Genomic DNA, 57,671 nt, shown 5'->3' with positions numbered 1-57,671 from the left:
CCGCCGACCGGCAGCGCGCCGCGGCTCGCCGCGATCGGATAGACCGGATAGCAGGCCGCGGGCGACAGCACGAGGTCGGCTGGTGACAATGAGGTGGTCCAGTCGCCGCCCTTGTCGAACCGTGCCACGGCTTCATGGATGTCCCGCTCGGTGCCGTGCAGGCCGCAGACGCAGCCGAGCAGGTTGGGGAAACTCTTCAGATAGCCCGACTTTTCGAGCTGGGCGCGGCTCATGACGGGCGGAAAGCGCATGACCTCCGTGCCGGGCTCGCGATGCCGCGTGATGAGCGTCGCGAGCCGCTCCACCACGCCTTCATACAGCGCGGTCCGCGCATAGACGCCATCCGCGCCCATGCGATGGAACAGCGCGCCGGTCAGATGATCGAGCGCGTCGGCCGGCTGGGGTGCAATCTCGGGCGACTGCGGGAGAACGGGAATCGTCATTGTGCAAATCCTGGGTCGAGGCAATGGCTGCAATCGGCGCGATCATTCATGGAGCGAAGTCGGTACCGTGCTCATCAAGTTGGCCGTGGCAATGTTTGCGAGAATACGGTCGTTGTTGATCATGATCGGCGCCGACAGAACGTCGCGCAGGTGGCGGCCGATCGAGAACTCGCCGTCGTTGCGATAGCCCGAGAGACCGCAGGCGCGCATGGCATGCATCACGGTCTCGACGGCAAGTTCAGAGGCCTGCACCTTCAATAGCGTGATGGAGGACTGGAAGTCGAGCGAACCCAGCGCCCGCTCGTCATACTCATGGGCGACGAAGGCATCCATGTTGGTGACGATCATTGCGCGCAGCCGGGCCAGCGCCATCTTCGCCGCGGTGTAATGCGCAGCTGCCGGCGGCATCTGTCCGCCGGCGCCGCGTGCGGCCTTGCGCAGGAAGCGCTGAGCGCGCTCCACGGCAGCCGCAGCGATGCCGGCCCAGGCCGACGACCAGCACAGATGTGCGAACGGCGTCATCGTCTGGCCGTGGATGCGCTCATAGGGCTCGGTGAACATGCGGTCGGAGGGACAACTCACCTCGAGCGCGAATCCTGTTGAGCAGGTGCCGCGCATGCCCAGCGTTTCCCAGCCAAGGGTGCGCGAGATCGTGTAGTCGTCCCTGGTCAGCGCCAGCAGCACCTGATCGGAGGCGGCGGCGCCGTCGGCGCGCCGTGCAATCGTGACGAGGCCATCGGCTTCCGCGCCATAGGAGATGACCGTGGCGTCGCGCTTCAGCGAGATGCGGCCATTCTCGTGGCCGACGGCCGCAGCGCTTGCGCGGATGTTGCCGCCGTTCTGTCCCTCGGTGGTGGACGAGGCCATCAGCAGCTGCTCGGATGCGATACGGCGCATCAGGGATTCCATGTAGGCGCTGCCGCGGCCGTGACGCACCAGGCAGGCGACCTTGGTCTGGTGCATGGCGAAGATCATGGCGCTGGAGGCGCAGGCGCGGCCGAGCGCATAGCAGGCATCGGCAATGTCGTGAATCGAGGCACCGAAGCCACCGAACTCGACCGGAATCTGCATCCCGAGCAGCTTGTGCTCGCGTGACGCTTCGATTGCTGCCTTCGGGAAGCGGCCGTCACGGTCGACCTCGTCGGCTTCCGCGGCGGCCCGCGCGGCAACAGCGGCGGTCCGCTGCAGGAACATGTCGCTGCGATCGAGCAGGAGGCTCTCGCCATCGTCGGGGATCGGGTTTCGAAGCGCGGTTCCCTGGAGAGTCATGACCGATCGATACTCCGGATTTTGTCTCGTTGAGAGATCGGCACGTGCGTCCTCGCAAGATCAGGACAGATGCACTGCGCCTTCTTTGGGCTGCACGCAGGGTATGGATTTGATTCAAATACGTCGACGAAATTCAGGGTAAACGCCGCGCCATCGACGGGTGGGGGTTAATTCCTGGTTGTTTTGGTCCGAGAATTCTAGACCAAGCCGTTAGCGTTAAGACGAGTTCAGACTTGGAACGGGCTGCGGCGTAACTCTTTCGACGCCGAATTGCATTATCTCCCTGCGCGAGCGTCGATCAGATCCGACGTGCCCGAACAAGCCGCGAGTGAAGAGGTCCCCATGCCGAGTTTCGATGTCGATGTCAGTCACAGGATCGTGGCGCTCGTGCGCGATATCCTCGCGCAGAACGCCACGGCCGCCGACGTGACGGCGGATGCAAAGCTCGTCGACATCGGGCTGACGTCCATGGACATGGTCAACCTGATGCTGGCGCTTGAGGCGGAGTTCGATTTCACCATTCCGCAGGAGCTGATCACGCCGGAGAACTTCCAGTCTGTCGCCACGCTGGAGCGTCTGGTGAGCGGTCAGCTGGCGGCAGCCAAGGCTGCCTGATCCAGTTGCCACGCCCCACGGATCACCGCGTCGCTGTTTTCAATTCGTCGCAAAGCTGGCATTCTCGTCTCGGTTGGAGATGGGGACGTCATGACGAAGGCTGTGCTTGGCATTATCGGCGGCTCAGGCATCTATGATCTGCCGGGACTGGAAGATGCCCGCGAAGAGGTGATCGCGAGCCCCTGGGGTGAGCCGTCGGCGCCGGTACGCCGGGGGACGATCGCGGGCCTGCCGATCGTGTTCCTGCCGCGCCATGACAAGGGACACCGGCTGTCCCCCTCCGACATCAATTATCGCGCCAACATCGACGTGCTGAAGCGCGCTGGCGTCACCGACCTGGTGTCGCTGTCGGCCTGCGGCTCGTTCAAGGAAGAGCTCCCGCCGGGTACCTTCGTGCTGGTCGATCAGTTCGTCGATCGCACCTACAAGCGCGAGAGCTCGTTTTTCGGCAAGGGGTGCGTCGCCCACGTGTCGATGGCGCATCCGGTTTCGCCGCGGTTGCGCATTCATCTGGCGGCGGCGGCCGAGGCGGAAGGCATCGCGGTCGTGCGCGGCGGCACCTATGTCTGCATGGAGGGGCCGCAATTCTCGACCTATGCCGAGAGCATGACCTACAAGGCGTCAGGCTATTCGGTGATCGGCATGACTAACATGCCGGAGGCGAAGCTCGCCCGCGAGGCCGAGATCTGTTACGCGACGGTCGCAATGGCGACCGACTTCGACTGCTGGCATCCGGATCATGACGCCGTTACCGTGCAGGACATCATTCGCGTGCTCACCACCAACGCCGACAAGGCCAAATCACTGGTCTCGCGGCTCGCCCGCGAGTTTCCGCGCGAGCACGAACCGTGCCCGATCGGCTCCGACCGTGCGCTCGACACAGCCTTGATCACTGCGCCGGAGGCGCGCGATCCCGAGCTTCTGAAGAAGCTCGATGCGGTCGCAGGCCGTATCTTGCGCGGCTGAGGGGGATCGAACATGAAGGTGGACGGCCGGCACTATCGCAGCATCTGGCTCGACTCCGACGGCTGGTCGGTCTGCGCGATCGATCAGCGCCGATTGCCGCACGAGTTCGTGGTGGCGAAGATCACGACATGCGAGGAGGCCGCTGACGCGATCCGCGGCATGCTGGTCCGCGGTGCGCCGCTCATCGGCGCTACCGCCGCGTTCGGCATGGCGCTGGCGATGCGCGACGACCGCTCCGATCCCGGCATCGACCGCGCCTACCAGATGCTGATCGCGACGCGGCCGACGGCGATCAACCTGAAATGGGCGCTCGACACGATGAGCACCATGCTGCGCCGGCTGGCGCCGTCGGAGCGTCGCGATGCGGCCTATTCCCGCGCCGTCGACATTGCCGGCGAGGACGTCACGATCAACCAGGGCATCGCCGCGCACGGCTTCGCGCTGATCGAGGCGGCCGCGGCGCGCAAGAAGCCGGGCGAAGTCGTGAACGTGCTGACCCACTGCAATGCCGGCTGGCTTGCGACCGTTGATTGGGGCACGGCGACCGCGCCGATCTATCTCGCGCACGATCGCGACATTCCGATCCATGTCTGGGTCGACGAGACCCGGCCGCGCAATCAGGGCGCCTCGCTGACTGCCTGGGAACTCGGGCATCACGGCGTGGCGCATACCGTCATCCCGGACAACACTGGCGGCCATCTCATGCAGCATGGGATGGTCGATCTCGCCATCGTCGGCACCGACCGCGTCGCCGCCAATGGCGACGTCTGCAACAAGATCGGCACCTATCTAAAGGCGCTGGCCGCGCATGACAATGGTGTGCCGTTCTATGTCGCGCTGCCGTCGCCCACGATCGACTTTGCCGTTGCCGAGGGACGGCAGATCCCGATCGAACAGCGCAGTGCGCAGGAAGTGACCGAGATGACCGGCCGCACCGCCGACGGCCGCATCGAGACCGTGCGCATCGTGCCGCCGGGATCGCCAGTCGCGAACTACGGCTTCGACGTCACCCCGGCCCGGCTGGTGAGCGGGCTGATCACCGAGCGTGGCGTGCTGCGGGCCGACGGCGCAGCACTGGCGGCGGCTTTTCCGGAGCGGGCCAAACAGACGAACTATTGAGATCAGCGTCGTTGCGAGCGCAGCGACGCAATCAAGAATCCCACGAAGCCTCCGGATTGCTTCGGCGCAAGTTCGCCGCGCAATGACGATCAGCGCAGGCTCAATCCCGTCGCCGCTTCCAGCTCCGCGATCGCCTGCGATGCGCTGACGACCTTGATCGTGGTCATGCCCATCTCGCGCGCCGGCTTCAGGTTGATGCCGAGATCGTCGAGGTAGACGCAGTCCGCGGGGCTGACTCCGAGCGTCTCGGTCATCATCTGGTAGATCCGGGGATCGGGCTTGCGCAGCCCGATCTTGGCCGATTCGATCACGTGATCGAACAGCACCATCACCTCCGCGACGTACAACGAGCGGCCGCCCTGGCTGCCGGTTGCGTTCGCCGGGAGATTGTTGGTGATGCAGCCGGTCTTGCATTCCGCCTTGATGCGTCGGAGCGCCTCGACCATGTCGGGCCGGAGATCGCCGGCGAGCAGCGGCAGCACCTCGCGCCCGCTGACCGCTGCGCCACCGAGTGCCAGCGACTCCTCGGCAAACAACCTATCAAACGTCTCGAGGTCGATTTCGGCGCGCTCGAATTTCGCCCAGGCGTTCTCGAGATGGTTGGCGGCATTGGTGTTGCGGATGATGTCGACGGGATAGCCGCGCTCCTTCTCGAACCGCGCGAATGCCTCGAACGGCGATGTCGTCATCACGCCACCGAAATCAAAGATCACCGCCTCGACCATGTCAGTCCCGTCCTCCCTCGATCCCTGGATGATCGCTAGCACGGGACGCCGCACTTGGCGACCTCGGCGGCAGCCGCTATTGCTGCCGCGATGAAGCCGTCTCACGCAATCATTGCAGCCGCCGTCCTGCTGGCGCCATCGCCAATCCTTGCCATCGTCGGCAACGCGCCGGCGCTGAATGACGGCATCGGCCGCTCCGTGGTCACGATCGTCGGCTCGCGCGGCAATTTTTGCAGCGGCGCGCTGATTGCTCCGAAGCTGGTGCTGACCGCCGGACATTGCGTGCAGCCGGGGCTCGATTACCGCATCGTGGAATACGATCGTGACCGCAAGCCGGTTCTCAAGACGGTCCGGCGGGTGGCGGTGCATCCGAGCTTCAGCGTGCAGGCCATTCTGGCGCATCGCGCCACCGCCGATGTCGCACTGCTGGAATTGGAGGCGCCCGCGGAGGCGCGCGTGCCGGTGGCGCTCGGCGTGCCGCAGCCGCCGCTTGCCGCCGGCAACGCGTTCACGGTCGCGGGGATCGGCGTCGCGATTCCCGGCGACGGCAAGAGCGGCGGCGTGGTGCGTGGGGCTGCGTTGGTTGCGACGGGCAAGCCAGGCACGTTGCAGATCCGGCTGGTCGATCCGGCGACGCAAGGCGCGCGGTCCGGACTGGGCGGATGTACCGGCGACTCCGGCGGCCCTGCGTTCGAGACGCAGCCGCGGGGTCAGGTGCTGATCGGCGTCATCTCATGGTCGACCGGACCGAATCTCGGCGCCGGCTGCGGCGGCATGACCGGCGTCACGCCGCTCACGCTATATCGCGATTGGGTCGCACAAATCGCGCGGCAATGGGGCATGCCGCTCAGCGGAAATTGAGATCGTTCAGGGCTGGGTTGAGGCTCGCCGTCGCGGGTTGACCATCGTCGTGATCGGGTTCAGCCTGTCACGCGAGGAAACACCATCAAGACCAAAGCCCAGGGACTCACATGAACGTCATCGCGCCCATCCGGGAGGCCGCGTCCTCGCACGCGACCGAACACTTCGACGTGCTGATCGTCGGCGCCGGCATCTCCGGCATCGGCAGCGCCTATCAGCTGAGCAGGCAGATGCCCGACAAGCGTTTCGTGATCCTGGAGAGCCAGGACAGCTTCGGCGGCACCTGGCGGACGCACCGCTATCCCGGCATCCGCTCCGACAGCGACCTGCATACGTTCGGCTACAGCTTCAAGCCATGGGTCGGGCCGCCGATCGCGACCGCGGAAGAGATCCTCAAATACATGGGTGACGTGATCGAGGAGAACGATCTCGGCCGGCACATTCGCTATGGCCACCGCATCGTGTCGGCGAGCTGGTCGAGCGCGACCGGTCTCTGGACGGTGCAGGCGGTGAAGGGCAGGGATCAGCAGCCCGCCACCTTTACAACGAATTTCCTCTGGATGTGCCAGGGCTACTACCGCCACTCGAAGGGCTACACGCCGGAGTGGCCGGACATGGCGGAGTTCAAGGGCCGCATCGTGCATCCGCAGGTGTGGCCCGAGGATCTCGATCTCACGGGCAAGCAGGTCGTGGTCATCGGCTCCGGTGCGACCGCCGCGACCATCCTGCCATCGATCGCGGGCCAATGCGCACACGTGACCATGCTGCAGCGCTCGCCGACCTACTTCCGCATCGGCCGCAATGCGATCGAGCTGGCCGAGGAGCTGCGGAGACTGCAGGTGAAGGAGGAATGGATCCATGAGATCGTCAGGCGCAAGATCCTGTTCGAACAGGATTGGTTCACCAAGCGCTGCCTGACCGAGCCAGACCAGGTGAAGAAGGAGCTGATCGGCCAGATCAGCGCCATCCTCGGACCCGACTACACCGCCAAGCACTTCACGCCGAGCTACCGTCCGTGGCGGCAGCGCATCGCCTTCGTACCGGACGCCGACCTGTTCGAAGGCATCAAGAGCGGAAAGGCTTCGGTCGTGACCGACGAGATCGAGCGGTTCACGCAAGACGGCATCAAGCTGAAGTCCGGCGACGAGCTCAAGGCCGACATCATCGTCACCGCGACCGGCTTCGATCTTTGCGTGCTCGGCGATATCGCATTCTCCATTGACGGCAAGCCGCTCGACTTCGCCGACACCGTGACCTATCGCGGCATGATGTTCACCGGCGTGCCGAACCTGGCCTGGGTGTTCGGCTATTTCCGCGCCAGTTGGACGTTGCGCACGGACCTCGTCGCGGATTTCGTGTGCCGCCTGCTCGCGCACATGAAGGAAAAAGGCGTGAGCAAGGTCGTGCCGGCGTTGCGCCCGGAGGATCACAACATGCCGCTGCTGCCATGGATCGACCCGGAGAACTTCAACCCCGGCTACATGATGCGCAACATGCACCTGCTGCCCAAGCGCGGCGATAAGCCGGAGTGGCAGCACAGCCAGGACTATTGGAGCGAGAAGGACCAGATCCCGGCAATCGATCTGGATGATCCGGCGTTCGTGTATGGGTGAGCCTTTGACGGCCGGTGTGCCGCTCCAAAGACGGCGTCGTCCCCGCGAAAGCGGGGATCCATAGCCACCGGCAGGTGTGTTGGGCACAACGTCAACTTTCGTCCCGCCTCAAGCGGCATCACGCGGTATCGGTCCCGGGTCGGCGCCCGCCGGCGCTTCGCGCCGCAGGGCTTGCGCGGGACGGCAGTGATGGTTGGGGCACGCTGGTCGGCCCGCCTCATCCCTCCCGCCGCGTCACCCCCGTCGCGACCGCCGCGGCGGCGGTGCGGTTCTCGACGCCGAGCTTGGCGTAGATCTGCTCGAGGTGCTTGTCGACCGTGCGCGGACTCAGTCCCAGGATCTGCGCGATGTCGCGGTTGGTCTTGCCCTTGGAGAGCCATGACAGCACCTCGCCCTCGCGCGTGGTGAGACCGAACTCGCTGGAGAACTCCTTGGGCAGCTCACCGGAGGACTCCTTGGCGAGCCGCAGCAGGAACTCGTTGGGCCCGGCTCCGCCCATGTAGTAGAGGCGCAGTTCGGGATGATCCGGGATCGAAGCGGCGGCCTTCGCACCGCCCTTGCCGTTCTGCGCCTGATCCAGCCACAGCCGCAGCGCCTCCGGCAGCACGAGGTCGTCGGCGGTGCCAAGACTGTCCGACAGCAGCTTCTGCGCCTGCGGCGTTGCCCACATCAGCCGTCCCTCACGGTTGACGGCAAGCAGGAAGCGGCCGGAGACATCGAGTGCGGCGCGCGCGCTCTGCGTCATCCGGGCGTTCGCGAGATGCACGCGAATGCGCGCCAGCATTTCCGAGACCGCGATGGGCTTGGTGACGTAATCGACGCCGCCGGCCTCCAGTCCTTTCACGATATGCTCGGTATCGGCGAGCCCGGTCATGAAGATCACGGGGACGTTGGAGAGGCCGGCCTCGCGCTTCAGCTTGCGGCACGTTTCGAAGCCGTCCATGCCCGGCATGACCGCGTCGAGCAGGATGATGTCCGGCGTGATCTGGTCGACGATGCGCATCGCGGCCGCGCCGTCGAGCGCCACCATCACGGTCATGCCGGCGCTATCCAGCGCGTCGGTGAGCAGCCGAAGCGTTTCTGGCGAGTCGTCGACCACCAGCGCGACGTCACGCTTCCTGCTGTCAGTGCTCATAGGCATGCAAGGTCTTCAGAGTTGCCATGTACTGATCGAGATCGAAGCGGTCAACAAGCGTGCGCATATGTGCGACGAAGTCGGCATGCTCCGGATGCGCATTGCGGATCTCGTCGAGCTTGAGCTGAATGGCCCTGATGTAGCCGATCTGGCCGAGGCTCATCAACTCCTCGACATAGTTGAGCGGGGGCCTGGATCCGGTGTCCGGCCGCCAGCGTGGCGGAACCACGGGGATATCGGTCTGGTAGCTCCATTCGAGCTTCAGCAATTGACGTATCGCCTCCAGCAGCCTTGGGATGTCGATCGGCTTCATCAGGTAGCTGTCGTGAAATGGTTGCGCCAACGGCCGGCCGTGCGCTTCGAGCGCGCTCGCAGATGTCATCAGGATCCGGGCCTGATGATGACCGCTGTTGCGCAAGGTCTCGGCCACTGTCCAGCCGTCCATGCCGGGCATCGAGATGTCCAGAATGAACAGATCCGGCTGGCAGTGTTGTGCGAGCGCGAGGCAGGCGGGACCGTCGGGCGCGCTCAGCAGGATGAAGCCGAGCGGCGTCAGCACCTCGCGCAGGAGGTCGCGATGCACAGGATCATCGTCGGTGATCAGAATCGTCCTGCGCGGCCCGAGATAGCCGGCCACCGGCGCCTTCACCGGGGGATGCCGTGTCGGGTTGGTGACCTCCGACAGCAGGATCTTGACCTTGAACGTGCTGCCCGCGCCGACTTTGCTCACGACCTTGATGTCGCCGCCCATGACGCCGGCGAGCAGACGGCTGATCGTCAGGCCGAGCCCCGTACCTGTCTGCGGCTGCGCAATTCCGAGCGCGCCGCGCTCGAAGGGCGCGAAGATGCGCTCCAGATCGTCAGGCTGGATCCCCGGACCGGTGTCGATCACCTCGAATTCGGCCACCGGGCTCCGATAATGCACGACGAACTGGACGCTGCCTTCCCCAGTGAATTTGATGGCATTCGACAGCAGGTTGATCAGGATCTGGCGCAGCCGCTTCTCGTCGGCATAGACGACCAGCGGCAGTACGGCAGGCCGCTTGAACACGAAGTCGACGCCCTTCGCCGCAGCCTGCAATCGGAACATGCCCACGAGCTGATCGAGGAATTCGCTCAGGCGGACCTCGTCGCGCGACAGATAAAGTCGCCCGGCCTCGATCTTGGAAATATCGAGAATGCCGTCGATCAGGCCGGACAGATGATCGGCGCTGCGGCGGACGACGCGGACCTGGTCCCGCGGCTTCGGTGCGAGGCTCGTGTCCTGCTCGAGCAGTTGCGCATAGCCGGAGATCGCGTTCAGCGGCGAGCGCAGCTCATGGCTGAGGCCGACGACATAGCGGCTCTTGGCGAGATTGGCCGACTCCGCCACCTCCTTGGCGCGTTGCAGCTCGGCGTCAGTGCGCTTGTGCGCCTCGATCTCCTGAATCAACAGCTGCGTCTGCCGGCGTGTCTCGGCCTCGGCGGCGCGACGGCTCTGCTGCGCCAGCACGAACAGCCAGGTCACCACGCCGATGATGATGGACAGGGCGAAGAACACCTTCCACAGCACGTCGGAGATGATGCCCTTGAAGCCCGGGAGCGCCGCCGAGGTCTCCAGATAGATCATGCCGAGCGTCAGTGCGACGAGCCCGGCCGATGTCAGAAATACACCGACATAGTGACCGAGCTGCGAGTTGATCTTGGCCAGCAACGGCTCTGGCAGCATGCCGCTGAGCGCCGCTGCGACCTGCGCCTGTGCCCGCGCGTGCGGCTTGCAAAGGTCGTGGCAGCGGGCGTCGAGCGAGCAGCACAGCGAGCAGATCGGACCCGCATAGGCCGGGCAAGAGGCGGTGTCCTCCGGCTCGAACTGATGCTCACAGATGCAGCATTGGATCCGCTCGATGTTCTGCCAGCTCCGCTTTGGCTTGCGTGCCAGATAGTATTTGCCGTCGGTCAGATAGGCGATCGCAGGCGCGGTGACGAGCGCGACGCCGAGCGCGACGAAGGTCGACAGCGCCTTTCCGGTCGGCCCGAACAGGCCATAGAAGGCGCTGATCGAGACGATCGTCGCGATCGTCATCGCGCCGACACCGACCGGGTTGATGTCGTAGAGATGGGCTCGCTTGAACTCCATCTGCGGCGGGCGCAGGCCCAGCGGCTTGTTGATCACGAGGTCGGCGACCAGCGCGCCGACCCAGGAGATCGCGATGTTGGAGTACAGCGCCAGCGTTTGCTCCAGCGCCTTGTAGACGCCGATCTCCATCAGCAGCAGCGCGACGACGACGTTGAACACCAGCCAGACCACGCGGCCGGGGTGGCTGTGGGTCAGGCGGGAGAAGAAGTTCGACCAGGCGATCGAGCCGGCATAGGCATTGGTGACGTTGATCTTGATCTGGGAGACGATCACGAAGGTGCCGGTCAACGCAAGCGCCAGGTCCGGCCGGGCCAAGACATAGCGGAACGCCTCCAGATACATGTGCGCGGGTTCGGCGGCGTGGTCGGCGGAGACTCCGTGGCTCAGCGCGAAGAAGGCGAGGAACGAGCCTGCCAGTAGCTTCAGTGCCCCGAGCACGATCCAGCCAGGTCCGGCCGACAGCAGCGCGATCCACCACGAACGCTTCGATGTGCGGCTGTCGCGCGGCAGGAAGCGCAGGAAGTCGACCTGCTCGCCGATCTGGGCGACCAGCGAGAACACGACCGCCGCCGCGGTCCCGAACAGCGCCAGATCGAGATGGCCCATGGGATCGCCGTGCTCGCCGGGAAACTGCTGCCATTCGACAAAGGAGTGCGGGCTGGCATAGGCGATTGCGGCAAAGGGCAGGATGTGCAGCACGACCCATAGCGGTTGCGTCCATAGCTGGAAGCGACTGATCAGGGTGATGCCGTAGGTGACGAGCGGGATGATGACGACGGCGCTGATGAGATAGCCGATCGGCCGGGGAATGCCGAAGCACATCTCCAGCGCCGAAGCCAGGATGACCGCCTCGATGGCGAAGAAGATGAAGGTGAACGACGCGTAGATCAGCGAGGTGACGGTCGAGCCGATATAGCCGAAGCCGGCGCCGCGGGTCAGCAGGTCGATGTCGATGCCGCATTTGGCCGCATGATAGGCGATCGGCAGGCCGCAACAGAAGATGATGACGCTGGCGACCAGGATCGCGGCGGTCGCGTTGGTGACGCCATAGTTCAGCGTAATGGTGCCGCCGATGGCCTCGAGTGCGAGGAACGAGATCGCGCCCAGCGCGGTGTTGGCGACGCGGGCGGCCGACCAGCGCCGTGCGCTCTTGGCCGTGAAACGGAGCGCATAGTCCTCCAACGTCTGGTTGGCGACCCACTGGTTGTATTGGCGCCTGACGCGGTCGATCCGCTGCCGCCCTGCCACTCTCGAACTCCTCACCCGCGAGCGCTTGTCCGCACGCTCGTCCTGCCCCTCGCAAGACTTACGCAGAGCCTACGTCGCGCTTCTGCGGTGCAGTATACGCAATCTTGCGTATCCGTGCGTTGCACAAAGCGCGCCATCCTTCGTCTGACCCAACGCGTGTCCTCGAACCAAATGAATGGGGTGCTCATGTCAGACGAAACGAAAAAGGGCCTGAAGTCGCCGCTTCGGCGGCAGTTGCTGATGGGAATGGCCGCGATCCCGGCGCTGGCCATGATGCCGCGGCCGTCCTTCGGCGCCGGCCCCGCAACCTCCGCTGTCAACACCACCGGCCTTGCAGTCACGGATAGCGAAGTCACCGTCGGTATTCTGCATTCGGTCACAGGCACCATGGCGATCTCCGAGACCGGGTCAGTGCAGGCCGAGAAGCTCGCGATCGAGCAGATCAATGCCGCGGGCGGTGTGCTCGGCCGCAAGATCAAGTACATCCAGGAAGACGGCGCGTCCGACTGGCCGACCTTCGCCGAGAAGGCGAAGAAGCTGCTGGTCAACGACAAATGCGCCGCCGTGATGGGCTGCTGGACCTCTGCCTCGCGCAAGGCGGTGCTGCCGGTGTTCGAGCAGTACAACGGCATGCTGTACTACCCGACCTTCTACGAAGGCCTCGAGCAGTCCAAGAACGTCATCTACACCGGCCAGGAAGCCACCCAGCAGATCATCGCCGGCCTCGACTGGGTCAACAAGACCAAGGGCGCGAAGACCTTCTATCTGCTCGGCTCCGACTACATCTGGCCGCGCACCTCGAACAAGATCGCGCGCAAGCACATCGAGGGCCATCTGCAGGGCTGCAAGGTCGTCGGCGAGGAATACTTCCCGCTCGGCCACACCCAGTTCAATTCGGTCATCAACAAGATCAAGCTGACCAAGCCGGACGTGATCTACGCGATCATCGTCGGCGGCTCCAACGTCGCGTTCTACAAGCAGCTCAAGGCGGCCGGCATCGACATGTCGAAGCAGACGCTGCTCACCATCTCCGTGACCGAGGACGAAATCGACGGCATCGGCGGCGAGAACATCGCGGGCGCCTACGCCTGCATGAAGTACTTCCAGTCGCTCGACAATCCGAACAACAAGGCCTTCGTCGCCGAATTCAAGAAGATGTGGGGCGAGAAGACCGTCATCGGCGACGTGACGCAAGCCGCTTACCTCGGTCCGTGGCTGTGGAAGCTGACGGTGGAAAAGGCCGGCAGCTTCGACATCGACAAGGTCGCCGCCGCCTCGCCTGGCATCGAGTTCAAGGGCGCGCCGGAAGGCTACGTTCGGATCCACGAGAACCACCATCTCTGGTCCAAGACCCGCGTCGGCCGCGCCAAGGCGGATGGTCAGTATGAGCTGATCTACGAGACCGCCGACTTGGTCGAGCCCGATCCGTTTCCGAAGGGCTACCAGTGAGCTGATCTGTCGCGTCTCATAGCAACAGGCGAATGAGATCGCTGATGCTGCTGCGCGGGAAGTGCGCTCCCTCCCCCCTTGTGGGGGAGGGCTGGGGAGGGGGGGTACCCCACCCGCAGCTCGGCGCGGAGGCCCCCCTCCCTAGCCCTCCCCCACAAGGGGGGAGGGAGCGATCTTGGCTGCGGACACACTGTGCCGGCGCCGATCCATTTTGCAGCAGGGCATCACGAGAGGACGGATCATGTTCGGTGACTATTCCATCGGCGACCTCGGGGCCATCTTCGCGATGCAGGGCTTCGCGGGCCTCATCCTGTTTTCGGTCTATGTGCTGATGGCGCTGGGGCTTGCCATCATCTTCGGCCAGATGGGCGTCATCAACATGGCGCATGGCGAGTTCATGATCCTCGGCGCCTACGTCACCTGGATGACGTCGAACGCCTTCCAGCATTTCCTGCCCTCGTTGTTTCCTGGCTCCTTCTTCGTCGCGATGATCTTCGCCTTCATCGCCTCCGGATCCCTCGGCATGCTGGTCGAGTGGGCGATGATCCGCCGTCTCTACAGGCGGCCACTCGACACGCTGCTCGCCACCTGGGGTCTCAGCCTGATCCTGCAGCAGGCCTATCGTTCCGTGTTCGGCGCGCGCGAGGTCGGCGTCGAGTTGCCGGATTGGATGATGGGCTCTTGGCAGGCGACCGACGCCATCCAGATCCCAATCAACGGCATGTTCGTGATGTGCTTGACCATCCTGATCACGATCGTCGTGGCCTACGTGCTGTTCCTGTCGCGCTGGGGCAAGCAGGTGCGCGCTGTGGTGCAGAACCGCGTCATGGCGGGCGCCGTCGGCATCAACACCGAGAAAGTCGACCGCTACACCTTCGGCCTCGGCTGCGGCATCGCCGGGGTCGCCGGCTCCGCCTTCACCATGATCGGCTCGACCGGTCCGACCGCCGGACAGCTCTACATCGTCGATACGTTCCTGGTCGTCGTGTTCGGCGGCGCCGCCAGCCTGCTCGGTACCATCGCATCGGCCTTCACCATCTCCCAGGCGCAGTCGACCATGGAGTTCTTCATGTCCGGCTCGATGGCCAAGGTGCTCACGCTGTTGGCGATCGTCGCGATCCTGATGCTGCGCCCCCAGGGGCTGTTTGCCCTGAAGGTCCGCAAGTAGCCGAAACGCGCAGGGAATAGGGAATCAGAAGGCACGGTCATGATCATCAACACGCGCTTCTTCAACCGCTCCGAGCTCATCGGCTTCGCTTCGCTGCTGCTGCTGCTCGTCGTCATCCTGCCGCTGGCACTCGACATCTTCCGCCTCAACCTCGTCGCGAAGTATCTGACGTATTCCTTCGTCGCGATCGGCCTGGTGCTGTGCTGGGGCTATGGCGGCATTCTCAGCCTCGGGCAGGGCGTGTTCTTCGGCCTTGGCGGCTACTGCATGGCGATGTTCCTCAAGCTGGAAGCCTCCAGCGTCGCCAACACCAAGATCCAGTCGACGCCGGGCATTCCGGACTTCATGGATTGGAATCAGCTGACGCAGCTGCCGTTCTTCTGGAAGCCGTTCCAGAGTTTCCCGTTCGCGCTCGCCGCGATCATCCTGGTGCCGGCGATCTTCGCCTTCATCATCGGCGCTGCGATGTTCAAGCGGCGGGTCGGCGGCGTGTACTTCGCAATCATCACCCAGGCGATCGCGGCGATCATGACGATCCTGATCGTGGGACAGCAGGGTTACACCGGCGGCATCAACGGCATCACCGACCTGCGCACGCTGCACGGCTGGGACATCCGCACCGACCACGCCAAGTACATCCTCTACTTCGTCGAGGTGTTCTTCCTGTTCGCAGCGATCCTCGTCGCCCAGTTCATCCGGCTGACCAAGCTCGGCCGCATCCTGGTGGCGATGCGTGAGCAGGAGGACCGGGTCCGCTTCTCAGGCTACAGCGTCGCCAATTTCAAGATCTTTGCTTTCTGCGCGGCCGCCGTGTTCGCCGCAGTCGGCGGCGCGCTGTTCACCTTGGAAGTCGGCTTCATGTCGCCGTCCTTTGTCGGCATCGTGCCGTCGATCGAGATGGTGATCTACACCGCGGTCGGCGGCCGGCTCTCGATCTTCGGCGCGGTCTACGGCTCGCTCCTCGTCAACTTTGCCAAGACCAGCCTCTCGGAGACGTTCCCGCAGCTCTGGCTGTTTGGCCTGGGAGCGCTGTTCATCGCCGTCGTCCTCGCTTTCCCAAACGGCCTCGCCGGCATCTGGGGCGACTACGTGCAGCCGCGCATCGACAAGCTACTGGCCTCCCGCACCAAGAAATCCGGCAATGGCGGCCTCGTCGCCAACGGCGCCCCCGCAGAGTGAGGACACAGCGATGCTCATCGGTCATCAGCCCAAGGAATTCCTGCTCGCGGTCGAAGCGCTCACCGTGTCGTTCGACGGCTTCAAGGCGGTCAACGATCTCTCCTTCTATGTCGAGGAGAACGAGATCCGCGTGATCATCGGCCCGAACGGCGCAGGCAAGACCACTGTGCTCGACCTGATCTGCGGAAAGACCAAGGCGACCTCGGGCTCGATCCAGTTCCGCGGCAAGGAGCTGACGAAGCTGCGCGAGAACGAGATCGTCAAGGCCGGCGTCGGCCGCAAGTTCCAGACGCCGTCGGTGTTCGAGGATCTCACCGTGTTCGAGAATCTCGAGATCTCGTTTCCGCGCGGTCGCACCGTTTTCGGCTCGCTGACTTTCCAGCGTGACGCCGCAGTCAAGGATCGCGTCGAGGAGGTCGCCGAGATGATCTTCCTCAAGGATCGTCTCAAGACCTCGGCGGCCGTGCTCAGCCACGGTCAGAAGCAGTGGCTCGAGATCGGCATGCTGCTGATCCAGAACCCGGACCTTCTGATGCTCGACGAGCCCGTCGCCGGCATGAGCGTCAGCGAGCGCGCCAAGACCGCCGAGCTGCTGAATCGCATCATCAAGGACCGCTCGGTGCTCGTCATCGAGCACGACATGAAGTTCGTCGAGGACATTGCTCACAAGGTCACCGTGCTGCACCAGGGCCAGATCCTGTCCGAGGGCACGATGGAGCGGGTCAAGAACGACCCCAAGGTCGTCGAAGTCTATCTGGGGCACTGAGCCGATGCTCGGGAAATCGCTCGATCCACACCCTCGCTGCGCCCCCCCTCCCCCTTGCGGGGAGGGGTCGGGGGTGGGGGTCCACACGGGCAGTCTCGCCCGGAGCCCCCCCTCCCCAACCCTCCCCCACAAGGGGGGAGGGAGCTTAGTGCCAATGCCGCTCGATCGGCCGTCTCACTCCCTCTTGCATAGGAAGATATCCGATGCTCGCAATCTCCGATCTCCATGTCGCCTATGGCCAGAGCGAGGTGCTGCATGGCCTGAACGTCAAGGTCGCGCCCAACGAGATCGTTGCGATCATGGGGCGCAACGGCATGGGCAAGACCACGCTGATGAAGTCGCTGATGGGCATCCTGCCGGCCAAGAGCGGTTCGATCGCGATGGACGGCGCCGAGCTCGCAAGCCTGAAGAGCTATGAGCGTGTCGCCAAGGGCCTCGCTTACGTGCCGCAGGGCCGCATGATCTTCTCGACCATGACGGTGAAGGAGAACATCGAGACCGGGCTCGTCGTGTCCGGCGGGTCCGAGGTGCCCGGCGACATCTACGAGCTGTTCCCGGTGCTGCTCGAGATGAAGGGACGCCGTGGCGGCAATCTCTCCGGCGGCCAGCAGCAGCAGCTCGCGATCGCGCGCGCGCTCGCCACCAAGCCGAAGGTGCTGCTGCTCGACGAGCCGACCGAGGGCATCCAGCCGTCGATCATCAAGGAGATGGCGCGCACCCTGAAGCGCATCCGCGACGAGAAGGGGTTGTCGATCGTCGTCTCCGAGCAGGTGCTGAGCTTTGCGCTCGACATCGCCGACCGCGTGCTGGTGATCGAGAACGGCGAGATCGTCCGCGACGATCCGCGCGACCAGGTCGATGCTGCGCAGGTCTCGAAATATCTGTCCGTCTAACCACTCCGTGCAAGCAAGTAACAAGGGGAGCTTCTGATGCCTGACACACTGATCAAGGTCGATCTGACCAAATCGGCCTACGAGAACGACAAGGTCCACAACCGCTGGCACCCGGACATTCCGATGGTGGAGTGGGTCAATCCGGGTGACGACTTCATCATCGAGACCTATGACTGGACCGGCGGCTTCATCAAGAACAACGACTCCGCCGACGACGTGCGCGACATCGATTTGTCGATCGTGCACTTCCTGTCGGGCCCGATCGGTGTCAAGGGCGCCGAGCCGGGCGACCTCCTGGTCGTCGACCTGCTCGATGTCGGTCCGCTGAAGGAGAGCCTGTGGGGCTTCAACGGCTTCTTCTCCAAGCAAAACGGCGGCGGCTTCCTGACCGACCATTTCCCGCTGGCGCAGAAGTCGATCTGGGACATCAAGGGCCTCTATACCTCGTCGCGCCACGTGCCCGGCGTGAACTTCGCTGGCCTCATCCATCCCGGCCTGATCGGCTGTCTGCCCGATCCGAAGCTGCTCGCGACCTGGAACGAGCGCGAGACCGCGCTGATCGCCACCAACCCGACCCGCGTGCCCGGCCTTGCCAACCCGCCGTTCGCGCCGACCGCGCATGCCGGCCAGGCCAAGGGCGACGTCAAGGCCAAGATCGGCGCCGAGGGCGCCCGCACCGTGCCGCCGCGCGAGCATGGCGGCAATTGCGACATCAAGGACCTGTCGCGCGGCTCGAAGATCTACTTCCCGGTCTACGTGCCCGGCGGCGGCCTCTCGATGGGCGACCTGCACTTCAGCCAGGGCGACGGTGAGATCACCTTCTGCGGCGCCATCGAGATGGCGGGCTGGCTGCACATCAAGGTCGACGTCATCAAGGATGGTGTAGCGAAGTACGGCATCAAGAACCCGATCTTCAAGCCGTCGCCGATCACGCCCAATTATCGCGACTACCTGATCTTCGAGGGCATCTCGGTCGATGAGACCGGCAAGCAGCACTATCTGGACGTCCACATCGCCTATCGCCAGGCGTGTCTCAACGCCATCGAGTACCTGAAGAAGTTCGGCTACTCCGGCGCCCAGGCCTATTCGATCCTGGGCACCGCGCCGGTGCAGGGCCACATCTCCGGCGTGGTCGACGTGCCCAACGCCTGCGCCACCTTGTGGCTGCCGACCGAGATCTTCGACTTCGACGTGATGCCGTCGTCGGCGGGTCCGATCAAGCACATCAAGGGCGACATCCAGATGCCGATCTCGCCGGACAAATAGCGGTCTCCCTGCGCGATGGGTGCGGGACGGCAGCGTATCGGCCGCCCCGCATCCGCCGCGTGAGATGGAGATGATTGTTGCGCAGGAGAAGAGACGATGCCGGTCTATGAATATCTCTGTGATGCATGCGGTCCGTTCACGGACATGCGTCCGATGGCGGAATGTGATGAGCCGCAGGTCTGTCCGCAATGCCAGGACATGGCGCCGCGCGTGATCCTCACCGCGCCCGCCTTCGCCTGCATGCCGGCGGAGCGGCGCACGGCGCATGCCACCAACGAGCGCAGCCGTCACGCGCCGCAGACGGTGGCCGAGTACAAGGCCAAACACGGTGCAGGCTGCGGCTGCTGCGGGCCTAAGAAATCGCCGCGGCTGATGACCAAGACCAGGAGCGGCGCCAAGGGCTTTCCGACGGCGCGGCCCTGGATGATCAGCCACTGAACGAACGCGAGGGGCGGCGCGTCCGCCCCTCAGCGTGACGCCGGCACGCGGCGCGGACCCGGACCCGCCGGCTGGCCGCCGAACTTGACGGTCATCGCATTGGCGCCGTCGCTGATGTCGACCAGCGTCTTGCGGCTGTCGTCGATCACCTTGGCAGATTTGCGCTTGAAGCCGTCGACCAGCTCGCGCATCGACTTGATCTGGTCGAACAGCTGGCCGGGATTGCCGTCGGCAAATCCGGGAATGGCGCCGTCGATCTTGGTCACGAGCGTGTCGAAGCCCTTGAAGATGTCCTCGGCCTTGTCGATCGCGGAATCGAACGCCGCGGTCTTCGCCTGCAGCGAGGCGGTCTCGCTCTCGAAGCTCTGTAGCGCCTCCTTGATGGCCGGTGCGTTGCTGACGACGTATTTGTCGATGTTGTGCACCGTCTCGACCATCGTCTCCTGATCCTTCAGGTCCGCCGTCAGCACCGGCACGCCGTCGCGATCGAGCGGCACCGGCGGCGCCGTCGGCGCGCCGCCGACCAGCGAGATCGCGGCGATGCCGGTCAGGCCCTGGAACTCGATGCCGGCGGTGGTGTCCTTGCGGATCGGCGCGGACTTGTCGAGCGTGATCATGGCAACGATCTTGCGCGGGCTTTCCAGATTGATCGACAGGATCTGCCCGGCCTGCACGCCGTCGAAATTCACCGGCCCGCCCTTGCGCAGGCCCGCGGCCGAGCCGCCGTCGAACACGACGCGCATCATGCTGCGCTGCTCGGCAAGGCGATGCTTCTGCTTGATCAGGACGCCGCTGATCCCGGCCGCAACGGCCGCGATCGTCAGGGTTCCCACGATGAGATTGATCGCGCGCATTCCGTGCCCACTGCTGTCTCGCTCGATTTTAGCCGCTATGTCTCCCGGTTGAAAGCTCAGCGCGCAAGGCCCGGCCGGGAGGGCGCGGCGAGGCCGGCCAGCAGCACCGCCAGGATACCGGTGAGAAAAATGCCATCGAACGTCCCGGCACCGCCGATCGAGGCCACGGGCGCGCCAAGGCTGCCGATCTTGTCGAGGTTCATCAGGTCGGCGCCGACCAGCGTGCCCATCGAGCCGCCGATATAGGCCAGCGGCGCGGCATATTCGCGCGACAGCAGGAACGCCAGGATCGCGGTCACGACGACCGGCGCGAAGACCGGCACGGCGATGCCGACGCCCTCCACCGGCGTCGCCATCGCGTGGATGATCACGGCGATCACCAGCACCGCGATCGCGGCGCGCAGCCAGAGCTGGTAGCGCAGCATGAGATAGGTCGACATGATCGTCGGGATCACGGCGCCGCCGACATTCACAGCGAGCAGGGTGCCGGGCCATTGATGCACCAGCGGCACGACATATTGCATGCCGAAAAAGTCGATGATCTCGCCGGAGCGCGCGACCTGCCCAGGCAGCATGGTGATCGGAATGTTGAAATAGCTGCCGACCAGCGAGCCGAACAGCAGCAGCATCGCCGTGCCCGAGCTGACGCCGAGCTTCATGTAGGCGTAGCGCAGGATGCCGAGCTGGATCAGGACGATCAGGACGCCGAACGCCAGCACCAAGATGGCGAAGAAGGCCGGCGTGATTGGCAGATACTGGACCTGGGAATGCATGTCGGAAGCGCTTGGGTGTGAGCCTTGCTGAGCCCGTGGGATCATCCCACGGGAGCGGCAGGGTGACAAATGGGCATTCGTCGCCTGGTTCCCAAGAGCGGCCATGCTCGTGTTCATTCGCCCGCAGCGATCATTGTGGCGTGCAGCACATAACGCTCCGGCCCCTGTGTCAGGGCGTCGAATGGCCAGCAGGTCGACAGCACCAGTTCGGCGCTGTCGGTCCCTGGATCGATCCCCGAGGCATCGAAGCGCACCACACGGGCGGCGTCGGCGCGATAGCGGAACGTCTTGCCGTCACGCCTGACGATGTCGATCTCGTCGCCGATTTTGATGTCGCGCAGGAAGCGGAAATGCGTGTCGCGGTGCGCGGAGTACACCACGACGCCCGGCTCGCCCGGCTCGGCGCTGCCTTCGACATGGCCGGCACCGAAGGCTAGCGCCTGGCCGCTGGAGCCGGCCAGCGCGATGGTGGAGACGCCGAGGCGCTTCACTTCGATGCGCGCCACCGGGACGGTGTCGGCCCAGGACCACGGCTTCACCGGATGGCTTGTAGCGATGGTTTGGCTGAACGCGCGGTCGAGCAGCGCTTGCGCGAGAACGGCCTTGGCGTGGATGAAGGCGCCGTGGCCGAACAGGATGACGCCGATCAGTGCTATCGCGAGAGGGATGAGGAAGCGGGGCATTGTCTCTCCTCCCGTCATTGCGAGGAGCGAAGCGACGGAGCAATCCAGAGTCGGGTCCTGAGCCCTGGATTGCTTCGTTTCGCTCGCAATGACGTGCTCCTTAGTTGGCAACTCGCCGCCTGATCGCGACCAGCCAGATCAGTTCGAGCATCAGCACGCCCAACCCGAGCAGCATGCTCAGCTCGGCATCGGTCGCCGTCTTCGGCAGGGTGATCGTCGCGGGCGACGCTGGCACCACCGGTCGCTTCACCGCGGCGAGCTGGACGTCGCCGTTGGCCTCAGCGCGGCGCTCGTTCTGCATTGCCGGCACCCGGCCGTGCTCGCCGAACACCTTCTCGAAGTCCCAGCCGGCCGGCAGGTTGATCGGCAACTCGGCGAGCCTCAGCGGCTCGCCGTCGGGACGGCGCGGCGTCTTGTCGACGGCGACGAGGCTGGTCAGGCGCGTCACCAACTGATGCTCCAGCGCCAGCTTGAGAATGGCGCCGTCGGCTTCCTCCGGCGTCATCTGCCGCATGGTCCTGGCCACCTCGGCGTCGCCGATCTTGCGCCGCGCCCACAGCTTTGAGAGGCCCTTGCCCTCGGCGGCGCCGGACAGCGGCAACGTGATGGTCCATGGCTGGTCGCCGATGCGGCCCTTGAGCTGCAGCGATCCGGCGAGACGGTCGATCTTGGCGGCGAGCACGAGCGGCTCGTTGCGATAGACGTCCGGCAGCACGGCTGGCGTGAGATCGGCGGAGGCCTCCGAGAAGCTCGCGCTGAGCCCGGTCACGATCGGGTTCTCGAGCTTGGCGAAGAGATCGCGCATGCGCCCCTCGACCTGCTCGACCGAGCCGATATGGGTGAAGGCGCCGCGGCCAAGCTCTGAGGCGCGGGTCATCAGATAGGTGTTCGGCGCCGAGCCGATGCCGACCATGAAGATGCGCGAGCGGCCGCGCATTGCGGTAATGGTCTCGAATAGCTGCTGCTCGTTGCCGATGGCGCCATCGGTGAGGAATACCACCTGTCGCACGCGGTCGCCGTCGCTGCCATCATCGGTCAGCGCCGCGCGCATCGCCGGCACCATCTCGGTGCCGCCGCGCGCGTCCAGCGAACTCACGAAGCTGGTGGCGCTGCCGACATGCTCGGCATCGGCCGGCACCGAGGCGGGGAAGAGCACCGTCATGGTGTCGTCGAAGCGGATCACGTTGAAGCGATCGTTCGGCTGCAGCCGTCCCAGCGCATAGAGCAGGCTGGCCTTGGCCTGGCGGATCGAGGTGCCGCCCATCGAGCCGGAATTGTCGATCACGAAGATGACGTCGCGCGGCTGCGGGCGCTGCGCCGTTGCAGCCACCGCCGGCGGCGTGACGAAGGCGAGCAGATAGTCGGCGTCGCCAACCTGCTCGTGAAACAGCCCGACCGACGGCATCGTCGCAGCGGCCGGCTTCCAGGTCAGCTCGAAGTCGCGGTCGGCCGGCACCACGCCCTCGGCCAGGGTGACGACTCGCGTCTTCGCATCGGGGCTGTCGATCGTCACCTGGTGATGGTGGCTCTTGACCTCGCCGAGCGCAAAGCCGGCCTGCAGCCGCACCGCGATCCTGGTTGGATTGACCGGATCATTCTTGGCCGGATCGAGCACCTCCGGGGAGATGCGTTTGCGGTCCGGTACCGGATCGTTCGCAGCGGCGCCCCAGCCGTTGCTATCAGGGCGCAAATCGACGCTCTGCACGATCGGCGCCGGATTGTAGCGCGGCGCGACGACCAGCGGCACCCGCAGCGAGAATTCGCCGGCCGCCTGCGCCACCGGCTGCTGATATTCGATCTGCACCAGCACGGTTTCGCCGGGGCCGATATTGGCGAGCGAGTTGGTGAAGATGTTCGGCCGCTCCTGCTCGGTCAGCGCCGCGGTCTTGCCGTCGCGCTTGGCCTGCTCGTAGATCACCTTGGCCTGTTCGCGCGGCTTGATGTCGCCGACCACGACGCGGTCGCCGACGATCATCTTCAGCGAGTCCACCGCGCTGTCCGGCGGCAGCGGATAGACATAGACCGCCTCCATCCATTGCGAACTCGTGTTCTTGAACAGTTGCGTCACGCGCGCCCGCGCCGTCGGCCCCGACACGACGATATCGACGTCGATGCCGAGCCGCGGCGCCTCGGCGTAACCGGCGTCGCTCTTGAACAGCAGCGCCCCGGAGCGGGCATCGCCCGGCCTGGTCAGCGGCGCCAGCGGCCCTTCGGCGGACCAGCCAGGGGTGACGCTGAGAAACAGCGCCGTGAAGCCGACCAGCAGCACGGCGGCGGCCTGCAGCAGCAGGAATAGCAGCATGGTCACGATCCACGACCGGACCGGATGGGTGCTGCTTCTGATATCGTGGTCCATCGTCTCGCTCATCATTGGCTCCGCAACGAACAATTTCGGCATGCCGACACTGAGCGCAGCCCGCCAGCGCCGCGAGCGGAATGGTCGGTCTTGTTCGGCCGCCGCCCGCCCGCGCATGTCCGGTGGTGGTCGAGAGCGCGGCTGATCTGTCCGGGTTTGTGCTGATTTGTCCGTCTGCTAGAAGAGGTGCGCACCACGCGGCAGGGGACAGGATGTCGATACCGGACAACAGCGAGCTTTCCGACGAACAGAGCCGGCAGGTCGCGGAGACCATCCGCGAGGAGATTGCGCGGCGCCGGATGTCGCGGCAGGCGCTGGCGGAGCAGGCCAAGCTGAGCCTCTCGACCCTGGAGAAGGCCCTCGGCGGCCGCCGCCCGTTCACGCTCGCTACCATCGTCCGGCTCGAGCAGGCGCTCGGCATGTCCCTGCGCAAGCCGCCGAGTGCACCTCTCGCCGCACCTGCCGCAAGCGGCGGCATTGCGCCCGACAGCCTCGGCTCCTATTCGCGGCGGGCTGTGGAGTGGATCGAGGGCACCTACGTCACCTTGCGGCCGTCATTCGGCGACAAGGACGCCGTCTATGCGTACCGCACCGACATCGTCTGGGACGATGCGGCGTCGTCACTGGTGTTTCGCGAGGGCGCGCGGCTCGATGCGGCGTTCACGCAGTTCGGCGAGGTCGCCGTGCCCAACCAGTCCGGCTTCGTCTACCTCGTCACCAACCGCCACGGCCAGCACCGGCTGATCACGGTGTCGCGTCCCACCATTACCGGCGAGATGTACGGCATCATCACGACTTTGCTCGCCGGCCGCGGCTCGCTGCTGACACCGATCGCCGCGCCGATCGCGCTGCTACCGCTGCGCAATGTCGATGAGCCGAGCTTCGGCCGGCTCGGCGCGGATGACCGGCACTACCAGCTGTATCGCGAGCACCTGCGCAAGACGGTCGAGGAGCCGTTCGCGCTGTTCGTGCAGGGCGTGCCGTGAGATTTGGGCACACGACTAACCGCCGTCATTGCGAGGAGCGAAGCGACGAAGCAATCCAGAGTCGCGAAATCGGCCCTGGATTGCTTCCTTCGCTCGCAATGACGGAGCCAATGGTGGACGGCATCGCCTCAACGACCACCGCTGTCATCCCGGCGAACGCCGGGATCCATAACCACAGAGAGCAGTTCGGGGCACGCTGGTCATGACGATCGCGCATCTCACACCGGCTGCGGCGTATCGATACCGGATCCGCGCCGCGCCGTGCTGGCGCTCGTCACGGCTTGTCCGGGACGACAGCGGTGGGTGGTGCGGGGGCGCTGTTCACTAGACTGCGGCGGTTGGGCAAGGCTCCGTAGTCCGCACACACTGGCGCCGATGGTGGGCACGCGAACGCCTGATGGCGTTCGCTTTGCCCACCCTACGAAGAGATGATTAGCAATGAATCGTCGAACACGATTGGCCGACGACGCGGAGGAAAGATCAGATTCACATCTCAAACAGCATGGACACGTGGCCGCATCCTCGCGGCGACACTCGCCCGAGGCCTGTCGTGATCATGTCCCTCGCAAACAGTGCAGAGGGCGCAGGGAATGCCGGGTGAAGGCCTCACCCATGGCCCGCCTGCGAAAAGAATGCAGGCGGCAGGTACCACAGGCAAAGCCGAGCACGCCGGCATTCCCTGCGCGATGGGTTGAACGCTTATACGCAGTCTCCCTGGTGCGCCGGCTTGTTGGCCACCATGGCGACAATGCGCTTGCGCGCATTGCGCTGGACACCAGCTTCGGGGTGTCAGGACGCTGCGACTTCACGTCCGCGAGCGATCGTTCGTCCGCGCCCTCGTGAGAAGACGCTGCGATCTCTCGCGGCCACCGCATCCCCGCCTCGCGTGTCGTGACGATCGCGCGCAACGCCCCTCTGCGGTGAGGCGGGATGTCGAGAGATGATCATGGATTCGGAAAAATAGCAATAAGTTTTTGGATGGCAGAATGTTGCGTCACGGGCAGTCTGCTCCCCTCCCCCTTGCGGGGAGGGGTCGGGGGTGGGGGTCCACGAAGACCGCTCGAAGTATTGGGGTGATGAGAAGGAATTGTTCTGGGGGGTGGTTGCGGCGCCGAAATGCGCTGTGCCCTTCACGGCCTTTGGAGTGCGGAGACCCCCACCCCCAACCCCTCCCCGCAAGGGGGAGGGGAGCCGATCGTCGGCGTAGAGAGAGGGGGGCTCAAGCGATGCGGCGCGCCGTTGGACGATTCCGAGTGAGGCGCCGCAGCGACGCTGCTATCCCCCGACGTCCGCGCTGATGATGTCGCCGAACAGGTCCCATTTGCCGCCCTTGAACTGCATCATCTTGAGCTGCTCGATCGGGGCGAAGTCGTTGGGGCCGGTGTTGACCTTGATGCCCGGGATCAGGGTATCCGGCGCGAAGTCCTTGAGGCTGGCGGCCTGCTTCATGACGTTGTCGCGGGTGAGAGTGTCGCCGCACTGTTTCAGGGTCTGCACCATGGTCTGGGCCGCGGCATAGCCATAGGCGAGGTTGGCGTCGGAGATGTTGGCGCCCGGCATGTACTTGTCGATGAAGGCCATGAACTTCTTCATGCCCTCGTCGTCCTTCCACTGGGGGTCCGACGGATCCTTGAGATAGCCGGCGGACAGCACGCCCTCGGACGCCTCGATGCCGGCCGGCTTCATCACCGCGCCGATCGAGATCGAGACGTCGGTCATCAGATGCATCGGCTTCCATTCCAATTCGGCGATCTTCTTGATCGCCTGCGCCGCGAATTTCGGCGTCGAGATGTTGACGAACACGTCGGCGCCGGTGCCCTTGAGCTTGACGATGTGGGAGTCGATCGACGGCTCGGTGGTCTCGTAGCTCTCCTCGGCGACGATCATGGTCTTGGCCTTGTCGCCGAGCACCTCCTTGATGCCGAGGACGTAGTCCTTGCCGAAATCGTCATTGGCATAGAAGATCGCGATCTTCGCGTTCGGCTTCTCCTTGAGGATGTACTTGGCGAAGATCCGCGCCTCGACGCGGTAGCTCGGCTGGAAGCCCATGGTCCAGGGGAATTCCTTCGGGTCGTTCCATTTGCTGGCGCCGGTGGCGAGGAACAGCTGCGGCACCTTCTTGGCGTTGTGATATTTCTGCACGGCGGTCTGGGTCGGCGTGCCCAGCGCGTTGAACACCAGGAACACCTCGTCGCTCTCGATCAGCTTGCGCACCTGCTCGACCGTCTTCGGCGGGCTGTAGCCGTCGTCATAGGAAATGAAGTTGATCCGGCGGCCGTTGATGCCGCCCTGATCGTTGATCATCTTGAAATAGGCCTCCTCGGTCTTGCCGATGATGCCGTAGGCCGAGGCCGGGCCGCTATAGGCCTCGACGTTGCCGATCCTGATCTCGGTGTCGGTGGCGCCGGTGTCGTATTTCTTTTGCGCAAGCGCGCTCTGGCTCGCCAGTACGGAAAAGGCGGCCGCGGCCGCGAATGAGAGCAGTGTCCTGGTCGTCATCGGCAACATTCCCTGGGCTTCCTCTGGTTGAATTTTCGTGATTGTCGTTCTTGTTCTTGGCTTGCGGCGATGGCGACCATGGAAGGCCGCTCACGGCAACGAGTGGGCAGATGTGTGCAATGCACTGTCTTGCGTCCAGGCGCTGGCCCCGGGAGGCCGGCCGGGCCGACCGGGCGCGCCGCAGGTGATTTTGCCGGTCAGCCACTCCACGCAAGTTGATGCGGGCGTTTCCGGCGCATCTTCGGAAGCGCACGAAGCAGGATGCTCCCGGCACCGCCATGACGAAAAGCCCGTTCTACACGGCCGAGCACGAGGCCTTCCGCGACGTCATCAAGCGCTTCGTCGACAAGGAGATCGCGCCGTTCGCGAGCGCGTGGGACGAGGCCGGAGAATTTCCGCGCGCGCTATATCTGAAGGCGGCGGAGATCGGCCTGCTTGGGCTCGGCTTCCCGGAGGAATTCGGCGGCGTGCCGGCCGACCAGTTCATGAAGATCGTGTCGTCGCAGGAACTGGCGCGTGCGGGTGCCGGAGGCATCAGCGCCAGCCTGATGAGCCATACGATCGGCGCGCCGCCGATCGCGCGCGCCGCGCAGCCGCAGGTGAGGGCGCGCGTGCTGCCGGAGATTCTGGCTGGGCGCAAGATCTCGGCGCTGGCGATCACCGAGCCGAGCGGTGGCTCAGACGTTGCCAATCTCAGGACCCGGGCCGTCCGCGACGGCGATCACTATGTCGTCAGCGGCGAGAAGACATTCATCACCTCCGGGATGCGGGCCGACTACATCACGGTCGCGGTGCGCACCGGCGGACCGGGGCCGGCGGGCGTCAGTCTGCTGCTCGTGCCGGGCGACACGCCGGGGCTGACGCGCACCAAGCTCGACAAGATGGGCTGGTGGGCGTCGGACACCGCGACCCTGCATTTCGACGGCTGCCGCGTGCCCGTCGAGAACCTGATCGGAGAGGAGGGGCAGGGCTTCAAGCTGATCATGCACAATTTCAACAGCGAGCGGATGGGCATGGCGGCGAGCTGCACGGCCTACGCCCGTGTCTGCCTCGACGATGCGATTGCCTACGCCAAGGAGCGCCAAACCTTCGGCAAGCCGCTCGCGCAGCACCAGGTCATCCGCCACAAGCTGGTCGACATGGCGCAGCGCGTGGCGGCATCGCAGGCGATGCTGGAAATGCTGGCGTGGCGGCTCGAACAGGGTGACAATCCGGTCGCCGAGATCTGCATGATGAAGAACCAGGCGACGCAGACGATGGCCTACTGCGCCTCCGAAGCCGTGCAGATCTTCGGCGGCGCCGGTTTCATGCGGGGTGTCCGCGTGGAACGGATCTATCGCGAGGTCAAGGTCAACGCCATCGGCGGCGGCACCGAGGAGATCATGAAGGACCTGGCGAGCCGGCAGATGGGATTGTGACGCGTGCCTCCCGCGCGCGTCATTCCGGGGCAGCCCGCAGGGCTGAACCCGGAATCTCGAGGTTGTTGCAACGAACGCAAAGCAATCTCTGGATTCCGGGTTCAAGGCCTGCGGCCTTGCCCCGGAACGACGAGCGTGACTCAGTCAAATGAGACCATATCGAGATTCCCGGTTCGGTCGCTCGCGATCGCTCCGGAATGACAGGGAATGAAACATGCTCTTCTCCGCCGACCACGACGAACCGCGCCGCATCCTGCAGAAGTTCATCGCCGCCGAGATCAATCCTCACGTCGACGAATGGGAGGAAGCCGGCATCTTCCCTGCGCATGAGCTGTTCAAGAAGCTCGGTGACCTCGGCTTTCTCGGCCTCAACAAGCCGGTCGAGTTCGGCGGCCAGGGGCTGGACTATTCCTACGCGCTGATGATGGCGGAAGAGCTCGGCGCCATCAATTGCGGCGCGATCCCGATGGCGATCGGCGTGCAGACCGACATGGCGACGCCGGCGCTGGCGCGGTTCGGCTCCGACGAGGTGCGCAAGGAGTTCCTGGCGCCCGCGATCTCAGGCGACTACGTCGCCTGCATCGGCGTCTCCGAGCCCGGCGCGGGCTCCGATGTCGCCTCGATCAAGACCCAGGCGCGCGGCGATGGCGACGACTACGTCATCAATGGCGGCAAGATGTGGATCACCAACGGCACCCAGGCCGATTTCATCTGCCTGCTCGCCAACACCAGCGACGGACCTGTCCATCGCAACAAGTCGCTGATCTGCGTGCCGATGAAGAGCAAGGGTGTGCAGGTCGCGCGCAAGCTCGACAAGATGGGCATGCGCTCGTCGGATACCGCGCAGATCTTCTTCGACAATGTCCGGGTGCCCAAGCGCAACCGCATCGGCGAGGAGGGGCAGGGTTTTACTTATCAGATGATGCAGTTCCAGGAGGAGCGACTGTGGGCGGGCGCCGCCTGCCTGAAGGCGCATGAGTCCATCATCAACGCGACCATCGAGTACACGCGCAACCGCAAGGCCTTCGGTCGCTCGATCCTCGACAACCAGGTCGTCCATTTCAAGCTCGCGGAAATGCAGACCGAGGTCGAGCTGCTGCGCGCGCTGACCTACCAGGCCGCGGAGGCGCTGATCGCCGGCGAGGACGTGACGCGGCTCGCGACCATGGTGAAGCTCAAGACCGGCCGGCTCGGCCGCGAGCTCACCGACGCCTGCCTGCAATATTGGGGCGGCATGGGCTTCATGAACGAGACCCCGGTCAGCCGCGCCTATCGCGATTCGCGCCTGAGCTCGATCGGCGGCGGCGCCGACGAGGTCATGTTGACCATCCTGTGCAAGATGATGGGGACTTTGCCCGGCACCGGCAAAGCTGGGAGCGCCTGATGATCACGCTGTATCATTGCGACGGCGCCCGCTCGTTTCGCCCGTTGTGGATGCTGGAAGAGCTTCGACTTAACTACGAGTTGAAGATGCTGCCGTTCCCGCCGCGGGTGCTGGCGAAGGAGTATCTGGCGATCAATCCGCTCGGCACGATCCCGTTCATGATCGACGGCGAGACGAAGATGACGGAGTCCTCGGGCATCTGCCATTATCTCGGCATCAAGCACGGCCCGACGCTGCTGATGGCCGGGCCTGAGGAAAAGGACTACGGCGCGTTCCTGAACTGGATGTATTTCTCCGACGCCACGCTGACGTTCCCGCAGACGCTGGTATTGCGATACACTCAGCTCGAGCCGGAGGAGCGTCGCTCGCCGCAGGTCGCCACGGATTATGCCAAGTGGTTCCTGGGACGGCTGCGCGCCGTGGAGGCAGCGACCGCGAATGCCGAGTTCTTGTGCGCGGGTCGTTTCACCGCGGCCGACATCGTGATCGGCTATGCATTGCGTCTCGCAGACACGCTTGGGCTCGCCAAGGATTTTGGGCCGAATGTGGCTGCCTATTGGGTGCGATTACAGCAGCGCGAGGGCTATCAGCGGGCACGCGCCGCCGAGCAGCGTGCGGGCGTGGAGCAGGGCATCGAGCCGCGGGTAAGGCCGTAGCTTTGGGCACGTCATTCCGGGGCGATGCTCACGCGCGCCCCGGAATGACGATCATCTCGGATCGGTGAGTTAACCGCGACAAAAATCGGCAATCGTCGCCGATGACAGGGGCGCGAATTGCGCTATGGTTCTTCTCCAAAGAAGCGGCCGACAGAGCCGCGCCTCAGGAGGAAGACCATGGATGTGACCCGTCGGGACTCTGGCCATCTCATGCTGATCACGCCCGAGCGCGTCTTCTACGCCGGGCTGCTCGGCCGTCCGCGCCAGCGCTGCTCGGGCGCGTGCCATATCTACGTCGCGCTCACCGGCAGCCTGCGGCTGATTCCCGACGGCGGCGAGGAGCGTCGCGGCGAGCTGCTGGTCGTGCCGCCCAACAGGCCGCACACGATCGAGAGTGATTATCGGACCGTCATCGTCGTAACGATCGAGCCGGAGAGCGTGCCGATCGGCACCTTGGATCGCTTCGCGAGCAAGGTCACCCGCGAGGCGGAGGCCTATGCTGGCCGCATCCGCGCCGCCTATGAGGAGCTGGTGCAGCGGCCGCTGAGCGGCGACGTCACCAGCGCCGTGTTCGACCGGCTGTGCTTCGGCGAGGTGCTGCCGCAGCGGACGCTCGATCCCCGCGTGGTCAAGGCGATCGGCCTGATCAGCCGCTTCTCCGGCGAGCCGGCCACGGCCGAGAGCTGCGCCGCCGCCGTCGGGCTCTCGACGTCGCGCTTCCTGCATCTGTTCAAGGAGGAGACCGACATCTCCTTCCGCTCGTTCCGCGCCTGGAAGCGCGCGCGGCATCTGCTCAACTACGCCAACCAGGACCTCAACCTGGCGCATCTCGCGCAGGACATCGGTTATCCGGATTCCACGCATTTCAGCCACTCGATCCGCCGCTTCTACGGGCTGAAGCCGCGCGCGATCTTCTCCGGCTCGCGCGATCTCGCGATCTACCGCGCCGGCGAGGTCGCCTTGACCTGACCTTTCCTGGCTGCGTGCCGCGCGAGCGCGGCGCGCAGTGGGAACTTCGACAGTTCGAGCAGGATCAGCGTGGTCAGCGCGGCTGTCGCGGTCAGGGCGAGATCGTCGGCGTGCAGCGGTCCGAACCGGAACAGCGCCGCGGCGGCGGGCAGCGTCAGGCTGGTCGCGAGCACGGCGACGACGAAGCCGATCACCAGCAGCAGCATGCGGTTCGGCCGCAGCAGCGCCTCGCGCAGCGAGCTCGAGAACGAGCGGTTGACGAAGATCAGGCTGACGATCACCGACACCAGGGTGAAGAACACCAGCGCGCGGAGCTCGTCGTCCGGCATGCCGTTGCGGTGTGCCAGCAGCAGGACGCCGCCCGTGGTGAGCATCGCCAGGATGCCCTGCAGCGCCCCCCACAGCACCAGCGGCCGCGGCAGCAATGGCTCCTGCGGATCGCGCGGCGGCCGCCGCATGATGTCGCTTTCCTCGGTCTCGGCCTCGAACACCAGCGAGCAGACGGGATCGATGATCATTTCGAGAAAGGCGATGTGCACGGGTCCGAGCAGCAGCGGCAGGCCCGTGACGAGCGGCAGCAGCGCCAGCCCGGCGATGGGAAAGTGCACGGCGAGGATGAAGCTCATCGCCTTGCGCAGATTGTCGTAGATGCGCCGGCCGAGCCGGATCGCCTTGACGATCGAGCCGAAATCATCGTCGAGCAGCACGATCGCCGAGGCCTCGCGCGCGACGTCGGTGCCGCGGCCGCCCATCGCGATGCCGATATGCGCGGCCTTGAGCGACGGCGCGTCGTTGACGCCGTCGCCGGTCATCGCGACGATCTCGCCGTCGGCCTTGAGCGCGGTGACGATGCGCAGCTTCTGCTCCGGCATGATGCGCGCGAACGCCGTCGGCGCGCGCGCCGCAAGCGCCAGGGCGTCGTCGTCGAGATCAGCAAGCTCGGGGCCCGCGATGACGCGCTCGGGATCGATCCCGGCCTGCCGCGCAATGGCGGTGGCCGTCGCGGGATAGTCGCCGGTGATCATGATGACGCGGACGCCGGCGGAGCGGCACTCGGCGACGGCATCCTTCACCTCCGGACGCAGCGGGTCGGCGAAGCCGACGAGACCGCGGAACGAGAACGCGAAGTCCTGCTGCGTGTCGGGGAGCGCCTCGCCGCTCCAGCTCGCCTGGGCGACGCCGAGCACGCGCAGGCCCTCGGCGGCGAGCGTCTCGACGCGCGCCTGCAGCGCCGCCAGCTCGCCGCCATCGACGCCGCAGAGCGATGCGATCGCTTCCGGCGCGCCCTTGGCCGCAGCGACGCCGGCGCCGTCGCGCGACCAGACGTTGGTCATCGCCAGCAGGTCGGGGCGCAGACCGTAGCGCCGCTGCAACGTGGCGCCCGCGGTGGTGTCGGCGCCGAGCGCGTGCAGCGCCTGCTCCATCGGATCATGCGACTGCGGGTCGCAGGCGAGCACGGCGGTGGCGACGAGATCGCGGAAGGGCGGTGTGATGGCGTCCGGCGTCGCCGTCGCAGGCTGCAGCGCGCCGCCGTCCGGCAGCACCAGCCGGGCCACCATCATGCGGTTCTGCGTCAGCGTGCCGGTCTTGTCGGTGCACAGCACGGTGGCGGCGCCGAGCGATTCGATCGCCGAAGCGCGCCGCGTCAGCACCCGCGCCTGCGAGATGCGCCAGGCGCCCATCGCCAGAAACACCGTCAGCACCACCGGGAATTCCTCCGGGAGCATCGACATGCCCAGCGCGATGCCGGCGAGGATTCCCTCCAGCCAGCCGCCGCGGTACACCGCATAGAGCACGACCGTGACCGCAACCACGATGGCGCCGGCGATCGCGAACGCCAGCACCAGGCGCCGGGTCTGCTGCCGCAACCGCGGCGTCTCGGTCTCCAAGGCGGTCACCGACTGGCCGATCCTGCCGATCGCCGTGTGCGGCCCGGTCGCCATCACCTCGGCAATGCCGCCGCCGCGCACCACCAGGCTGCCGGAGAACACGAAGGGCTGGTCGTCGCCGCCGGCCACGGTTGCCGCGTCCATCGCTTCGCCGGCGGCCGGCCGCTTGCGCACCGGCACGGATTCGCCTGTCAGCAACGATTCATCTGTCAGCAGATCGTCGCATTGCCGCAGCACCGCATCGGCTGCGACGCGATCACCTTCCGCCAGCACGATGAGATCGCCGCGCACCACCTCGCGGCCGGCGATGCGGATGCGCTCGCCGTCGCGGATCACCAGGGCGCGCGGGCTGGAGAGGTCGCGCAGCGATTCCAGCACGCGCTCGGTCCGCGCCTCCTGCACGATGGTGATGAAGACGGAGGCCGAGGCGAACACGCCGAGCAGCATCGCTTCCGCCGCGTCGCCCAGCGCGAGATAGATGCCGGCGCCGCCCAGCAGCAGGAGAAGCATCGGTTCCTTCAGCACGTCGGCGACGAGGCGCAGGATCGAGCGCGAGCCCGGCTGCGGCAGCTCGTTGAAGCCTTCCGTTCGCAGCCGGCGCGCTGCCTCCGCCGCGCTCAAGCCATTGGGAAACATCGGCGCAGGTTGTGGGTCGATCGACATTGCACGCCCGTGAGGAGAAGCAGGAACCGCTTAGCGCCGTTTCCGGCCGCGGACTTGATGCAAAGCAATATCCGGTTGCGCCGCATGTCACCAGCGAGTCAACGCAAGCAGATCCCGGCGTGCGGCCGTCATATACGGACCCTGTCAGCACAGCGCCGCCTGCGCGCAGCCCATCGAACGAGTGCCATGAGCGACAAAGCCGTCATCACCTGCGCGCTGAACGGCGTGCTCACCGATCCCAGGCAGCACCATGTGCCGGTCACGCCCGAGGAGATGGCACGCGAGGCGCGGCGCGCCTATGACGCGGGTGCTGCGATCATGCACATCCATCTGCGCCAGCAGGCGCCGGGCAAGGGGCATCTGCCGTCCTGGGACGTCGACGTCTCCCGCGAGATCCAGCAGGCGATCCGGGAGGCCTGTCCCGGCGTGATCATCAATCACACCTCAGGCGTGTCGGGACCAAACTATCAAGGCGCGCTCGACTGCATCCGGCAAACCCGGCCGGAGATCGCGGCCTGCAATGCCGGCTCGCTGAACTATCTGAAGGTCAAGGCCGACAACAATTGGGCCTGGCCACCGATGATGTTCGACAACTCGGTCGAGAAGATCCAGGACTATCTCGACGCGATGAAGGACGCGCACACGATCCCGGAATTCGAATGCTTCGATGTCGGCATCGTCCGCTGCGTCGGCATGTATCGCCAGGCCGGCATGTATGACGGCCCGCTCGAATACAACTTCGTGATGGGCGTCGCCTCCGGCATGCCGGCCGATCCCGAGCTGCTGCCGATCCTGCTCAAGCTGAAGCTCGCGGAGGCGCACTGGCAAGTCACGGCAATTGGCCGGGCGGAGATCTGGCCGCTGCACCAGCACTGCGCCGAGCTCGGCGGCCATCTCCGCACCGGGCTGGAGGACACGTTCTATCTCGCCGACGGCACCAAGGTGACCTCGAACGGCCAGCTGATCGAGGCCATCGCGGCGTGCGCGCGGCGCGCCGGCCGCGAGATCGCAAGCCCGGCCGAGGCGCGGCAGATGTTCGGCACGGTGAACTGACGCAGGCAGACGCCGTCATTGCGAGCGCAGCGACGCAATCCAGAGTTCTGCATGACGCCCTGGATTGCTTCGTCGCCTTCTGCTCCTCGCAATGACGTGAATGGGGAGGGAACAGACCAATGACCAATCTCGACGCCACCGGCGGCGTGTCCGGTCCCGGCCGCATCGGCCGGGTTGCGATCGGCGACCTCCTGAAGCGCGCGGCGCGCCGCTTTCCCGAGCGGGTGGCGATCACCGATGGCGCCCGTCAGGTGACGTTCACCGAGCTCGAGCGCGATGCCAACCGGTTTGCGAACCATCTCGTCGCCAAGGGGCTGAAGCCGGGCGAGAAGATCTCGACCGTCTGCAACAACTCGATCGAGTTCGTCAAAGCGCTGTTCGGCATCCATCGCGCCGGTCTCGTCTGGGTGCCGATCAATACGATGCTCGGGCCCGCCGACATGGATTACATCCTCGGCCATGCCGAGGTGCGCTTCGCGCTCGTCGATGACAATCTGTTTGCGCAGCCGGAGCGGCGGGCGGCGCTGGAACAGCGCGGCGTCGAGCTGGTCGCCGTCGATCTCACCGGGACGGCGAGGACCGCGGGGCTTGCCAGCTTCACCGACCTCATCCAGGGGCATTCGGACATCGAGCCCGAGATCGAGATCAACGATCGCGATCTCGCGATGATCATCTACACGTCGGGCACGACGTCGCGGCCGAAGGGCGCGATGCACTGTCACCTCGCCGTGGTGATGGCCGTCATGAGCAACTGCATCGAGATGCAGCTCTCGCGCGACGACGGGATCACCGGGCAGTTCCCGCTGTTCCACTGTGCCGGTCACGTGCTGCTGCTCAGCTATCTCTCAGTCGGCGGCCGCATGGCGCTGATGCGCGGCTTCGACCCGGTCGCCTGCATGGAGGCGATCGTACGCGATCGGCTGACCGTGTTCGTCGGTCTGCCGCTGATGTACCAAGCCATCCTCGATCATCCGCGGCGGAAGGAGTTCGATCTTTCGCATCTGCGCACCTGCCTCTACACCATGGCGCCGATGGGCCGGCCGCTGCTGGAGCGCGCGATCAAGGAGCTGTGTCCGAACTTCGCGCTGACCAGCGGTCAGACCGAGATGTATCCGGCGACGACGATGTCGCGGCCCGAGGTCCAGCTCGACCGCTTCGGCAACTACTGGGGCGAGTCGCTGTTCGTCAACGAGACCGCCATCATGGACGATGCCGGAAATCTGCTGCCGCCCGGCGAGATCGGCGAGCTGGTGCATCGTGGGCCCAACGTGATGTTGGGCTACTACAAGGATCCGAAATCGACCGAGGACGCCCGCAAGTTCGGCTGGCACCACACCGGCGACCTCGCGGTCATCGACAAGGGCGAGGTGCTGTTCCTCGATCGCAAGAAGGACATGATCAAGTCCGGCGGTGAGAACGTCGCCTCGGTCAAGATCGAGGAGACCCTGCTGGCGCATCCGGCGGTGCAGAATGCCGCCGTCGTCGGCCTGCCGCATCCGCAATGGGGCGAGGCCGTCTCGGCCTTCGTCAAGCTCAAGCCTGGCGCGCGGGCCAGCGAGACCGAGCTGCTCGAGCACTGCCGCAAGTCGCTTGGCGGCTTCCAGGTGCCGAAGCTGGTGCGGGTGCTCGAGGAGATGCCGATGACGGCCACCGGCAAGCTGCGCAAGGTCGAGCTGCGCCAGGCCTATGGCGAGCATTTCGCGAAGAGCGCGTGAGCCGTATCAACGACTTCCGCCGTCATTCCGGGATGGCCCGAAGGGCCAGGCCCGGAATCCATAACCACCATCGGGAGTATGGATTCCGGGCTCGCGCTCCGCGCGCCCCGGAATGACGGCCAAAAGAGAGAACCTTGTTCGTGGCAGTGATCGACAACACCATCTCTCCCGCCGGCGCGGCCTTCCAGGCCAACCGTGACGGCATGCTCGACCTGATCGCGCGGATGCGCGATCTCGAGGCGCGCACGCGCAATGCCTCGGCGGCGGCAAAGGAGCGCTTCCATCAGCGCGGCCAGTTGTTGCCGCGCGAGCGTGTCGCCTTGGTGCTCGATCCCGGCGCGCCGTTCCTGGAGCTATCGACGCTTGCCGGCTACATGTTCGACACGCCGGACCCGGCCAAGAGTGTGCCGGGCGGCGGCGTCGTCGCCGGCATCGGCTTCGTGTCCGGCGTGCGCTGCATGGTCTCGGCGAATGACGCCGGCATCGATGCTGGCGCGCTGCAGCCTTACGGCCTCGACAAGACCCTGCGCGTGCAGGAGCTGGCGCTGGAGAACAAGCTGCCCTACGTGCAACTGGTCGAGAGTGCCGGTGCCAACCTGCTGCGCTACCGCGTCGAGGATTTCGTCCGCGGCGGCAACATCTTTCGCAACCTGGCGCGGCTATCGGCGGCGGGCCTTCCGGTCGTCACCGTGACGCATGGTTCGTCGACCGCCGGCGGCGCCTATCAGACCGGATTGTCCGACTACATCGTGATGGTGCGCGGACGCACCCGTGCCTTCCTCGCCGGGCCGCCGCTGTTGAAGGCCGCGACCGGCGAGATCGCCACCGAGGAGGAGCTCGGCGGCGCCGAGATGCACACCTCGATCTCCGGGCTCGGCGACTATCTCGCCGAGGACGATCGCGACGCGCTGCGCATCGCGCGCGAGATCATGGGCAAGCTCAACTGGGACCGGCCATCGCAGGAGTCGTCGCCGGTACAGCCGCCGCGCTACGATCAGGAGGAGCTGCTCGGCATCATGCCGCTCGACCACAAGCGCCCCGTCGACATGCGCCAGGTCATTGCGCGCATCGTCGACGACAGTGACTTCGTCGAGATGGCGCCGAACTACGGGCCTGCGACGGTGTGCGGCCATGCCCGCATCGAGGGCCAGGCGATCGGCATCGTCACCAACAATGGCCCGCTCGATCCGGCGGGCGCCAACAAGGCGACGCACTTCATCCAGGCCTGCTGCCAGACGCGCACACCGATCCTGTATCTCAACAACACCACCGGCTACATGGTCGGCCGCGCCTATGAGGAGGCCGGCATGATCAAACACGGCTCCAAGATGATCCAGGCGGTGACGTCGGCGACCGTGCCGCAGATCACGATCTATTGCGGGGCCTCGTTCGGGGCGGGCAATTACGGCATGTGCGGCCGTGGATTCCACCCGCGCTTCTGCTTCTCCTGGCCCAACGCCAAGACCGCCGTGATGGGTGGTGAGCAGGCGGCGGAGACGATGGCGATCGTGACCGAAGCGGCCGCGGCGCGCCGCGGCAAGCCGGTGGAACGCGAGAAGCTCGACGCCATGAAGGCGCAGATCATCGGCGTGTTCGACAGCCAGATGGACGTGTTTGCGACTTCGGCGCGCGTGCTCGACGACGGCGTGATCGATCCGCGCGACACCCGCGCGGTGCTGTCGGAGGTGCTGGCGATCTGCCGCGAGGCGGAAGCGCGGCAACCGCAGCGCATGCAGTTCTCGGTGTCCAGGCCATGAGCGGAGAGATGACGGGAATGCAACGCAGGCCGTTCCACAAGGTGCTGATCGCCAACCGCGGTGAGATCGGCTTGCGGGTCATGCGCACCGCGCGCCGGCTCGGCTACGGTGTGGTCGCAGTCTATTCCGATGCAGATTTTGAGGCGCCGCATGTCCGGCTCGCCGATCAGGCGGTCCGCATCGGCGCGCCGCCGCCGGCACAGTCCTATCTCAACATCGCAGCGATCATCGCCGCCGCAAAGGCGACGGGCGCGGATGCCGTGCATCCCGGTTATGGCTTCCTCGCCGAGAACGAGGATTTTGCGCAAGCGTGCAAGGAGGCCGGTCTGGTGTTCATCGGGCCATCGCCCGAGGCGATCAAGGCGATGGGCAACAAGGCCGGCGCCAAGGTGATCATGAGTTGCGCCGGTGTGCCCTGCGTACCCGGCTATCAGGGGGAGGACCAGGGCGACGACGCGATGCTGCGCGAGGCGCGCCGCATTGATTTCCCGGTAATGATCAAGGCCGTCGCCGGTGGCGGCGGCCGCGGCATGCGGCTCGTGACAGACGCCGGCGCGTTCCCCGATTTGCTGCGCAGTGCGCGCTCCGAAGCGGCCGCCGCGTTTGGTGACGGCACCGTCATCCTGGAGAAGGCGATCGCCAATCCGCGCCACATCGAGATCCAGGTGTTCGGCGATCGGCACGGCAATGCCATTCATCTCGGCGAGCGCGACTGTTCGGTGCAGCGCCGGCACCAGAAGCTGATCGAGGAGGCGCCGTCGCCCGCGGTCGGGCCGGAGCTGCGCGCGCGCATGGGCGCCGTGGCGGTGCAGGCGGTGAAGGCGCTCGGCTATGAGGGCGCGGGCACCCTGGAATTCCTGCTCGACGGCGACGGCGAATTCTACTTCATGGAGATGAACACGCGGCTGCAGGTCGAGCATCCCGTGACAGAGGCACTGACGGGACTCGATCTCGTCGAATGGCAATTGCGCATCGCCGCCGGCGAGCCCCTGCCGTTGCGCCAGGAGCAGGTCAGCTTCTCGGGGCACGCGATCGAGGTGCGACTGTGCTCCGAGGATGCGGCGCACGACTTCATGCCGCAGTCCGGGCGGATGACGCTGTGGCAGATGCCCGGGACGATCCGGGTCGAGCATGCGCTGGAGTCCGGCGCCGACATCCCGCCCCATTACGATTCGATGATCGCCAAGCTGATCAGCCATGCTGCGACTCGTGAGGAGGCGCGCGCAAGACTGATCGCCGGATTGGAGCAGGCCGTTGCCTTGGGCGTCCCGACCAACCGGGCCTTCCTCATGTCCTGCCTGCGGCATCCGGCCTTCTCCGCGGGCAAGGCGACCACCGCATTCATCGCGGCGCATCGTGACGAGCTGCGTGCGCCGGCGGTCGAAGCGGCAGACCTCGCGCTGGGTGCGTTGCTGCTCTCCGTCAGCCATCCGCTCGCGCATCCCGTCCGCCGCGGCCGCTCGCTCGCGGCAGCCTTCGCGACGCCGCTCCGGTTCGAGATCGCCGGTGAGGTGGCCGAGTGCGAGCTGCTGCGCGAGCGTGACGGAATCTATCGCGTGACGCGTGGCGATGCAGAGCATCGCTTCGAGATCGTGTCGCTCACGGATGATGCGATCCGCGTTCGTCACGCCGAGATCGTCGAGAGCGCGCGCTTCGTCCGCGACAACGATCGGCTGTTCGTCCAGCATCGCGACCAGACGCTGGCGCTGCGCGACGTGACGTTGGCGAGGCCGCAATCCTCAGCCGCTGGCGGCGGTGATGGCAGGGTTCGCGCGGCGTTGAATGGTCGTGTGGTCGCGGTGCTGGTGAAGCCGGGCGACAGCGTGGCTGTGGGACAGCCGGTGGTGACGCTCGAGGCGATGAAGATGGAGCACGTCCACACCGCCGGCATCGCCGGAACGGTGACCGCGATCGAGGTCGCCGAGGGCGACCAGGTGACGACGGGGCGGATCGTGGCGGAGATTGCGGCCTGACCGTCGGGCAGGTGGGCGTGAGTTGCCTGCGTGCGTCCTTTCAGGGCGCGACGTCGATGTGGATGGCCGGGACAAGCCCGGCCATGACGACGTGGAAACAGACGGTCGAAAGACGGAGACCGCCATAAGCGATTGCGCTGGCAGTTGCGGGGAGAGGTCGGCTTGTCTCGAAGATGCAACCGCTGCAGCCACGTCACGCGGAAGCTCGTCTCCCGCTGCAACAGACTTCACTGATGCAATTGCCGCTTCAGTGCGGCTACCAGCCGCGACGTCTGGAACGGCTTCGACAGCAGCGGTGCCGTGGCGAATTCTTCCGGGCATTGATCGACGGAATAGCCGGTGACGGCGACGAAGGGCACGCCGGCCGCGACCAAAGCGCGCGCGATCGGCGCCGATGTTTCCTGCCCGAGATTGACGTCGAGCACGGCGAGATCGCAGTGATTCCGCTCCAGCAGATGGAGGGCTTTGTGCACGGTCGCCGCCACGCCGACGACCGTGAATCCGGCGGCTTCGAGCTCGACCGCGAGGTCGAAGCCGATCATGGGATCGTCCTCGACGATCAGGAGATGAGTCTTCTCACTGTCGCGCATGATGACGGTCGCGGCAGAGGCGTTGCAGGGGGCACCTCAGGTGCCAGCGTAGTCCGGTCGGCAGGAACTCGACCTCGACCGTTCCATCCAGGCCGGCGCGTACCAGATCGGAAATCACCCGGCTTCCGAAGCCGGTGTGCTCCGGCGGCGCGACCTCAGGTCCGCCGCTTTCGACCCACGTCATGTCGAAGCTGTCGTCGATGCGCGTCCAGCGGACCGCGATCCGTCCCTCGTCGTTCGACAGTGCACCATATTTGGCGGCGTTGGTGGCGAGCTCGTGGACTGCCATGCCGATCGACTGCGCGGCCTCCGGCGTCAGCTCGATCGGCGGCCCGTCGATCGCGATGCGGTCGCCGATCAAGTCGCTGAACGCCCCGAGCTGCGAGCGGACCAAGCCGCCGAGTGGAATGAAACGCCAATCGTTCTGGATCAGGAGATCCTGATTGCTCGCGATCGCCTGCAGGCGCTCCAGAAAGCGGTTGAGGTCGAGCTGGCGGCCGTGACGGGTCATCTGCCGGGCGATCGCCTGCACCAGCGACAGCAGGTTCTTGCTGCGGTGGTTCACCTCGGCCAGCAAGGTGCGCAACTGCTCCCTTGTCTGGCGCTTGTCGGTGATGTCGCGCACGATCTTGGAGGCGCCGATGATGCGGCCGCTGGAATCCCTGACCGGCGAGACCGTGACCGACACGTCGATGAGCGCCCCATCCTTGCGCAGGCGGATGGTCTCGAAATTGTCGATGATCGCGCCGGATAGGACGGTGGCGAGGATCCGGTCCTCCTCGGCCTGGCGCTCCTGCGGGATGATCGTGCGGATCGAGCGGTTGATCATCTCGCCTTCCGAGAAGCCGAAGATGCGTTCGGCGCTCTTGTTCCAGCTGGTGATCGTGCCGTCCAGCGTCTTGCTGACGACGCCGTCCGAGGACGAGGCGACGATGGCCGCGAGCATCGCCGCCGCACGCTCGGTCTTCTTCGACAGCGTGACATCGCGGATGACTTTGGAGATGCCGAAAATCACGCCGGTGCTGCTGCGGATCGGCGAAAACGTGATGGAGACCTCGATCGGGCGTCCCTGCTTGGTCAGCCGGACGGTCTCGAAGCTCTCGATCGCTTCGCCCGCGTTGACCCTGGCGCGCAAGGCGCTCGCTTCTTCCGCCAGCTCGGGGGGGATGATCTCGGAGACGGATCTGCCGATCATTTCAGCCGCGGTGAACCCCAGCATCCGTTCGCTGGCCGCGTTCCAACTGCGGATGACGCCGTCGGCGGTGGTGCCGACAATGGCGTCGGCCGAGGACTCCACGATCGCCGCCAGATAGGCCGTATCGTCGTCGGTTACGCGTGGGGCGGGGGAGGCGCCGGGCATTCCGTGCACGTCGCAGGCTCCTTGCTAACAGGTCGGCAGAGAAGACGCCGTGCACCGGATTACCAACTTGTTTGTGTACAAATGCAAGGGCTATCTCGATCGCTGCTTGTTGTTGGTTTTTCCGGCAACGAGGACAGGACGATTTGCCGTCAGCAGACCCCCTTGGGGCCGTGCGACGTGCTCCAGCTCACGACGGCGAACACGGAGAACGCAGGCATGGGCGTTTTGTTCCAGGAGATCCTGCTAAATTGCCGCCGAACGTTCGGCGCCAGGGGTCCGCTTGCATCCGGACGCCGCCGACCGGGGGGGCGGCTCAACCCATTGGCGAATGTCGCATCAACTACTTCCTCAGGCTGAGGATGTAGCCTGCCAGGTCGGCCGCATCATTCGCACTGAGCGGATTGTTGGCCATCGTCGCGTGGGGAAGCAGGAGGAACTTGGCCAGCATCTCCTTCGTCACGTCATCCCTGGCCGCGATGGCGACGAACGGCCGGGCGCGCCGGAACTTGGTCGGCTCTGTGGCCACGGCGTGGCAGGCGGCGCACCAGCGCTCGGCGAGCTGGCGGCCGTGATCGAGATCCTCGGCGGCCGCCGGGGCGGACAACAGGACCAGCAGCAGCAGCGATGGTACGGAGGCACGTCGCACGCCCGGCTCTCCTCACAGCGGCTGGTCGTCGTCGGTCGACGGCTGGTCCTGCAGCGAGACGATGTCACCGCCGCCGAACTCGTCCTCTGGCGGCGGATAGACCCACATGTGGTCGCGCACGTTCCTGACGCCCTGGACGCTCTTGGCCGCCACGATCGCCGTGGCCCGCTCCTTCTCGTTGCGCACCGCGCCCGTGAGATGCGCGATGCCGTTGCGGACGACGACGTTGAAGCGGCAATGCTTGCAGGCGGCCTGGTCGAGTGAATCGAGGATGGCGTTGCGGATCCCGTCATCGTCAGGGGTGGGGCCTGGAACGGCAGTGGCGAGGTCGGCCACGGTTTGCAGGAAATCCGTATGGGTCACCACGCCGGCCAGCCGGTCGCCACTCATCACAGGGAGACGCTTGATGTTACGCTTCTCCATGATCTCGGCGATCTCCGCCAGGCTGGCATCGACGCTGACCGTGACCGGAGGCTGGCTCATGATGTCGCCAACCGTACGACCGTGGGAATGGACGAAGTCGGCGCCGATGCGGCCGCGGCCGACCAGGAGGTCGAGCCAGCGGCCTTGCCTGCGTTCGGTGCCGAGCTCGGCGCGGCGCAGGAAATCACCGTCCGTGACCATGCCGACGAGCGTGCCGGACGCGTCGACCACAGGCAGCCCGCCGATGTGGTTGCGCCGCATGATCCGCGCTGCCTCGGCCACCGGGGTTCCGGGCGTCACCGCGATCACGGATCTGGTCATGATTTGATGAGCGCGCATGTCGTCGTCTCGTGCTGCGATCGCAATTAACGGAGAATAGCTGCGCGGCACCGCGCGCGCTTGACCAGGATCAATCCGAGGTCGTGCCGCCCTACACGATCCTTGACGTCTTGTTGCCCCAATAGCGGTCGCGCAGCAGGCGCTTGTAGAGCTTGCCGGTCGGCAGCCGCGGCAGCTCCTTCTCGAAATCGATCGAGCGCGGCACCTTCTGCCGCGACAGCGACTGCCGGCAGAACGCGATCAGCTCCTCTTCCAGCTCGGGCCCAGGCATGATGCCCGACATCGGCTGGACCACCGCCTTCACCTCCTCGCCGAGATCGGGGTTGGGCACGCCGAACACGGCGGCATCGGCGACCTTCGGATGCGTGATCAGCAGGTTCTCGCATTCCTGCGGATAGATGTTCACGCCGCCGGAGATGATCATGAAGGTGGCGCGGTCGGTGAGATAGAGATAGCCGTCGGCATCGACATAGCCGACGTCGCCCACGGTGCTCATGCTGCCGTCGGCCGAACGGGCCTCCTTGGTGCGCTCGGGGTCGTTGAAGTACTCGAACGGCGATCCTGTCTTGAACCACACCGTGCCGGCCGTTCCTGTCGGGCACGGCTGCATGGTCTCATCGAGAATGTGCAGGTCGCCGAACAGCACCTTGCCGACGGTGCCGCGATGCGCGAGCCATTCCGCGCTGTCGCAGGCGGTGAAGCCGAGGCCTTCGGTGGCGCCGTAATATTCGTGGATGATCGGCCCCCACCATCTGATCATGTCCTCCTTGACCTGTGCCGGGCAGGGCGCGGCGGCATGGATCGCGACCTCGAGCGAGGAGAGATCATAGCGCGTGCGGATCTCTTCCGGCAGTTTCAACATGCGCGAGAACATCGTCGGCACCAATTGCGTATGCGTGATGCCCCATTGCTCGACCAGTTGCAGGTAGCGCTCGGGGTCGAACGTCTCCATGATGATGGCGGTGCCGCCGACGCGGATGGTGAGGTTGACCGCGGCCTGCGGCGCGGAGTGATAGAGCGGCGCCGGCGACAGGTAGATCATGCCTTCGCGGTAGCGCCACAGTCTTTCCAGGAAGTCGAAGATCGGAAGCTGCTGAACCGGCGGCTGCTCGGGCAGCGGCCGCAGGATGCCCTTCGGCCGGCCCGTGGTGCCGGAGGAGTACAGCATCGCGGTGCCGACGCATTCGTCGGCGATCGGCGTCGCCGGCAGGCCGGCCGTGGCCTCGGCGAGGCCGACGATCCGCTCGCTCTCGCCAAGTTCGTCCCGTCGGCCATCGGCGACGATGCAGAGCTCGATGTCGGGCGCCTCCTTCAGCGCCTCGCGCGCGACGTCGAGCTTGGCGAGGGAGGTGATCAGAAGCCGCGACCGGCTGTTATTGAGGATGTAGGCCAGCTCGCCGGGCGTGAGGTAGGAGTTCACGCAGGTGAAATACAGCCCGGAGCGCTCGCCGGCGCCGCACGCCTCCAGATAGCGGCTGTTGTTCTCCATGAAGATCGAATAGTGGTCGAGCCGCTTCAGGCCGCGTTGGCGGAACAGATGCGCCAGCCGGTTGCTGCGCGCTTCCAACTCGCGATAGGTCACCGCCTCGCCGGTCGAGGCCATGATGAAGGCAGGCTGCAATGGGCGCAGCCGGGCGTGCTTGCCGGTGTACATGTGTCCTCCTGCCGATGCGCGCAGCTCGCCGCGGCGCGGCGCGCAGGCGGGAGGAAGGCGCCTGCCGCGGCACCTCGGCATGGCGACGCGATGCAGACGGTGCTGCCTCACGCGTCCAGGCGGTTTCCTTCCCTGCGCACCATCCCGGCGGGACGGCTCGTTGTTTGGACGCGAATGTAGCGGAGGAGCCTGCGTCTCTCAACATGGCTGTCAGCCGATTGGCTGAGGCGGGAAGGGATGGGCGTGGCCGGGGTTCTGGCATAGCATGAGCGCGCATTCCAACGAATGACATCTCAAGACCAAGAAATGCGGGGAGAGACCATATGAAATCGGGTTTGCTGGCTTTTGTGGCCGTCGGTGCGCTGCTGGCGGCGGCGCCGGCGTCGGCGCAGGTCAAGATCGGCATCCTCAACGACCAGTCGGGCGTCTATGCCGACTACGGCGGCAAATATTCCGTCGAAGCGGCCAAGATGGCGATTGAGGATTTCGGCGGCGAGGCGCTGGGGCAGAAGGTCGAGCTGGTCACCGCCGACCATCAGAACAAGCCCGATCTCGCCTCGTCGATCGCGCGGCGCTGGTACGACACCGAGGGTGTCGACATGATCACAGAGCTGACGACCTCCTCGGTCGCGCTGGCGATCCAGGATCTGTCGAAGGAGAAGAAGAAGATCGACATCGTCGTCGGTGCCGCGACCTCGCGCATATCAGGCGATGCCTGCACGCCCTACGGCTTCCACTGGGCCTATGACACCCGCGCGCTCGCGGTCGGCACCGGCGGCGCGCTGGTCGAGTCCGGCGGCGATACCTGGTTCTTCATGACCGCCGACTACGCCTTCGGCTATGCGCTGGAGAAGGACACCAGCGATATCGTGACGTCGAAGGGCGGCAAGGTGCTGGGCTCGGTGCGCATCCCGCTCAACTCGTCGGACTTCTCCTCCTTCCTGCTGCAGGCGCAGAGCTCGAAGGCCAAGATCATCGGGCTTGCCAATGCCGGCCTCGACACCACCAACTCGATCAAGCAGGCGGCCGAGTTCGGCATCGTCAAGGGCGGGCAGAAGCTCGCCGGCCTGCTGATGACCCTGTCCGAGGTGCATGGCCTGGGGCTGGAGGCGGCGCAGGGCCTGATCCTCACCGAAGGCTTCTACTGGGATCGCGACGACAAGTCCCGCGCCTTCAGCGAGCGCTTCATGAAGCGCACCGGCCGGATGCCGAGCATGATCCACGCCGGCACCTATTCCGCGACATTGTCCTATCTGAAGGCGGTGAAGGCCGCCGGAACCAAGGACGCCGACGCGGTGGCGGCGAAGCTGAAGGAGCTGCCGGTCGACGACGCCTTCGCGCAGGGCAAGGTGCTCGCCAACGGTCGCATGGTCCACGACATGTACCTGTTCGAGGTCAAGAAGCCGTCGGAATCGAAGAAGCCGTGGGACTACTACAAGCAGCTCGCCACGGTGCCCGGCGACAAGGCGTTCTTCACCGCCAAGGAGAGCGGCTGCCCGCTGACGAAGTGATCGTCACACCATCGCTGTCGTCGCGGCGAAAGCCGGGACGACGGGCGATGGGTGCAGCAATCAGCCGTGCAGCATCCGCCACAGGATGGCGATCAGCGCGCCGGCGAGGAGTACGGATGCGGCGAGCGCCTGCACGCCGAAACCGGGGCCGCGCTTCTCCGCGGCCTTCGCATAGGACACCATGTACATCGCGCGGCCCGCGATCCAGACGAGGCCGATCAGGGCCGCGATCGGGTCGCTGATATAGATCGCGAACAGCCACAGCGCCGGCAGGAAGATCGGCATCCATTCAAGCGTGTTCACTTGCACGCGATAGGTGCGCTCGAAATCGAGATTGCCGGTGACGGCCGGCGCCTTGACGCCGAACCTGGCGCGCGCTTGCGCGACGCGGACCCCCATGTAGAAATACAGCATGAGCGCGAGCACGGTGACGAGTGCGGTGAAGTGATACATGCGCGGTTCCCCCCTGATGACGGCTTTTCAATATCCCGTCAGCTCGAGATAGCCCACCCCGGTGTGGCTGCCCTTGAAGCTGATCGGTCCCTCCCAATACGGCACGCGGGTGCCCATCCAGGCCTTGGAGTTGAGCGGCGCGGTATCGATGGCGATGCCGAGCGCTGATATCTCGACGCGCCAGCCGACCGGCAGCCTGCGCTCACCGATCGCAACGATATCCTTTGGCGTCATCACGATGCCCCCGGGGCCGAGCGCGCGCGAGACGCCGTCCGCCGTGATCCAGGTGCCGGACGTGTAGTCGCCATTGCCCTGCCGCATCCGGTACAGCATCAGCTTCTCGCCGCCGGAGAAATGCAGCGCGAACCAGTCCCAGCCGCTCTGGTCGGCGGCCAGCGGCTGGCTGCTCCATTCGCGGTCGAGCCAGGCCACGCCTGTCACCTCGACCGGCGTGTCGTCGAAATTGATCTGGCCGCGGGCGCGGTAGAACGGCTGGCTGTAATAGTAAGACGCCTGGCCGCGCTCGGATTTGCGGCTGTAGCCGCCGATGCCCTGCAGCACCACCGGACGGTCGGCCTCCAGATGCAGCGCGTAGGAGAAGTCCGGCCCGGCGGCGGTCATGTCGAGCGGCGCCAGCGATCGATCGTCGGTCGCGGCGGTGCCTCGTAGGTGCCAGTCATCGATCCAGGCCTGGAACGGCTTGGCCTCGACGCCGGCCTGGCCGACGCCGCCGCGCGCGAATTTCTCGGTGGAGCGATGGCTGTCCGCGCGCGTCACCGCGGCATGCGCCATCCAGAGCTGCTGATTGTCGAACCCCTCGGCTTGCGGTCCGGGCCGCGCCGCCGAGCGGAACAGCGTCCATTGCAGGCCATAGGCCTTGCCGCTGCTATCGCTCAGGTTTGCGGTGACGTACCACCACTCGATGCGGAAATCGTCGTGCGGCCCGTGATCCGCAGGGAAGCCGAACGCTCGTCCGGGCGTCACCGGCGCAAAGCCGTCGGCGCTGTCGCTCAGGCCCGCAAAGCCCTGTGCATGCGCAAGGCTCGGCAGGGCCAGCAGGCCGAGCCCGCCGATCAGGCCGCGCCGCGTGATCGTCGTTCTAGCGCTCAATGGTGAAGGTCCTGACCAGATCGGCCGGCTGCATCCGGGCCAGCCGCAGCACCGGCAGCAGCGAGGCGATCACCGCCGCGACCAGCGTGACGACCAGCAGCCGGATGAGCTGCAGCGGGAACACGTCGAACGGCAGCCGCCAGCCGAACGCTTTGACATTGACGATCGCGATCAGGCACCACGCCACGACGAGCCCGAGCGGCAGCGCGAGCAGCGCGGTCAGGCCGGCGAGCGACAGCGTCTTCAACAGCTCGACTTCGGCGAGCCGCCGTCGCGTCAGCCCGATGGCCCATAAGGGTGCGAGCTGCGGCAGCCGCGAGTTCGCCAAGGTCAGCAGGCTGGTCAGCAGCGCGATCGCGGCGACGCCCAGCGTGAAGGTGTTGAGCGCGCCGGTGACCGCGAAAGTGCGGTTGAAGATCTGCTTCGATTCCTGCTTCACGGTGGCCTGGTCGATGACGTTGCGGCCGTCCAGGCCGAATTTGTCGGTCAGCGCGCTGATCAGTCCCGGCACGTCGGCCGGCGCTGCGCGCACGGCCATGCGCGTGATGGGCGTCGCCGGGAAGCGGCGCGTCAGCGCGGCGACGTTGACCGTGATCTGGCCCTTGGGATTGCCGTAGTCGGCATAGATGCCGGCGATCGTGATGCGCCAGTCGCCGCCGGATGCCGGGAGGTCGATGCTGTCACCGACAGACAGATGGAGCCGGCGCGCCAATTGCTCGCTGACGAAGCCGGCGTCGCCGCGCACCAGCTGCTTCCAGGCGCTGTCGCCGGCCTGCAGCAGCGGCCAATGGTCGCGATAGGTGTCGTGATCGGGCAGGCCGAGAATATCGATCGGCGCGCCCGCCAACTGCGTTTCGGCGCGTCCGCCCGGCAGCACGGCCTGGACATCGGGCCGCGCGCGCAGCCAGATCTGGATGTCGCGCGCCTGCGCTTCATCCGCGGCGCTGATGTAGACATCGGCGGCGAGCCGGCCATCGAGCCAGACCAGGAAGGTGCGGCTGAAGGTCTCGACCATCGTGGCGACGCCGACATTGACGGCGAGCGCCAGCAGCAGGGCCATCAGCGCCAGCGACAGGCCCGAGATCTGCTGGCGGCTGTCGGCCCAGAACCATTGCGCCAGCGCCGCGCGCGCGCCGCGCTCGCCGAACCGCAGCACCAGCTCCAGGATCGCGGGCAGCAGCAGCGCCGCGCCGAGCATCATCGCCGCGAGCACGCCGAAGCCAGCCAGCAGCGACTGCCCGAGCCACAGCAGCAGGCCGGCGGCGACGAAGAAGGCGAGCGCGACCGCGCTCTGCAAGCGCAGCCAGCGCCGCTGTGCCTCCTGCCACGCATAGGGCTGCGCGGTGGAGAGGATCGGCAGCCGCATCGATTTGACCAGGCTGGTCGTCGCGGCTGCGAGCGCGCCGGCGATGCTGATGACGAGGCCCGCAAACCACCATTCCGGCTGCAGGCTGAGCTCGCCCGGCACCTGCGCGCCATACAGCCCGCGCAGCGATGCCGCCACGTTCGGCAGCAGCGCGGCGGCGATGACGTAGCCGCACACCAGCCCGACGAGCCCCGCCACCAAGGCAAAGGCGATGAGCTCGCCGATCAGCACGCCGTTGAGCTGGCGCGCCGACACGCCGCAGGCGCGCAAGGTGCGCAGCACCGGCAGGCGCTGCTCGAAGGCGAGGCCGATGGCGGAATTGACGATGAACAGGCCGACGACGAAGGACAGCAGGCCGAAGGCGGTGAGGTTGAGGTGGAAGCTGTCGGTCAGTCGCTCCAGGTCGGTCTCGGCCTCCGGCTGCACGAGCTGTAGCCGGCCGCCCGCGAACGACTGCAACGGCGGTCGTTGGACCGACGTCTTGCCGACCAGCAGCCGCGAAATCTGGCCGGGCCTGTCGAGCAGCCGCTGCGCGTCGCTGATATCGACCACGAGCACGCCGGGCGCGAGCTGCTGCTGCGCCATCAAGGGTGGCAGCAGGGCGTCGTTGCTGAGCCGCGGCGCCGTGCCGTCTTTCAGTCCGAGATCGGCCAGCGTCTCCGGCGAGATCAAGGTGCGATGTGGCGGTGTGAGAAAGGCCTCGAGCTCGCTGCGCCCGACCATCGGCGCATTGCCGACCTCCCGGGGGATGCTGAACGGCTCGATGCCGAGCAGCCGCACCGAGTGGCCGTCGATCTGCACGCGGCCCTCGAGCACCGGCGACACCGGCCAGCGGGCGCGGCGCAATTCCGCGAACACGCTCTGCGGCAGCATCTTGCCGTCGGTCGCGACCAGCATCGGCGTGCGCGCGCCGCCGAAGATCGCCGCGGCGCGATCATAGGAGCTGCGCGCCTGCTGGTTCAGCGCCTGCACGCCGCTCCACAGCGCGGTCGCCGAGATCAGCCCGATCAGCAAGGTCGCGAGCTGCATCGGATGCCGGCGCCAGTGGCTGAGCAGCACGGCGAGAATCCACAGCGCGCGCCTCATGCGATGCGCCCGCCATGCAGGTGGACGCGGCGGTCGAGCATCGCCGCGAGCCGCGCGCTGTGCGTCACCATCAGGAAGCCGCAGCCGGTGCGCGCGACGAGGTCGCGCGTCAGCGCCATCACCTCGTCGGCGGTGTCCTCGTCGAGATTGCCGGTCGGTTCGTCCGCGAGCAGCAGGGCCGGCTTGACCGCCAGCGCGCGGCCGATCGCGACGCGCTGCTGCTGTCCGCCCGACAGTTGCTCCGGATAGCGCTTGAGCAGCGACTTCAGCCCGAGCCGCTCGACGAGCTCGGTGTGCCACGCCGGATGATGCCGACCGGCCAGCCGCGCCTGGAAACTGAGATTGTCCTGAACCGACAGGCTCGGCACCAGATTGAACTGCTGGAACACGAGGCCGAGCCGCTCGCGCCGGACCGCCGCGCGTGCCGAATCGTCGAGCGCCCCGACCGAAACGCCGTCGAGCAGAATGTCGCCGCCGTCGGCGGCATCGAGCCCGGCGATGAGATGCAGCAGCGTGCTCTTGCCGGAGCCGGATTCACCGGTCAGCGCGACGCGCTCGCCGGAGGAGACGTCGAGGTCGACGCCACGCAGGACGTGGATCGGCTCGCCGCCGGATCGATAGGACTTGGTGAGATGACGGACGCTGAGCACGAGCATGATCGGGGTTGTTGCGTCACAACATAACAAGGGCCAACGCGAACATCACGCGCTCGTTCTTCATGACGCCCCTGATGTGATGCCGGCCGCGCGCAATCAGGTTGCGAGGGTATCGCGATGCAGCCCAAGAGGGCGGATTCCCGCGTTGCAGCAATAACTTAGCGCGCCAGCCGGTTGCCTGCGAAGCCGCTTCGTGGGTAGCATCGTCAAAACGCCCGGACGACAGGGGCGGATCATGACAGAATGGGGAAGGACCATGGCCGCGCCAACGACGCTGAAGGGCACATCCCGCGCAAGCGCGACACCGAAAGGCGCCTGGAAGATCACCTTCCTGCTGTTCCTGTTCATGCTGGTGAACTTCGCCGACAAGATCGTGGTCGGGCTCGCCGGCGTGCCGATCATGACCGAGCTCAATCTGAACGCCGAGCAGTTCGGCCTGCTTGGATCATCCTTCTTCTTCCTGTTCTCGATCTCGGCGATCGTCGTCGGCTTCGTCGTCAACAAGGTGCCGACGCGCTGGGTGCTGCTGGTGCTGGCGCTGATCTGGGCGCTCGCGCAATTCCCGATGGTGGGCACCGTCGGCTTCACCACGCTGCTGATCTGCCGCATCATTCTCGGCGCCGGCGAAGGTCCCGCGGCGTCCGTCGCCGTTCACGCGGTCTACAAATGGTTCCCCGATGAGAAGCGGGCGATGCCGACCGCGATCCTGTCACAGGGATCCGCCTTCGGCGTCATCCTCGCCGTGCCCGCGCTGAACTGGATCATCGTGAATCACGGCTGGCACTATGCCTTCGGCGCACTCGGCGTGGTCGGGCTGATGTGGAGCGTGGCGTGGCTGTGGCTGGGCAAGGAAGGGCCGCTGGCGGAGGTCGAGCTCGCCGGATTGCGCGAGCGGCGCGTTCCCTATCTGCAACTGCTGACGTCGCGGACCTTCGTCGGCTGCGTCGCCGCGACCTTCGGCGCCTATTGGGCGCTGTCGCTCGGGCTGACCTGGTTCACGCCGTTCCTGGTGAAAGGCCTCGGCTTCTCGCAGCAGCAGGCCGGCTTCATCTCGATCCTGCCCTGGATCTTCGGCGCGTGCGTGGTGCTGACCACGGGCTTTGTGTCGCAGACGCTGATGGCGCGTGGCGTCTCCACGCGCATGGCCCGTGGCGTGGTCGGCGCGACGCCGCTCGTGATCGGCGGCGGGCTGATGGCGATGATGCCGCATGTCGACGCCGCTTCGGCAAAGATCGCACTGCTCGTGGTCGGATCGGGATTGTGCGGCTCGATCTACGTCGTCTGCCCGCCGATGATCGGCGAGTTCACCCCGGTCACGCAGCGCGGCGCCGCCATGGCGATCTACGGCGCGCTCTATACGCTCGCCGGCATCGTTGCGCCCCTCGTGATGGGCAAGATGATCCAGGCCTCTGGCAGCCTGCTCGAAGGCTACATGTCCGGCTTCACCATCAATGCTGTCATCATGGTGATCTCCGGCCTGCTGGGTCTGGCGCTGCTCTGGCCCAACAGCGAGCGTGCCCGCCTGCAGGCGCAGCAGGGTGTGGCGCCGGAATTTGCGTGATACAACCCCCGCCCGGGGTCATCAGGAGGCGGCCTCGCATTCACCCGCGTGAGGTCCCGCATGATGCGCCTGTTCTCTCATATGCTGCAGTACTGGCGCGGCGTGCGATGCCTGACGATCGAGGACTTCTCGGGCGCCATCTTCCACTTCAGCAAGGTGGTTCAGCTCAACCCGCGCAACCATTACGCTTACCACAATCGCGGCGTGGCGCTCCAGGGCATGGGCAGCTACGCCAGCTCGATCGAGGATTTTGGTCTCGCGCTCAAGCTCAAGCCCAACGCGCAGACCTACGGCGCCCGCGGCGTGTCACGCAAATTCCTCGGCGACTTCGACGGCGCCATTGACGACCAGACGCGCGCTCTCGCGCTCGAGCCCAGGCTCGCGGCGGCTCATGGTGAACTCGCGTACCTTCATCATGTGAAGGGCGATCTGGATCGCGCGATCGCCCAGAGCACGACAGCAGTCGGCCTCGCGCCCAAAGACCCGGTCATGCATCGGGGACGTGGCTATATTCAGTTCTGCCGCGGCAGGTTCGAAGCCGCGGCAGCTGACATGGAACGATCGCTCGCGCTCCAGTTCGAGCCCTATGCGGCCCTGTTTCGTTACCTGTCGCTGGCTCGGTTGCCGGGGCGCGCCAAGCCAGATCTCGCTTCTTTCGCTGCGTACTGGGCGGCGGGGCAGTGGCCCTGGCCTGTGTTCGATCTTCTCATGGAGCGTTCGACGGCGCAGCAGCTGTTGAACGCGGCGGCAACGGCTCCAGAACAGGCTGAAGCCTATTTCTACATCGGTGAGTGGCATCTCCTGCACGGCCGCAAAGACGAGGCCGGCAGGGCACTCGAGATCGCGCTGCGCTCGTTGCCACCCTGGTTCAACGAGCATCCCGCCGCGCAAGCCGAGCTTGCAAGGCTTGCCGAGACAGTCGCCGCGGCCAGTTGACGTCTCAGCTCAGCTGGCGCGCCCCCCTGACCAGCCGTCCCGGGCGTGCGCCGGTGGCCTCGCCGTGGCGGCGCGTCACCACGCCCGACACGATCGTCGCCTCATAGCCGTCGACCTCCTGCATCAGTCTGCGCCCTCCGACCGGCAGGTCGTAATGTACCTTGGGCGGATGCAGGTGCAGCCGTCCGTAGTCGATCACGTTGACGTCCGCCTTGTAGCCCGGTGCGAGCAGGCCGCGATCGTCGAGGCCGACCGAGAGCGCGGTCTTGCGCGACTGCGCGGCGACGACGAAGGGAATCGACAGTCTGTCGCCACGCTTGCGGTCGCGGGTCCAGTGCGTCAGCAGATAGGTCGGGAAGCTGGCATCGCAGATGATGCCGCAATGCGCGCCGCCGTCGCTGAGGCCGGGCACGCTGCGCGGGTCGCGCAGCATCTCGTAGGTGGCATCGAGATTGCCGTCGGAATAGTTGAGGAACGGCACGTAGAGCATGCCGCGGCCGCTGTCCGTGAGCATCGCGTCATAGGCCAGTTCCTCGGGACGACAGCCGCGCGCGCGGGCCTGGGCGCCGAGTGACCGCTCCGGCGGCTGCTCATAGTCCGGCGGATCGCCGAGCAGATACATCTTGTCGTAGTTCGGCTTGAAGAACAGCGGGTCGTCGGTCGCGCTGGCCTGCTCGCCCAGGATGGCCGCGCGCAGCTCCGGATCGCGCATCCGCGCGACTCGCTCATCCAGCGGCAGATGCGCGATCGCCTGGTAGCTCGGATGCGTCTGCAGCGGGTTGCGCGACAACTCCAGCCCAAGCAGCAGTCCAACCGGGCGCGCCGCGATCTGCGCCGTCACCGACAGGCCGCGCGCGGCGGCGGCGTTGATTTCGGCCAGCGTCTGCCGCCAGCGTTGCGGCGCGCGGTCGTTCTGCGTCACCGAGAACGAGATCGGGCATTTCGTCGTGTCGGCGATGCGCAGCATCATCGGCAGGTCTTCGTGGATGGTGGAGATGTCGAGCACGAATTGCAGCACGCTGCGGCCGGCGCCGTGCATGGCCTGCGCGATCGTCGTCAACTCGTCCTCGCCGGCCTTGAGCGTCGGCGTGTAGTCACCGGTCGATGTCCGATGGTTGAGCGTGCGCGAGGTCGAGAAGCCGAGCGCGCCGGCGTTGACCGCATCGCGTGCCAGCGCCGCCATGGCGCGGTTGTCGTCGGCGGTGGCCGGATCGCGGCGCGCGCCGCGCTCGCCCATGACATAGACGCGCAGCGCCGCATGCGGCAGCTGCGCGCCGATGTCGAGATCGAATTCACGCTTGCCGAGCCACTCCATGTAATCCGGAAAGCTCTCCCATTCCCAGGGAATGCCGGCTTCGAGCACCGGTTCGGGGATGTCCTCGACGCCCTCCATCAACTGGATCAGGCGCTGATGATCGGCCGGCCGGCACGGCGCGAAGCCGACGCCGCAATTGCCCATGATCGCGGTGGTGACGCCGTTCTGCGACGACGGCGAGATGTCTTGGCTCCAGGTCACCTGGCCGTCGTAATGGGTGTGAACGTCGACGAAGCCTGGTGTCACGAGTTTGCCGCGCGCGTCGATCTCCTCCCGGCCGGTCGCATTGACCTTGCCGACGGCGACGATACGGCCGTCCGCAATCGCCACATCAGCTTCGTAGAGTTCGCCGCCCGAGCCATCGGCAACGGTTCCGCCGCGGATCACGAGATCTGGCTGCGTCATGGCGTGTCTTCCCCGGGTGTTGTTGTTGGCCGCATCATCGGCGGGAAGGCGATGATGTCAACACGCGGGGATCAGGCAGCAGCGTTGCGCCGGCGCAGGTGACGCGAGCGCCGTAGGGTGGGCAAGGCGGCGCGCGCCCACCATTCTCAGCGGTGATTTCTGGCGGACGGTGGGCATGCTTCACGTTGCCCACCCTACGAAGACTGCTACGCCTTGGCCTTTTTCGGCTCGGTGAAGAACGCGAGCACGATCGTCAGCAGCATGAACACGACGGAGGCGCCGAACACCCAGCGCGGCGCGTTCATGTCCATGATCCAGCCGAACAGCAGCGGGCTGACCACGCCGGCGAAGTTGAAGCCGGTCGACACGATGCCGAAGGCGCGGCCGGCGGCACCCGGCGGGGCGGCATTGCGCACCAGCATGTCGCGCGACGGCGCGATCACGCCGCTCATGAAGCCCGCAACCAGCATGATCGCCGTGAGCAGCACGGTCGGCAGGTTGATGAAAGTGATCATCAGCACCAGCACGGCGTTGATCGCATAGGCGACGGCCGCGACCAGGTTGTGATGGCGGATGCGGTCGGCGAGCTGGCCGCCGGCGAGCACGCCGACGGCGCTGGCGCCGAGGAACGCGGTCAGTGCGATGTTGGCGGTCGAGAACGAGATGCCGTAGCCGTTCATGAGCGCGACAACGCCGAAGCTGGCGATGCCGGCGTTGGACAGGCTGAGCAGCATGAAGAACACGGTCAGCAGCATCAGCATCGGCGTCAGCAGGCTGGGCTGTTTGACCTTGCTGCCGTCGGCGCTGGTGTGATGCGGATGCGGCGGCACCTCGGGCACGTTGCCGACGAGCAGCAGCAGCGCGGCGAGCGGTCCGACCAGGCCGGCTGCGATCAGCGCGCCGGAGCCGCCGACGGTGGTGACCAGCGCCGCCATCACGGCGGGCGCGACGGCGCCGCCGAGATAGCCGGCGAAGGTATGCACACCGAACGCGCGGCCCATGCGCTTCTCTTCCATGTGTGCGGCCAGCAGCGCGTAGTCGGAAGGATGGTAGACCGCGTTGGCGAGGCCGAGCAGCACCGCCGAGACGACAAGGCTGGCATAGCTCAGGTAGACGCCGAGCATCGCCAGCGACAGGCCACCGAGCGTCAGGCCGATCAGCAGGATGCGGCGGGCGCCGGCGCGGTCGACCAGATAGCCGACGGGCGCCTGGGTCAGGGCCGAGACGACCGCGAACACGGTGAGCGGAAAGCCGAGCTCGATGTAGCCGACGCCGAGCTTCTCCTTCAGGTAGGGAAACAGCATCGGCAGCACCAGCATGTGCAGATGGCTGACCCAGTGCGCCAGCGAGATCAGCGCCAATG

At 65.9% G+C, this 57,671-nt stretch carries 46 protein-coding genes (2 of these 46 running past the window's edge); 24 read left to right on the top strand and 22 right to left on the bottom strand.

Translation table 11 applies throughout. From position 1 onward, the window contains the following. Positions 1–443 carry the 5' end (the start) of an amino acid--[acyl-carrier-protein] ligase gene (locus QW861_RS21895; protein ID WP_315717036.1) on the bottom strand. The gene continues 520 nt to the left of window position 1, outside the view, so only the first 443 of its 963 coding nucleotides appear in the window; its start codon is at positions 441–443; its stop codon lies off the left edge, out of view. A gap of 42 nt (positions 444–485) precedes the next feature. After that, positions 486–1,637, bottom strand: coding sequence for an acyl-CoA dehydrogenase family protein (locus QW861_RS21890; RefSeq protein ID WP_409998634.1), 1,152 nt, complete (start codon positions 1,635–1,637; stop codon positions 486–488). Between the two features lie 417 nt (positions 1,638–2,054). On the opposite strand from QW861_RS21890, the gene QW861_RS21885 reads away from it, so the two are divergent. From QW861_RS21885 to mtnA, 3 genes are all read left to right on the top strand, one after another. Beyond that, positions 2,055–2,327 (top strand): phosphopantetheine-binding protein, encoded by a 273-nt coding sequence (locus tag QW861_RS21885; protein ID WP_315717167.1) that lies wholly within the window; start codon positions 2,055–2,057, stop codon positions 2,325–2,327. A gap of 90 nt (positions 2,328–2,417) precedes the next feature. Then, positions 2,418–3,293 carry an S-methyl-5'-thioadenosine phosphorylase gene (locus QW861_RS21880; RefSeq protein ID WP_315750816.1) on the top strand — a complete coding sequence of 292 codons (876 nt, stop codon included), beginning with the start codon at positions 2,418–2,420 and terminating at the stop codon, positions 3,291–3,293. Between the two features lie 12 nt (positions 3,294–3,305). Continuing rightward, positions 3,306–4,412 carry an S-methyl-5-thioribose-1-phosphate isomerase gene (gene mtnA, locus QW861_RS21875; protein ID WP_315750817.1) on the top strand — a complete coding sequence of 369 codons (1,107 nt, stop codon included), beginning with the start codon at positions 3,306–3,308 and terminating at the stop codon, positions 4,410–4,412. A gap of 89 nt (positions 4,413–4,501) precedes the next feature. On the opposite strand, the gene QW861_RS21870 is transcribed toward mtnA, so the two are convergent. Further along, positions 4,502–5,137 (bottom strand): HAD-IA family hydrolase, encoded by a 636-nt coding sequence (locus QW861_RS21870; RefSeq protein WP_315750818.1) that lies wholly within the window; start codon positions 5,135–5,137, stop codon positions 4,502–4,504. 90 nt (positions 5,138–5,227) lie between these two features. Between QW861_RS21870 and QW861_RS21865 the strand changes: the two genes are divergently transcribed. Both QW861_RS21865 and QW861_RS21860 read left to right on the top strand, forming a co-directional pair. Beyond that, positions 5,228–5,998: a S1 family peptidase gene (locus QW861_RS21865; protein ID WP_409998635.1), complete on the top strand. Its 771-nt coding sequence runs from the start codon at positions 5,228–5,230 to the stop codon at positions 5,996–5,998. Between the two features lie 110 nt (positions 5,999–6,108). Beyond that, entirely contained in the window at positions 6,109–7,611 is a 1,503-nt protein-coding gene (locus QW861_RS21860; protein WP_315750821.1) for an NAD(P)/FAD-dependent oxidoreductase, read from the top strand. A 217-nt stretch (positions 7,612–7,828) separates the two neighbouring features. On the opposite strand, the gene QW861_RS21855 is transcribed toward QW861_RS21860, so the two are convergent. Next, positions 7,829–8,746 (bottom strand): response regulator transcription factor, encoded by a 918-nt coding sequence (locus QW861_RS21855; protein WP_315750850.1) that lies wholly within the window; start codon positions 8,744–8,746, stop codon positions 7,829–7,831. Continuing rightward, positions 8,736–12,110 (bottom strand): ATP-binding protein, encoded by a 3,375-nt coding sequence (locus QW861_RS21850; RefSeq protein ID WP_316193479.1) that lies wholly within the window; start codon positions 12,108–12,110, stop codon positions 8,736–8,738. Before QW861_RS21850 ends, QW861_RS21855 begins: the two co-directional genes overlap by 11 nt. A 186-nt stretch (positions 12,111–12,296) precedes the next feature. Here QW861_RS21850 and urtA point away from each other — a divergent pair, with 186 nt between their 5' ends. The 7 genes from urtA to QW861_RS21815 all read left to right on the top strand — a co-directional run bounded on the left by urtA (position 12,297) and on the right by QW861_RS21815 (position 19,269). Continuing rightward, positions 12,297–13,559: an urea ABC transporter substrate-binding protein gene (urtA, locus tag QW861_RS21845; RefSeq protein ID WP_315750826.1), complete on the top strand. Its 1,263-nt coding sequence runs from the start codon at positions 12,297–12,299 to the stop codon at positions 13,557–13,559. Positions 13,560–13,800: 241 nt separating this feature from the next. Continuing rightward, on the top strand, positions 13,801–14,727 hold the full coding sequence (gene urtB, locus QW861_RS21840; RefSeq protein WP_315751133.1) for an urea ABC transporter permease subunit UrtB: 927 nt from the start codon (positions 13,801–13,803) through the stop codon (positions 14,725–14,727). Between the two features lie 39 nt (positions 14,728–14,766). Beyond that, entirely contained in the window at positions 14,767–15,906 is a 1,140-nt protein-coding gene (gene urtC / locus QW861_RS21835; RefSeq protein ID WP_315751134.1) for an urea ABC transporter permease subunit UrtC, read from the top strand. A 10-nt stretch (positions 15,907–15,916) separates the two neighbouring features. Then, positions 15,917–16,672 (top strand): urea ABC transporter ATP-binding protein UrtD, encoded by a 756-nt coding sequence (urtD, locus tag QW861_RS21830; protein WP_315751135.1) that lies wholly within the window; start codon positions 15,917–15,919, stop codon positions 16,670–16,672. 203 nt (positions 16,673–16,875) lie between these two features. After that, positions 16,876–17,565 carry an urea ABC transporter ATP-binding subunit UrtE gene (urtE, locus tag QW861_RS21825; protein ID WP_315751136.1) on the top strand — a complete coding sequence of 230 codons (690 nt, stop codon included), beginning with the start codon at positions 16,876–16,878 and terminating at the stop codon, positions 17,563–17,565. 36 nt (positions 17,566–17,601) lie between these two features. Then, positions 17,602–18,831 carry a formamidase gene (gene fmdA / locus QW861_RS21820; RefSeq protein ID WP_315717049.1) on the top strand — a complete coding sequence of 410 codons (1,230 nt, stop codon included), beginning with the start codon at positions 17,602–17,604 and terminating at the stop codon, positions 18,829–18,831. Between the two features lie 96 nt (positions 18,832–18,927). Beyond that, complete coding sequence (locus QW861_RS21815; protein WP_315751138.1) at positions 18,928–19,269, top strand: zinc ribbon domain-containing protein; 342 nt, start codon at positions 18,928–18,930, stop codon at positions 19,267–19,269. A 29-nt stretch (positions 19,270–19,298) separates the two neighbouring features. Here the strand turns inward: QW861_RS21815 and QW861_RS21810 are convergent, their stop codons facing one another. The 4 genes from QW861_RS21810 to QW861_RS21795 all read right to left on the bottom strand — a co-directional run bounded on the left by QW861_RS21810 (position 19,299) and on the right by QW861_RS21795 (position 23,947). After that, positions 19,299–20,123 carry an MlaD family protein gene (locus tag QW861_RS21810; RefSeq protein ID WP_315717051.1) on the bottom strand — a complete coding sequence of 275 codons (825 nt, stop codon included), beginning with the start codon at positions 20,121–20,123 and terminating at the stop codon, positions 19,299–19,301. A gap of 56 nt (positions 20,124–20,179) precedes the next feature. Further along, entirely contained in the window at positions 20,180–20,896 is a 717-nt protein-coding gene (locus tag QW861_RS21805) for a DUF1614 domain-containing protein (protein ID WP_316193478.1), read from the bottom strand. A gap of 113 nt (positions 20,897–21,009) precedes the next feature. Next, entirely contained in the window at positions 21,010–21,579 is a 570-nt protein-coding gene (locus QW861_RS21800) for a class GN sortase (RefSeq protein ID WP_316193477.1), read from the bottom strand. A 100-nt stretch (positions 21,580–21,679) separates the two neighbouring features. Further along, complete coding sequence (locus tag QW861_RS21795; RefSeq protein WP_316193476.1) at positions 21,680–23,947, bottom strand: marine proteobacterial sortase target protein; 2,268 nt, start codon at positions 23,945–23,947, stop codon at positions 21,680–21,682. Positions 23,948–24,147: 200 nt separating this feature from the next. On the opposite strand from QW861_RS21795, the gene QW861_RS21790 reads away from it, so the two are divergent. After that, the gene (locus QW861_RS21790; protein WP_316193475.1) at positions 24,148–24,921 is read left to right on the top strand and encodes a helix-turn-helix transcriptional regulator; all 774 of its coding nucleotides are present in this window, start codon (positions 24,148–24,150) and stop codon (positions 24,919–24,921) included. A gap of 1,275 nt (positions 24,922–26,196) precedes the next feature. Here the strand turns inward: QW861_RS21790 and QW861_RS21785 are convergent. Continuing rightward, on the bottom strand, positions 26,197–27,429 hold the full coding sequence (locus QW861_RS21785; protein WP_316193474.1) for an ABC transporter substrate-binding protein: 1,233 nt from the start codon (positions 27,427–27,429) through the stop codon (positions 26,197–26,199). A gap of 269 nt (positions 27,430–27,698) precedes the next feature. Between QW861_RS21785 and QW861_RS21780 the strand changes: the two genes are divergently transcribed. The 4 genes from QW861_RS21780 (at position 27,699) to QW861_RS21765 (ending at position 31,847) form a co-directional block, all read left to right on the top strand. After that, the gene (locus tag QW861_RS21780) at positions 27,699–28,838 is read left to right on the top strand and encodes an acyl-CoA dehydrogenase family protein (protein ID WP_315717057.1); all 1,140 of its coding nucleotides are present in this window, start codon (positions 27,699–27,701) and stop codon (positions 28,836–28,838) included. A gap of 214 nt (positions 28,839–29,052) precedes the next feature. Beyond that, positions 29,053–30,222 (top strand): acyl-CoA dehydrogenase family protein, encoded by a 1,170-nt coding sequence (locus QW861_RS21775; protein ID WP_315717058.1) that lies wholly within the window; start codon positions 29,053–29,055, stop codon positions 30,220–30,222. Continuing rightward, positions 30,222–30,878 (top strand): glutathione S-transferase family protein, encoded by a 657-nt coding sequence (locus QW861_RS21770; protein ID WP_316193473.1) that lies wholly within the window; start codon positions 30,222–30,224, stop codon positions 30,876–30,878. The genes QW861_RS21775 and QW861_RS21770 overlap by 1 nt, the downstream gene beginning before the upstream one ends. A gap of 177 nt (positions 30,879–31,055) precedes the next feature. Continuing rightward, positions 31,056–31,847, top strand: a complete 792-nt coding sequence (locus QW861_RS21765) for a helix-turn-helix domain-containing protein (protein ID WP_315827916.1) — start codon at positions 31,056–31,058, stop codon at positions 31,845–31,847. Here QW861_RS21765 and QW861_RS21760 read toward each other — a convergent pair. Continuing rightward, entirely contained in the window at positions 31,817–34,399 is a 2,583-nt protein-coding gene (locus tag QW861_RS21760; RefSeq protein WP_316193472.1) for a cation-translocating P-type ATPase, read from the bottom strand. The genes QW861_RS21765 and QW861_RS21760 overlap by 31 nt on opposite strands. Before the next feature lie 186 nt (positions 34,400–34,585). On the opposite strand from QW861_RS21760, the gene QW861_RS21755 reads away from it, so the two are divergent. From QW861_RS21755 to QW861_RS21740, 4 genes are all read left to right on the top strand, one after another. Beyond that, a complete protein-coding gene (locus QW861_RS21755; protein ID WP_316193471.1) occupies positions 34,586–35,452 on the top strand; it encodes a 3-keto-5-aminohexanoate cleavage protein in 867 nt (288 codons plus the stop codon). A 119-nt stretch (positions 35,453–35,571) separates the two neighbouring features. Continuing rightward, complete coding sequence (locus QW861_RS21750) at positions 35,572–37,167, top strand: AMP-binding protein (RefSeq protein WP_316193470.1); 1,596 nt, start codon at positions 35,572–35,574, stop codon at positions 37,165–37,167. Positions 37,168–37,307: 140 nt separating this feature from the next. Beyond that, a complete protein-coding gene (locus QW861_RS21745; protein WP_315767750.1) occupies positions 37,308–38,924 on the top strand; it encodes an acyl-CoA carboxylase subunit beta in 1,617 nt (538 codons plus the stop codon). 17 nt (positions 38,925–38,941) lie between these two features. Continuing rightward, positions 38,942–40,897 carry an acetyl-CoA carboxylase biotin carboxylase subunit gene (locus QW861_RS21740; protein WP_316193488.1) on the top strand — a complete coding sequence of 652 codons (1,956 nt, stop codon included), beginning with the start codon at positions 38,942–38,944 and terminating at the stop codon, positions 40,895–40,897. Between the two features lie 227 nt (positions 40,898–41,124). Here the strand turns inward: QW861_RS21740 and QW861_RS21735 are convergent, their stop codons facing one another. From QW861_RS21735 to QW861_RS21715, 5 genes are all read right to left on the bottom strand, one after another. After that, positions 41,125–41,487 carry a response regulator gene (locus QW861_RS21735; RefSeq protein WP_315717065.1) on the bottom strand — a complete coding sequence of 121 codons (363 nt, stop codon included), beginning with the start codon at positions 41,485–41,487 and terminating at the stop codon, positions 41,125–41,127. Beyond that, the gene (locus QW861_RS21730; protein WP_316171979.1) at positions 41,474–42,856 is read right to left on the bottom strand and encodes a PAS domain S-box protein; all 1,383 of its coding nucleotides are present in this window, start codon (positions 42,854–42,856) and stop codon (positions 41,474–41,476) included. The genes QW861_RS21735 and QW861_RS21730 overlap by 14 nt, the downstream gene beginning before the upstream one ends. 331 nt (positions 42,857–43,187) lie before the next feature. Then, positions 43,188–43,493 (bottom strand): cytochrome c, encoded by a 306-nt coding sequence (locus tag QW861_RS21725; RefSeq protein ID WP_315717067.1) that lies wholly within the window; start codon positions 43,491–43,493, stop codon positions 43,188–43,190. 12 nt (positions 43,494–43,505) lie between these two features. Beyond that, positions 43,506–44,255, bottom strand: coding sequence for a CBS domain-containing protein (locus QW861_RS21720; protein ID WP_316193487.1), 750 nt, complete (start codon positions 44,253–44,255; stop codon positions 43,506–43,508). Positions 44,256–44,346: 91 nt separating this feature from the next. Beyond that, entirely contained in the window at positions 44,347–45,909 is a 1,563-nt protein-coding gene (locus QW861_RS21715; RefSeq protein WP_315717069.1) for an AMP-binding protein, read from the bottom strand. A gap of 323 nt (positions 45,910–46,232) precedes the next feature. Between QW861_RS21715 and QW861_RS21710 the strand changes: the two genes are divergently transcribed. Beyond that, entirely contained in the window at positions 46,233–47,420 is a 1,188-nt protein-coding gene (locus tag QW861_RS21710) for an ABC transporter substrate-binding protein (protein WP_316193469.1), read from the top strand. A 60-nt stretch (positions 47,421–47,480) separates the two neighbouring features. On the opposite strand, the gene QW861_RS21705 is transcribed toward QW861_RS21710, so the two are convergent. From QW861_RS21705 to QW861_RS21690, 4 genes are read right to left on the bottom strand one after another with little or no spacing between them, the layout of a single operon-like run. Then, entirely contained in the window at positions 47,481–47,873 is a 393-nt protein-coding gene (locus QW861_RS21705; protein WP_315827924.1) for an MAPEG family protein, read from the bottom strand. 27 nt (positions 47,874–47,900) lie between these two features. Next, on the bottom strand, positions 47,901–48,983 hold the full coding sequence (locus tag QW861_RS21700) for a lipocalin-like domain-containing protein (RefSeq protein WP_316193468.1): 1,083 nt from the start codon (positions 48,981–48,983) through the stop codon (positions 47,901–47,903). Next, complete coding sequence (locus QW861_RS21695; protein WP_315751159.1) at positions 48,973–51,435, bottom strand: ABC transporter permease; 2,463 nt, start codon at positions 51,433–51,435, stop codon at positions 48,973–48,975. Before QW861_RS21695 ends, QW861_RS21700 begins: the two co-directional genes overlap by 11 nt. Continuing rightward, positions 51,432–52,091, bottom strand: a complete 660-nt coding sequence (locus QW861_RS21690; RefSeq protein ID WP_315751160.1) for an ABC transporter ATP-binding protein — start codon at positions 52,089–52,091, stop codon at positions 51,432–51,434. The genes QW861_RS21695 and QW861_RS21690 overlap by 4 nt, the downstream gene beginning before the upstream one ends. 256 nt (positions 52,092–52,347) lie before the next feature. Here QW861_RS21690 and QW861_RS21685 point away from each other — a divergent pair, with 256 nt between their 5' ends. Beyond that, positions 52,348–53,652, top strand: a complete 1,305-nt coding sequence (locus QW861_RS21685; RefSeq protein ID WP_315717076.1) for an MFS transporter — start codon at positions 52,348–52,350, stop codon at positions 53,650–53,652. Positions 53,653–53,712: 60 nt separating this feature from the next. Next, complete coding sequence (locus QW861_RS21680) at positions 53,713–54,588, top strand: tetratricopeptide repeat protein (RefSeq protein ID WP_315751162.1); 876 nt, start codon at positions 53,713–53,715, stop codon at positions 54,586–54,588. Between the two features lie 4 nt (positions 54,589–54,592). Here the strand turns inward: QW861_RS21680 and QW861_RS21675 are convergent, their stop codons facing one another. Both QW861_RS21675 and QW861_RS21670 read right to left on the bottom strand, forming a co-directional pair. Next, positions 54,593–56,308, bottom strand: coding sequence for an N-acyl-D-amino-acid deacylase family protein (locus QW861_RS21675; RefSeq protein ID WP_315751163.1), 1,716 nt, complete (start codon positions 56,306–56,308; stop codon positions 54,593–54,595). Between the two features lie 206 nt (positions 56,309–56,514). After that, a protein-coding gene (locus tag QW861_RS21670) for an MFS transporter (RefSeq protein ID WP_315751164.1) crosses the window boundary here: on the bottom strand, positions 56,515–57,671 show its 3' portion. The gene runs 61 nt beyond the window's last position; the window shows 1,157 of its 1,218 coding nt (coding positions 62–1,218); its start codon lies off the right edge, out of view — the gene reads right to left on this strand; its stop codon occupies positions 56,515–56,517.

This window comes from Bradyrhizobium sp. SZCCHNRI1029 (assembly GCF_032487555.1).
In the GTDB taxonomy this organism is placed as follows: domain Bacteria; phylum Pseudomonadota; class Alphaproteobacteria; order Rhizobiales; family Xanthobacteraceae; genus Bradyrhizobium.
This window is presented reverse-complemented; position numbering and strand designations above follow the sequence as displayed.

Coding starts and splice junctions, on each gene's coding strand:
- urtD (WP_315751135.1), top strand. CDS start 15,917: ATGCTCATCGGTCATCAGCCCAAGGAATTCCTGCTCGCGGTCGAAGCG.
- QW861_RS21810 (WP_315717051.1), bottom strand. CDS start 20,123: ATGCGCGCGATCAATCTCATCGTGGGAACCCTGACGATCGCGGCCGTT.
- fmdA (WP_315717049.1), top strand. CDS start 17,602: ATGCCTGACACACTGATCAAGGTCGATCTGACCAAATCGGCCTACGAG.
- QW861_RS21710 (WP_316193469.1), top strand. CDS start 46,233: ATGAAATCGGGTTTGCTGGCTTTTGTGGCCGTCGGTGCGCTGCTGGCG.
- QW861_RS21855 (WP_315750850.1), bottom strand. CDS start 8,746: ATGAGCACTGACAGCAGGAAGCGTGACGTCGCGCTGGTGGTCGACGAC.
- urtA (WP_315750826.1), top strand. CDS start 12,297: ATGTCAGACGAAACGAAAAAGGGCCTGAAGTCGCCGCTTCGGCGGCAG.
- QW861_RS21800 (WP_316193477.1), bottom strand. CDS start 21,579: ATGCCCCGCTTCCTCATCCCTCTCGCGATAGCACTGATCGGCGTCATC.
- QW861_RS21785 (WP_316193474.1), bottom strand. CDS start 27,429: ATGTTGCCGATGACGACCAGGACACTGCTCTCATTCGCGGCCGCGGCC.
- QW861_RS21765 (WP_315827916.1), top strand. CDS start 31,056: ATGGATGTGACCCGTCGGGACTCTGGCCATCTCATGCTGATCACGCCC.
- QW861_RS21680 (WP_315751162.1), top strand. CDS start 53,713: ATGATGCGCCTGTTCTCTCATATGCTGCAGTACTGGCGCGGCGTGCGA.
- QW861_RS21685 (WP_315717076.1), top strand. CDS start 52,348: ATGGCCGCGCCAACGACGCTGAAGGGCACATCCCGCGCAAGCGCGACA.
- QW861_RS21750 (WP_316193470.1), top strand. CDS start 35,572: ATGACCAATCTCGACGCCACCGGCGGCGTGTCCGGTCCCGGCCGCATC.
- QW861_RS21760 (WP_316193472.1), bottom strand. CDS start 34,399: ATGTCGATCGACCCACAACCTGCGCCGATGTTTCCCAATGGCTTGAGC.
- QW861_RS21715 (WP_315717069.1), bottom strand. CDS start 45,909: ATGTACACCGGCAAGCACGCCCGGCTGCGCCCATTGCAGCCTGCCTTC.
- QW861_RS21770 (WP_316193473.1), top strand. CDS start 30,222: ATGATCACGCTGTATCATTGCGACGGCGCCCGCTCGTTTCGCCCGTTG.
- QW861_RS21815 (WP_315751138.1), top strand. CDS start 18,928: ATGCCGGTCTATGAATATCTCTGTGATGCATGCGGTCCGTTCACGGAC.
- QW861_RS21740 (WP_316193488.1), top strand. CDS start 38,942: ATGCAACGCAGGCCGTTCCACAAGGTGCTGATCGCCAACCGCGGTGAG.
- QW861_RS21755 (WP_316193471.1), top strand. CDS start 34,586: ATGAGCGACAAAGCCGTCATCACCTGCGCGCTGAACGGCGTGCTCACC.
- QW861_RS21735 (WP_315717065.1), bottom strand. CDS start 41,487: ATGCGCGACAGTGAGAAGACTCATCTCCTGATCGTCGAGGACGATCCC.
- QW861_RS21775 (WP_315717058.1), top strand. CDS start 29,053: ATGCTCTTCTCCGCCGACCACGACGAACCGCGCCGCATCCTGCAGAAG.
- mtnA (WP_315750817.1), top strand. CDS start 3,306: ATGAAGGTGGACGGCCGGCACTATCGCAGCATCTGGCTCGACTCCGAC.
- QW861_RS21880 (WP_315750816.1), top strand. CDS start 2,418: ATGACGAAGGCTGTGCTTGGCATTATCGGCGGCTCAGGCATCTATGAT.
- urtC (WP_315751134.1), top strand. CDS start 14,767: ATGATCATCAACACGCGCTTCTTCAACCGCTCCGAGCTCATCGGCTTC.
- QW861_RS21890 (WP_409998634.1), bottom strand. CDS start 1,637: ATGTTCCTGCAGCGGACCGCCGCTGTTGCCGCGCGGGCCGCCGCGGAA.
- QW861_RS21705 (WP_315827924.1), bottom strand. CDS start 47,873: ATGTATCACTTCACCGCACTCGTCACCGTGCTCGCGCTCATGCTGTAT.
- QW861_RS21790 (WP_316193475.1), top strand. CDS start 24,148: ATGTCGATACCGGACAACAGCGAGCTTTCCGACGAACAGAGCCGGCAG.
- QW861_RS21780 (WP_315717057.1), top strand. CDS start 27,699: ATGACGAAAAGCCCGTTCTACACGGCCGAGCACGAGGCCTTCCGCGAC.
- QW861_RS21805 (WP_316193478.1), bottom strand. CDS start 20,896: ATGCATTCCCAGGTCCAGTATCTGCCAATCACGCCGGCCTTCTTCGCC.
- urtB (WP_315751133.1), top strand. CDS start 13,801: ATGTTCGGTGACTATTCCATCGGCGACCTCGGGGCCATCTTCGCGATG.
- QW861_RS21865 (WP_409998635.1), top strand. CDS start 5,228: ATGAAGCCGTCTCACGCAATCATTGCAGCCGCCGTCCTGCTGGCGCCA.
- QW861_RS21695 (WP_315751159.1), bottom strand. CDS start 51,435: ATGAGGCGCGCGCTGTGGATTCTCGCCGTGCTGCTCAGCCACTGGCGC.
- QW861_RS21795 (WP_316193476.1), bottom strand. CDS start 23,947: ATGAGCGAGACGATGGACCACGATATCAGAAGCAGCACCCATCCGGTC.
- QW861_RS21690 (WP_315751160.1), bottom strand. CDS start 52,091: ATGCTCGTGCTCAGCGTCCGTCATCTCACCAAGTCCTATCGATCCGGC.
- QW861_RS21870 (WP_315750818.1), bottom strand. CDS start 5,137: ATGGTCGAGGCGGTGATCTTTGATTTCGGTGGCGTGATGACGACATCG.
- urtE (WP_315751136.1), top strand. CDS start 16,876: ATGCTCGCAATCTCCGATCTCCATGTCGCCTATGGCCAGAGCGAGGTG.
- QW861_RS21720 (WP_316193487.1), bottom strand. CDS start 44,255: ATGCGCGCTCATCAAATCATGACCAGATCCGTGATCGCGGTGACGCCC.
- QW861_RS21860 (WP_315750821.1), top strand. CDS start 6,109: ATGAACGTCATCGCGCCCATCCGGGAGGCCGCGTCCTCGCACGCGACC.
- QW861_RS21675 (WP_315751163.1), bottom strand. CDS start 56,308: ATGACGCAGCCAGATCTCGTGATCCGCGGCGGAACCGTTGCCGATGGC.
- QW861_RS21885 (WP_315717167.1), top strand. CDS start 2,055: ATGCCGAGTTTCGATGTCGATGTCAGTCACAGGATCGTGGCGCTCGTG.